Source organism: Clostridium sp. AF50-3, assembly GCF_003477445.1.
GTDB lineage: Bacteria > Bacillota > Clostridia > Lachnospirales > Lachnospiraceae > Otoolea > Otoolea fessa.
Map to the genome: position 1 here is coordinate 1 of NZ_QUDH01000020.1, position 57,671 is coordinate 57,671.

General features: G+C 46.9%; 51 protein-coding genes and 1 pseudogene (1 of these 52 running past the window's edge). 36 read left to right on the forward strand and 16 right to left on the reverse strand.

The features are described from left to right. A pseudogene (locus tag DW085_RS19245) lies at positions 1-614 on the forward strand (hypothetical protein); the annotation flags it as partial. A gap of 429 nt (positions 615-1,043) precedes the next feature. Here DW085_RS19245 and ligA read toward each other — a convergent pair. The 8 genes from ligA to DW085_RS16355 form a co-directional block, all read right to left on the reverse strand. Further along, positions 1,044-3,119 (reverse strand): NAD-dependent DNA ligase LigA, encoded by a 2,076-nt coding sequence (gene ligA, locus DW085_RS16320; RefSeq protein ID WP_118493708.1) that lies wholly within the window; start codon positions 3,117-3,119, stop codon positions 1,044-1,046. Between the two features lie 89 nt (positions 3,120-3,208). Further along, positions 3,209-3,526, reverse strand: coding sequence for a hypothetical protein (locus DW085_RS16325; RefSeq protein ID WP_118493711.1), 318 nt, complete (start codon positions 3,524-3,526; stop codon positions 3,209-3,211). A gap of 33 nt (positions 3,527-3,559) precedes the next feature. Beyond that, a complete protein-coding gene (locus DW085_RS16330; RefSeq protein WP_118493714.1) occupies positions 3,560-5,167 on the reverse strand; it encodes a PIN domain-containing protein in 1,608 nt (535 codons plus the stop codon). Between the two features lie 393 nt (positions 5,168-5,560). Further along, positions 5,561-6,766 carry a helix-turn-helix transcriptional regulator gene (locus tag DW085_RS16335; protein WP_182430911.1) on the reverse strand — a complete coding sequence of 402 codons (1,206 nt, stop codon included), beginning with the start codon at positions 6,764-6,766 and terminating at the stop codon, positions 5,561-5,563. A 10-nt stretch (positions 6,767-6,776) separates the two neighbouring features. Next, positions 6,777-8,039 carry a hypothetical protein gene (locus DW085_RS16340; RefSeq protein ID WP_118493720.1) on the reverse strand — a complete coding sequence of 421 codons (1,263 nt, stop codon included), beginning with the start codon at positions 8,037-8,039 and terminating at the stop codon, positions 6,777-6,779. A gap of 262 nt (positions 8,040-8,301) precedes the next feature. Further along, on the reverse strand, positions 8,302-9,528 hold the full coding sequence (locus DW085_RS16345) for a hypothetical protein (RefSeq protein WP_118493723.1): 1,227 nt from the start codon (positions 9,526-9,528) through the stop codon (positions 8,302-8,304). A 361-nt stretch (positions 9,529-9,889) separates the two neighbouring features. Next, positions 9,890-10,708, reverse strand: coding sequence for a hypothetical protein (locus tag DW085_RS16350; protein ID WP_118493726.1), 819 nt, complete (start codon positions 10,706-10,708; stop codon positions 9,890-9,892). A gap of 85 nt (positions 10,709-10,793) precedes the next feature. Continuing rightward, positions 10,794-12,587, reverse strand: coding sequence for a hypothetical protein (locus DW085_RS16355; RefSeq protein ID WP_118493729.1), 1,794 nt, complete (start codon positions 12,585-12,587; stop codon positions 10,794-10,796). A 1,258-nt stretch (positions 12,588-13,845) separates the two neighbouring features. Here DW085_RS16355 and DW085_RS16370 point away from each other — a divergent pair. Next, positions 13,846-14,547, forward strand: coding sequence for a hypothetical protein (locus DW085_RS16370; RefSeq protein WP_118493738.1), 702 nt, complete (start codon positions 13,846-13,848; stop codon positions 14,545-14,547). A 203-nt stretch (positions 14,548-14,750) separates the two neighbouring features. Here DW085_RS16370 and DW085_RS16375 read toward each other — a convergent pair whose 3' ends face one another. Together DW085_RS16375 and DW085_RS16380 are read right to left on the reverse strand one after the other, a co-directional pair. Next, entirely contained in the window at positions 14,751-15,644 is an 894-nt protein-coding gene (locus DW085_RS16375) for an ADP-ribosylglycohydrolase family protein (protein WP_182430912.1), read from the reverse strand. Between the two features lie 197 nt (positions 15,645-15,841). Further along, positions 15,842-17,404, reverse strand: a complete 1,563-nt coding sequence (locus DW085_RS16380) for a hypothetical protein (RefSeq protein ID WP_118493743.1) — start codon at positions 17,402-17,404, stop codon at positions 15,842-15,844. A 2,035-nt stretch (positions 17,405-19,439) separates the two neighbouring features. Here DW085_RS16380 and DW085_RS16385 point away from each other — a divergent pair. Continuing rightward, complete coding sequence (locus DW085_RS16385; RefSeq protein WP_118493746.1) at positions 19,440-20,525, forward strand: HTH domain-containing protein; 1,086 nt, start codon at positions 19,440-19,442, stop codon at positions 20,523-20,525. Between the two features lie 477 nt (positions 20,526-21,002). Here DW085_RS16385 and DW085_RS16390 read toward each other — a convergent pair whose 3' ends face one another. Together DW085_RS16390 and DW085_RS16395 are read right to left on the reverse strand one after the other, a co-directional pair. Further along, complete coding sequence (locus DW085_RS16390) at positions 21,003-22,232, reverse strand: ParB/RepB/Spo0J family partition protein (protein ID WP_118493749.1); 1,230 nt, start codon at positions 22,230-22,232, stop codon at positions 21,003-21,005. Between the two features lie 37 nt (positions 22,233-22,269). Then, positions 22,270-23,406 carry an AAA family ATPase gene (locus DW085_RS16395; RefSeq protein ID WP_182430913.1) on the reverse strand — a complete coding sequence of 379 codons (1,137 nt, stop codon included), beginning with the start codon at positions 23,404-23,406 and terminating at the stop codon, positions 22,270-22,272. Positions 23,407-23,732: 326 nt separating this feature from the next. On the opposite strand from DW085_RS16395, the gene DW085_RS16400 reads away from it, so the two are divergent. Next, the gene (locus tag DW085_RS16400) at positions 23,733-25,091 is read left to right on the forward strand and encodes a hypothetical protein (RefSeq protein ID WP_118493754.1); all 1,359 of its coding nucleotides are present in this window, start codon (positions 23,733-23,735) and stop codon (positions 25,089-25,091) included. 127 nt (positions 25,092-25,218) lie between these two features. Here DW085_RS16400 and DW085_RS16405 read toward each other — a convergent pair whose 3' ends face one another. Then, a complete protein-coding gene (locus DW085_RS16405; protein WP_118493757.1) occupies positions 25,219-25,527 on the reverse strand; it encodes a hypothetical protein in 309 nt (102 codons plus the stop codon). A gap of 744 nt (positions 25,528-26,271) precedes the next feature. Between DW085_RS16405 and DW085_RS16410 the strand changes: the two genes are divergently transcribed. Further along, on the forward strand, positions 26,272-27,381 hold the full coding sequence (locus tag DW085_RS16410) for an O-antigen ligase family protein (RefSeq protein WP_182430914.1): 1,110 nt from the start codon (positions 26,272-26,274) through the stop codon (positions 27,379-27,381). 143 nt (positions 27,382-27,524) lie between these two features. Then, positions 27,525-27,677: a hypothetical protein gene (locus tag DW085_RS19250; RefSeq protein ID WP_182430915.1), complete on the forward strand. Its 153-nt coding sequence runs from the start codon at positions 27,525-27,527 to the stop codon at positions 27,675-27,677. A gap of 51 nt (positions 27,678-27,728) precedes the next feature. Here the strand turns inward: DW085_RS19250 and DW085_RS16415 are convergent, their stop codons facing one another. Next, the gene (locus tag DW085_RS16415; RefSeq protein ID WP_118493762.1) at positions 27,729-28,184 is read right to left on the reverse strand and encodes an RNase A-like domain-containing protein; all 456 of its coding nucleotides are present in this window, start codon (positions 28,182-28,184) and stop codon (positions 27,729-27,731) included. 24 nt (positions 28,185-28,208) lie between these two features. Further along, positions 28,209-28,538, reverse strand: coding sequence for a hypothetical protein (locus tag DW085_RS16420; RefSeq protein WP_118493765.1), 330 nt, complete (start codon positions 28,536-28,538; stop codon positions 28,209-28,211). 220 nt (positions 28,539-28,758) lie between these two features. Between DW085_RS16420 and DW085_RS19255 the strand changes: the two genes are divergently transcribed. The 12 genes from DW085_RS19255 to dctP all read left to right on the forward strand — a co-directional run bounded on the left by DW085_RS19255 (position 28,759) and on the right by dctP (position 37,878). Next, positions 28,759-28,935 (forward strand): hypothetical protein, encoded by a 177-nt coding sequence (locus DW085_RS19255; RefSeq protein ID WP_182430916.1) that lies wholly within the window; start codon positions 28,759-28,761, stop codon positions 28,933-28,935. Positions 28,936-29,167: 232 nt separating this feature from the next. Continuing rightward, on the forward strand, positions 29,168-30,217 hold the full coding sequence (locus DW085_RS16425; RefSeq protein ID WP_118493768.1) for a 5'-3' exonuclease H3TH domain-containing protein: 1,050 nt from the start codon (positions 29,168-29,170) through the stop codon (positions 30,215-30,217). 84 nt (positions 30,218-30,301) lie between these two features. Beyond that, a complete protein-coding gene (locus DW085_RS16430) occupies positions 30,302-30,529 on the forward strand; it encodes a hypothetical protein (protein ID WP_147353973.1) in 228 nt (75 codons plus the stop codon). Positions 30,530-30,615: 86 nt separating this feature from the next. Further along, entirely contained in the window at positions 30,616-31,314 is a 699-nt protein-coding gene (locus DW085_RS16435; protein WP_118493774.1) for a hypothetical protein, read from the forward strand. A 120-nt stretch (positions 31,315-31,434) separates the two neighbouring features. Next, positions 31,435-32,466 carry a sigma-70 family RNA polymerase sigma factor gene (locus tag DW085_RS16440; protein ID WP_182430917.1) on the forward strand — a complete coding sequence of 344 codons (1,032 nt, stop codon included), beginning with the start codon at positions 31,435-31,437 and terminating at the stop codon, positions 32,464-32,466. 101 nt (positions 32,467-32,567) lie between these two features. Further along, complete coding sequence (locus DW085_RS16445) at positions 32,568-33,233, forward strand: GTP pyrophosphokinase (protein ID WP_118493780.1); 666 nt, start codon at positions 32,568-32,570, stop codon at positions 33,231-33,233. Positions 33,234-33,404: 171 nt separating this feature from the next. Then, a complete protein-coding gene (locus DW085_RS16450) occupies positions 33,405-34,313 on the forward strand; it encodes a J domain-containing protein (protein WP_147353974.1) in 909 nt (302 codons plus the stop codon). A gap of 114 nt (positions 34,314-34,427) precedes the next feature. After that, the gene (locus DW085_RS16455; protein WP_118493786.1) at positions 34,428-34,865 is read left to right on the forward strand and encodes a DUF4234 domain-containing protein; all 438 of its coding nucleotides are present in this window, start codon (positions 34,428-34,430) and stop codon (positions 34,863-34,865) included. 46 nt (positions 34,866-34,911) lie between these two features. Then, entirely contained in the window at positions 34,912-35,289 is a 378-nt protein-coding gene (locus DW085_RS16460; RefSeq protein ID WP_118493789.1) for a DUF2752 domain-containing protein, read from the forward strand. Between the two features lie 11 nt (positions 35,290-35,300). Next, complete coding sequence (locus DW085_RS16465) at positions 35,301-36,467, forward strand: AAA family ATPase (RefSeq protein WP_182430918.1); 1,167 nt, start codon at positions 35,301-35,303, stop codon at positions 36,465-36,467. A 70-nt stretch (positions 36,468-36,537) separates the two neighbouring features. Next, positions 36,538-36,897: a hypothetical protein gene (locus tag DW085_RS16470; protein ID WP_118493793.1), complete on the forward strand. Its 360-nt coding sequence runs from the start codon at positions 36,538-36,540 to the stop codon at positions 36,895-36,897. Between the two features lie 18 nt (positions 36,898-36,915). Further along, positions 36,916-37,878 (forward strand): TRAP transporter substrate-binding protein DctP, encoded by a 963-nt coding sequence (gene dctP / locus DW085_RS16475; protein ID WP_118493796.1) that lies wholly within the window; start codon positions 36,916-36,918, stop codon positions 37,876-37,878. Between the two features lie 220 nt (positions 37,879-38,098). Here the strand turns inward: dctP and DW085_RS16480 are convergent, their stop codons facing one another. Beyond that, complete coding sequence (locus DW085_RS16480) at positions 38,099-40,519, reverse strand: DEAD/DEAH box helicase (RefSeq protein ID WP_207663901.1); 2,421 nt, start codon at positions 40,517-40,519, stop codon at positions 38,099-38,101. A gap of 258 nt (positions 40,520-40,777) precedes the next feature. On the opposite strand from DW085_RS16480, the gene DW085_RS16485 reads away from it, so the two are divergent. The 18 genes from DW085_RS16485 to DW085_RS19260 form a co-directional block, all read left to right on the forward strand. After that, positions 40,778-41,482 (forward strand): hypothetical protein, encoded by a 705-nt coding sequence (locus tag DW085_RS16485; RefSeq protein WP_147353975.1) that lies wholly within the window; start codon positions 40,778-40,780, stop codon positions 41,480-41,482. 86 nt (positions 41,483-41,568) lie between these two features. Further along, on the forward strand, positions 41,569-42,630 hold the full coding sequence (locus DW085_RS16490; protein ID WP_118493805.1) for a hypothetical protein: 1,062 nt from the start codon (positions 41,569-41,571) through the stop codon (positions 42,628-42,630). 117 nt (positions 42,631-42,747) lie between these two features. Next, complete coding sequence (nrdD, locus tag DW085_RS16495; RefSeq protein WP_118493808.1) at positions 42,748-44,934, forward strand: anaerobic ribonucleoside-triphosphate reductase; 2,187 nt, start codon at positions 42,748-42,750, stop codon at positions 44,932-44,934. Between the two features lie 301 nt (positions 44,935-45,235). After that, a complete protein-coding gene (gene nrdG / locus DW085_RS16500; protein WP_118493811.1) occupies positions 45,236-45,769 on the forward strand; it encodes an anaerobic ribonucleoside-triphosphate reductase activating protein in 534 nt (177 codons plus the stop codon). A gap of 234 nt (positions 45,770-46,003) precedes the next feature. After that, complete coding sequence (locus DW085_RS16505) at positions 46,004-46,867, forward strand: hypothetical protein (RefSeq protein ID WP_118493814.1); 864 nt, start codon at positions 46,004-46,006, stop codon at positions 46,865-46,867. After that, positions 46,822-48,603, forward strand: coding sequence for a VirD4-like conjugal transfer protein, CD1115 family (locus DW085_RS16510; RefSeq protein ID WP_182430920.1), 1,782 nt, complete (start codon positions 46,822-46,824; stop codon positions 48,601-48,603). Before DW085_RS16505 ends, DW085_RS16510 begins: the two co-directional genes overlap by 46 nt. A 177-nt stretch (positions 48,604-48,780) precedes the next feature. After that, a complete protein-coding gene (locus DW085_RS16515) occupies positions 48,781-50,508 on the forward strand; it encodes a VirD4-like conjugal transfer protein, CD1115 family (protein WP_147353976.1) in 1,728 nt (575 codons plus the stop codon). Between the two features lie 156 nt (positions 50,509-50,664). Beyond that, positions 50,665-51,024, forward strand: a complete 360-nt coding sequence (locus DW085_RS16520) for a DUF6465 family protein (RefSeq protein ID WP_118493823.1) — start codon at positions 50,665-50,667, stop codon at positions 51,022-51,024. 14 nt (positions 51,025-51,038) lie between these two features. Further along, complete coding sequence (locus DW085_RS16525; protein WP_118493826.1) at positions 51,039-51,800, forward strand: hypothetical protein; 762 nt, start codon at positions 51,039-51,041, stop codon at positions 51,798-51,800. A gap of 213 nt (positions 51,801-52,013) precedes the next feature. Beyond that, complete coding sequence (locus tag DW085_RS16530; RefSeq protein WP_182430921.1) at positions 52,014-53,144, forward strand: DUF4317 domain-containing protein; 1,131 nt, start codon at positions 52,014-52,016, stop codon at positions 53,142-53,144. A 103-nt stretch (positions 53,145-53,247) separates the two neighbouring features. Beyond that, a complete protein-coding gene (locus DW085_RS16535) occupies positions 53,248-53,490 on the forward strand; it encodes a zinc ribbon domain-containing protein (protein WP_118493832.1) in 243 nt (80 codons plus the stop codon). Positions 53,491-54,146: 656 nt separating this feature from the next. Further along, a complete protein-coding gene (locus tag DW085_RS16540) occupies positions 54,147-54,752 on the forward strand; it encodes a DNA-directed RNA polymerase subunit alpha C-terminal domain-containing protein (RefSeq protein WP_118493835.1) in 606 nt (201 codons plus the stop codon). Positions 54,753-54,785: 33 nt separating this feature from the next. Continuing rightward, positions 54,786-55,385 carry a hypothetical protein gene (locus tag DW085_RS16545; protein WP_118493838.1) on the forward strand — a complete coding sequence of 200 codons (600 nt, stop codon included), beginning with the start codon at positions 54,786-54,788 and terminating at the stop codon, positions 55,383-55,385. Positions 55,386-55,558: 173 nt separating this feature from the next. Further along, complete coding sequence (locus tag DW085_RS16550; RefSeq protein ID WP_118493841.1) at positions 55,559-55,834, forward strand: hypothetical protein; 276 nt, start codon at positions 55,559-55,561, stop codon at positions 55,832-55,834. A 173-nt stretch (positions 55,835-56,007) separates the two neighbouring features. Next, positions 56,008-57,012: a DUF5688 family protein gene (locus DW085_RS16555; RefSeq protein ID WP_118493844.1), complete on the forward strand. Its 1,005-nt coding sequence runs from the start codon at positions 56,008-56,010 to the stop codon at positions 57,010-57,012. 16 nt (positions 57,013-57,028) lie between these two features. Continuing rightward, a complete protein-coding gene (locus DW085_RS16560) occupies positions 57,029-57,208 on the forward strand; it encodes a hypothetical protein (protein ID WP_118493847.1) in 180 nt (59 codons plus the stop codon). Next, entirely contained in the window at positions 57,201-57,614 is a 414-nt protein-coding gene (locus DW085_RS16565) for a hypothetical protein (RefSeq protein ID WP_118493850.1), read from the forward strand. Before DW085_RS16560 ends, DW085_RS16565 begins: the two co-directional genes overlap by 8 nt. A gap of 19 nt (positions 57,615-57,633) precedes the next feature. Beyond that, positions 57,634-57,671: the 5' end (the start) of a hypothetical protein gene (locus DW085_RS19260; protein WP_182430922.1), read on the forward strand. Its footprint extends 136 nt past the window's final position; only the first 38 of its 174 coding nucleotides appear in the window; the start codon lies at positions 57,634-57,636; its stop codon lies beyond the right edge, outside the window.

Sequence of the window (57,671 nt, forward strand, 5' to 3'; positions counted from 1 at the left end):
GATATAAAAGGATGCGTCAGAAGCTCCGGGCCATCTACCGGAAGAAAGCAGCCTATATCAAGCAGGATCATGAGGAACGGGCCAATCGCTTTTTAGCCAATGCGGATACTACCATCTACGTCGAGCATATGGACTATCGGGCCTTACAGAAACGGGCTAGGAACACCTCCAGAAAGGAAGACGCTTCCCCGGTGAAGCAGAAAGATGGTACCGTAAGGCTCATCCGGAAGTTTAAAAAGAAGAAACGGTTCGGACGATCCTTAAATAACCGGGCCCCGGCTTCCTTCATCACCATCCTGAAACGGAAAGCGGAACTCCTTGGTGTAGCCGTCCTGGAGATCCAGACCCGGACCTATAAGGCCAGCCAGTATAACCACGTAACAGGGGAATGCGTCAAAACGCTCCTCTCGGAGCGCAAGAAGGAGATTGACGGGCATACCGTCCAGAGAGATCTCTACAGTGCGTTCCTGATCCAGAACCCGTCCGACGATCTGGCCACGCCGGACCAGCAGGCATGTAAGAAACGCTTCCAGAACTTCCTGCAGTTGCAGGAACGCCTCATCCAGACAATGAAAAGCACCGGGCAGAGTATGCAGCAGTGCTTTGGATTTTAAATATGAACTTGAAAAAACGTAACTCATAAACCTGTCATAAGAAACACGTAACCATTTTTATATCCTGGGAGTCCGGCGTACTCCCGTGGGGTCAGCCAGTAGGTCCCGGATCGAACGCATCCCCCAAACCCGTAAAACCCGGTCTATATCCATTCTTAGGGAATGGTGATGCCCGGAAAATAAGGGAAGTCTCAATCTATGGGAACGATACCTTTCCGTGAGGAATTCTCACAGGGAAGCTCGTGACTTTAGTCATGAGAGGACGTCACGGCCGTATATGTGGACAAGGAGAAAATATAGGGCCATGTCTTGTGATTGAGATTATATGATTTTTACAAAAAATGGACCCCGCTCCATGTGGAGTGAAGGGTCCATTGTTTTGTTATTTTCGTCTGGGGCTAATGCGCGGTTACCAGTTCGTATATTCGATTATTTTCCGAATTTTTCTACGAATGCGTCTTCCGTCAGCACTTCAATCCCGAGTTCATGGGCTTTCTTGCTCTTGGTACTCATCTTTGCCGTGCTGCCGTCTTCCGGCGCATTTTCGACCAGATAGGAGGTTTTTGCTGATACAGAACCAGCTACCTTTCCTCCACGCGCCTCGACGGATGCTTTGAACTCGTCGCGGTTTTTGTAGATGTGGACGCTTCCAGTGATTACAAAGGTCAGGCCCTTTAAGGACTGGTCTGTGCTCTGTTCCGGTTTTTCTATTTCCAGCTCTTCCGCCAGGATGTGGAACATCAGGTTCTTTACGGCATCTGTTTTCGTAAACCGGCACCAGTCATAGACAGAACGCGCCTTAACATCTCCGATGCCGTCCAGGTTCACCAGCTCCTCATACGATGGATTCTCATAATATGCCAGGAACTGTTCCAAGTCTCCGCTCCAATGTGCGGAAAGTTTCTTTGACAAGTCATTTCCAAGGAGCGGGATTCCGAGAGCAAAGAGGAGTCTCTGGAGTGTGGTCTTTCTGGATGTATCAATGGCGTCCAGAAGGTTTTTCCAGGATTTTTCTCCCCATCCGTCTCTTGCAGCTAATGTTTCCGGAAGTTTCCCCTGTGTGCGTGCTTTTAAGGTATAAGCCTCTGCCGGGTAGCGTTCCAGTAATTTTACCTGCTGCAGGTCTTCGATCTGGGACGGCCCGAGCCCTTTGACGTTTAAGCCGGAACGGCTGAACGCATTGACGAGCATTCCCCTGGTTCTTGCCGGGCAGTTTGCGTTATCGCAGTGCAGGACACGTATTTCATTGCGGTTTTCGATTCTGGCTGGCTGTCCGCATACCGGGCATCGTTCCGGTACTTCGATCGGACGCATCTGTTTCAGATCGCCTGTTGTCTGCAAATAAATCTGTGGGATGATCATGTTTGCCAGTCCGACCTGGATCTTGGAGCCGATCTGCAGAGTGGAGACGGCGTCTTCGTCTTCGGATGGAATATGCTCCATGACGGATAAATTGTGCATGGAAGCGCGGGTTACGGTAGAACCGGCACCAAGACGCACCGGATCGAAGATGGCGACCGGAGTGATGATACCCGTCTTTCCAACGGACCACTCCACGTCCTGTAATACCGTTTCCTTCGTTTCATCCGTCCATTTCATGGCGATACTTCCGCGTGGGTGATGTCCGGTACTGCCAAGTCCTTCGGCATATTCCTGGTCATTGTAGGAAAGAACCAGTCCGTCTGTCGGGTATGGATTTGACGGAAGTGCTTTCTGCCAGTTTTCGATATCCGAAAGAATCTGGCTTGCATCCGTTAGGCAGAACGTGACAGTCTGGATACCCTGGGCCTGTAAAAATCCGAAACGTATATCCTCATAGCGGAGTGATTCCTCTTGCGCGTCCGGCTCAACAAGCTGGAAGGCGTAGAAACCAATCTCCCTTTTTCTGGATTCCCGGCTGTCAAGCATCTGGATCGTTGCGGATGCGAGGTTTCTCGCATTCTCATAGATCCCACCATTTTCCTCATTGACGCGGTCAAATTCTGCGTAGGTCATGACTGCTTCCCCTCGGATTACGATATGGCGTTTATCCGGGATGGTCTCCGGGAGCCCTTTAAAAAATCTTGCATTGTGTGTGATATCGCTTCCTTCGACTCCGTCTCCGCGTGTTACAGCCTGTACCATCTTTCCCTGGTCGTAGGTCACAACGACGGTCAGACCATCCATTTTCCAGGAGAGGATCCCCTGTTTGCCTCCAAGCCATTCTGTGAGAGCCTCGCGTTCTGCGTATTTCACTTTATCGAGAGATAAAGCCTCCTGTTTGTGTCTTACCTTTTTTAATTCTGAGACCACAACCGGAGCTCCGACTGTGATGGTCGGGCTTCCTTCATACGCAAAGCCGTGTTCTGTTTCCAGGTCCTTTAAGCGTGCGAGCTGTCGGTCAAATTCATAATCTGTCATCGCGGAAGTCCCGGTATTGTAATACTGCGCCGCCGCGATCTTTAATGTTCTGGTTAAAAATGCCTGCACATCCTTGTCTGTTTCTGTTAATTTTCTGATCTCCATTTTTTCTCCTTTGTTTTCGCATAAAATATGATGACTGTGGTTTGAGGTAAGCGTAGTGATGCTGAAGTTTGTCCTGTCACATGCACGGATTATTTTTCCGCCTCAACAATTACGATGTACTCTGTTCCTTTAAAATGAAACGTCCATTTTCCATCGTATGCATATCCGGGTTCGGTCCCCGTCTGCTCGCATCCGTTCTGGAATAACACACCCTCTGTATACGGAGTGTCATCTTCGCAAATCACCAATTTGATGTCTATCTCGATCCCATCCGGAAACTTTGCGGTATGGGTAATCGCTTCGTCCCGCTTATACCCATATTTCTGGTAGATCTCACTTCCCGTGAGACCCAGCAGGTTATTGATCAGATCCATTTCTTTTTTTGATAATGTGATTGTCTGTGTCATATTTTCCCTCTTTTTCTTTTTCTTTTTCGTTTCTTATCGGAATTTTGAATAAACATCCTGTCTGGCTTTTAAGATCTCCTCTTTGGGGACCTTTGCTAAGAACCCGGCCGCACCTTTCGCAAAATCCTCTGTCCGGAAATCCGGGTGGAGCAAAAGAATTCTGGAATTGACTGCCGGTGTCGTAGCTGTCGCATGATGTTTTTTGCAGAAGCTGCCATAATAACATGACATGATTTGTACCCAGCGTTCCTGCTCTTTTGCGTTCCTTTCTTGAAAAGTGGTCGAAATGACGTCTGTTTCCCGTTCCTTCTTTGTTTGCGCCTTTGGTAATGCGACGCTGCAGGACGGGATCCTTGTTACCGGCATCCCGCGTTTAGTCCAGAATGCAACAGTTGCGTCATAGCCGCGGTCGTCCGAAATGATTTTAAAATCATTCTTTTCCGGGTCACATGCGGATAATAAGCATCCGAGTGCGCTGATCAGCTGGAAATCCATGGCATTTGCCGTTCCGGCGATGCAGCTTTCCAGTCGGATCTGATCCGGTCTTCGCAACAGCTTTTCCGTAATACGGTATGGGAGTGCGGGGGAGTGATCTGTATAAAACAGATGGATCATTTCCGTATCCTTTAACCCTGTGACCAGCCGTTCGATGATCGGGGTTCCAAAGTTTTCCGTATCCACCAGGTAATGCGTCCGGTAGCGGATCACGTCCTTTAACAGGCGGACCATATACTGATCCGGGTGGGCATTTCCTGTTTCCGCTTTTTCTTCCTGCACATCTGTCGACCTGACCCATGCATCATCCGGTCCGTCATTCTGAATAGCGGTATCCGGTTTCTCCCGGACTTCCATGACCGGCTCCATTACCTGGCTTTCTTCCTGTACCAGTTTTAATTCCGTTTCCGGTTCTGAATCCGTTTTATATGATTCACAAGCCTGGAGGAGATCTGCTAAATTCATTTCGGCTGTCATATGCATTTCGTGTGTGGACGGGTCTGTGGATGGGCGTGGCCTGAGTGTTTTCATGCGAAATTGCTCCAGTTCTCCGCGTTTTGCAAGGTCAATGGCCTGCGCAACCACCGGGATCATGGTATCGTTTCGCGGATAGAATCTGCGGTTTTCCTTCATGAATACCAAGATGTCCTCCATAGCCTGGATGCTTTGATCCAGGGTACCGTTTTTTTCAGCTTCCAAGAGGATATCTCCCGGAGTCCTACCTTTCCATCCGGTAAACCAGAAGGACACCCGAAAAACATCCGGAAGACGTGTTCCTTTTGTCATGGCTGTTTTCTGGCCGCTCTCACGGCTTTCCTGCGAAACGGACTGTCCATCAGACGGTTTTTCTTCCTTGCCATCCATAATTTCCGGCATGGTGCTTTCTGTTGTTGCCTGTACTTCCTGGATTTCCGGATCATGCGGATCGGCCATCACCTGGATTTCCTGAATGCCTGTTTCCGTTGGCTTTTGGCTCTCCGGCGTTTCCTGGGCGTTTTCTTCCGGTCTTTCTTCCAGCAGGTGCTTCCTGCGGTACCAGTTGGACTGTGCGGATGCAGCAGTCATGCCGGTCGCTTCCGCAATCTGTTTCCAAGTCATGTGCTGTTTGCGGCATTCCGCAATCCTTTTAACGATCTCAAGCCACACTGCCGTTTTATCCGGCTTCTTATCTGTGTCTTTTTCTTTTGTTATTTTTATTCTCCTTTCATTCCTTATTGTGATGATCGTTCGGTATCAGTATGTGGATGATCCGGATCGAATCCTGCTGTTTTTTTAATTTGGTTTTGGTTGGGTGTTCCCGGGGAACACCTCTTATCCTTAACCATTTTGGCATTTGCGTTGGTAATATCAAAAACCCGGGTACGCTTTGCGCGTCCCGGGCTGATGTATTCCGGATATCGGGTTTTAACTGTTTTTCTTTTGTGAGTCCCACTGTAGCAGGAATGTTTCTGCTATTGTTGGGATATCTCTGTCCTGGAGTGACTCTTTCCCATGGGAATGGAGAACAATTGCCGCGCCGGCTCGGAATAAGTACATTTCTTATCGCAGATATTCCCCGTAACGGTCCGTATCGTACCAGTTCCTGACATCCCGGTAAGTCACGTGGCGGTAGTAACAGAGCCCGAATTTCGGAATACCAAGCTCTTTTGCGTAAAAGTACAGCCGGATCCGGATTTCCTTGGGACAGTCATCTGAGCCATATGCATTTTCCGTCATGATGAATGCGTCACGGCTTTCCTCCGGCAGCGCTTCGCATGGCTCCATGTATAAAAATTCACGGTCTTTCATGTAGGGTTCGTTTTTTAATTCTTTCGTCATAATGGTCGCGATGACCGCGCCAGTCCCGGTCCCGCCGCCGTGATCCGTGAAGGCGTTAAAGACCTGGTCCGGGTCCTCGCCGTCGGCTACGGCGCGTTTCCACAACTGGATACGCTCCGGGTCCGTGCAGAAGGTACTGCGATGGTTTGATAAAAAATCTATGAAACCCGGCGGCGTCTCCTTATATGGGAGCCCTGGCCCAATGCTGACGGTTTCATACGCCTCCCCGCCAAGCAGGTACTGTAACAGGCGGTGTGCTGTATCGGCCGTTTTCTTTTCTGCGGCTTCCCTTGATGTGATCTGTGTCTCTGTCCCGTCTAACATCCGTTTCACGTCCATTCCCATAATCAGGAATTTGCCTGCGGTCGTCTTTGCGTAATAGATGGTAAACGTGCTTCGGCATACATAGTCCGCATTTCTCCATGTCAGATCTATCTGCATGGAATTTTCCGCCTGCCGGTAAACCGTGCTGTCGCACGGCATTTCCGGTCCGAAATGGAAGGATAACGCATCCGCATGCTCCGGACGGTAGAGCATATCAAAGGCTTCACATAACCGTTCGATCGTCTCACATACCAGATGATATTCCTGTCCGTCTTTTAAGAAAAATTCCTTAAAGTCCCGGACCAGTCTGGCGGCCGTCGTATGGATATCTTCCACTTCGTATCCGCAGGACACTAAGAGGTCCTTTAAAGTTACCGTCGGCATGTGTTCTGCCATGGTCTTTAATGTGTTCTTTGACGGTCTCGCGATCACTTCCTGGTTTAACAAGCGGTTTAAATGCGTGTAGCTGATCCCGGATACCCGGGCAAATTCGCGCTGTGTGCGGATCCCGATGCCTTTCCGCAGCAGCCTGCGGAACTCTTTAAACTCCTGCCCGCCGTGCGGATCTGTTTCCTCGCGGGTCTCTTTCTTTAAATCTCCCATAGGCTCCTCCTTATGACCAGATGTACTGTTTGTTGAAATAGATACGGAGAATTTCGTGAACCGGTCTCGCGATCGCAAGCAGGAACTCGCGGTCATCCGGATCGTCTTTGTTTTCTTTTTGTTCACTCTTTTCTTTTTCGTCTGCCTCTCTATCCCCCATAAAACAGGAGACGGAGCCTAAGATGGCCTGGTCGGTTAACCAGCGGAGTTTATCCGGATCTGCCTGGTAGGACGAGAACACGTTCTGAAGCAGCCAGGTGACAACCGGCTCCATCAGTTCCAGGACGCGGTCAGCCGCTTCCTTTGTTCTGACTTCTGCCTCTGCCTCGGCTTCCGCATCCGGTCCATCTTCCTGGTCTTCATCCGGTTCTTCCTGATCCAGGCTTTCTTCATAGGCGCGCCACCGCTCGGTTAATTTTTCCCTTTCTACTGGAAGTGTCAGAAGCCCGGATAAGTCGGCAACCTTTTCCGGTGCCGGGTTCATGATCATGTTGGAAAGTTCATCCAGGGAACTGATCGGATACGCGCGGTATGTCTTCGGAAAGGCACGCAGCCCGTTGCTCACCAGGCAGTCAACTGTTTCCTGGAGCAGACGATGCTCATTGATGCGGATGATCTGCGGGAATGGGATATTTAAGGCTAAAAGCCTGCGGATCCGTCCGGACTGGGAAACGACCCTCTCGTATAAGCGATTTATCGCAAGCGGGATGAATGCTGGTTTCCCGCCTTCCCCTGGGCACCCCATGTAACGCATGCACGCCGGCATGACCGGGATGCAGTGCAGGATGTACGGTGCCTCGCTTAATCCCTGTTCAGCAAGGAGTGTTGCGACCGCTTCGGTTTCCGTCTGAAAGATCTGGTCTGTGTCCGGATGCTCCTCTTTCCATGCGGCAGCCTCTTTATCCGTATATGTCCTGGTTCCGCCTGTCCGGTCTTCTCCGGTCAGGATAAAGCGACTTCCATAGATCACGGATTCCAGGTCACGTAAGCTCATGTGGAGTTTTGCCGGAAGGGTAGCCTTGCGCCCCCTGGTGTACTGAATGTTTACGACCGGTTCTGCCAGTTCGATGTGTCCCATGCGGTCCGGATGGTCCCCGGGGATCATACCAAAGATTCTTTCATCCTGTAGGGTGCCGGTGAAATCCCCTGCGTCTTCTCCGTCTGTGGTCATTTTGTTTACTTCCCCGCGGGATGCCTCGCGGACCTCTTCATCCGTCACATCCGTCATGGATGCGAATTCTGCAGCGGTCGTACTGTACCATTGTTTGATCATGTGGTTCCTCCCTTTTGTATGTGATTGCTTTTTATGTTACTTTTTATCTTTGCTATTATCTTAGTGCATATTATTACTTCTGTCAAGCGTTTGATTACTTTTTATTTTGTCATAGTTATTTTGTTACTTTTTAGCAAAAAAAACAGACAGTCGTGATGACTGTCTGTCTGGATGTATCTGTTGTTTTCTTATTTGCTTCTCAGGTGCAGTGTATCGAGCCGGCTGCAGGCGAGGGCACGCATGAATCCGTAATACGCATCCTTTAATGCCTGCTCTTCTTCTTTTGTGAGCGGATCCTGCGGGGCTGCGTCATCGAAATGCATGATCTCGGGTTTTTTAAGAGATCTGCCACGCTTTCCGCGATCACATAGGTGCGGTCTGATAATGGTACCAGATAGGTCGCAAACGGAAGAAAACGGTCGGCCAGGCATTTGAGCCATGCGGTCATCTGTCCGGCGTCTTTCGTCCTTGCGATCTCCCTGAGGTATAGATCGTCAGTCTGTTCCGGTCTTTCATGATCCATGACGGTTTTTAATTCGTCCTTATCGAATTCGCTCTGGTCTACCGGAATCGCGGTTGCGGAGTCTAAGTACTGGCAGAGCACGGCAGCGCCATGTTCCATGGATACGGCATAACCGCAGTTTTGCCAGTCTGCTGGCACAAGGACCGGGATGCTTTTTTCTTTTGATTCGATCTCGTCGCGCTGCATGTATGGAGCTGTCATATCACACAGGCTGGTATACATCCACAGAGATTCCCGGTCATATTCTCCGTTTGCCGGTTCGCCTAAGATCATGTTTTTCAGATCCTCCGGGAGATCTCCGTCTTCCAGACGCATGCACGGGATGTCTTCGGTCTCTTCGTCCAGTTCGCCCTCTGGGCATGGTGTCCATGCGTTGGCATCCAGGTCATAAAACCACCGGTTCTTTTCCTTATCGGTCTTGAAACATTCTTTTGTCAGTGTGACCAACTCGCTGAGCGGGTCCACATCCCCATCCTCCGGTACGTAAAACATGATCTGCTCCGGAGTCCATTTATCGGAATCCAGCTGGATGGAAGTAACGCAGACCGTTAAGGTGTATGTGGCTGATTTTGCCTTTTTAACAAACTGGAGGTACGGACCGTCCCATAATAATACCCTTTCATCCTCCGCATCAAATGACTCCCATGCATCATCGTTTAAAAAGTCATCCAGGCTTTCCTCTGCCAGTTTCCAATTACTTAAATCCATATGCATGGCTTTTGTTGTGGCTTCCGCTGCGGTAAAGATCTGCTGCGCGATCCGGTTCTTTAATGTGGCACTGAATTCCTGGTATGCAAGTGCATCCATAGCCCGCTCAAGCGGCAGCAGTCTGGGTGATCCTAAGTGCGCTGCGGGTCTGGCGATCAGTAAGAGCAGATTATCTGTTGCTGTTTTTCTGCCTTCTGTTTTTATGGCCGCATTCTTTGTAAACCGGTCCCCTGCGCGAATGATGGTGTTGTTCTTCATGATTTTGTTTGTACCGGTGGCCCGGTACGTCCTCCTTTCGGTATGATATCTTCAGTATGTATCATGCGCAGGGTTCCTGTTTTTGCGGATAACACTTTTTGGTCAAAAAAGAAGGACGCGTCACAACGTCCTTCTGATTGTTTTTGTAGAGGGGAGAGGAGTGCCCCGGGGGGCGTCCGGGGTTTGGCCGCTCCTCTTGTTTTCGTGCTTGTTATGGGTACAAATCTTACTGTGCCGCATTTCTCATCGCGGCCCGCACGACACTTACGATCGTTTCCGAAAGTTCCTCCACGGATGCAACCGTCCAGCAGTATTGTTCTTCTACCAGTTCCTCGTCTCGCGACAGGGCGACATGGAAATATCAGTCCTGGTTGATGTTCTGTCCCAGCCTTACGAGTAGTGTATGGTCCTTATCCAGTCTGTGTGCCCACCCGGTTTTTTCGAAGGAGAGGTTATTGCCTCTTCCGTTCCAGCGCATGGGGTTTAGAACTGCCATACAGGATGCGGCCAGAAGATCAGCCGTGTTTTTGCTGATGCCACCGGACGCCTTAAGCGAGACCTGTGCTAAGGCCATCTGAAGTCCGATCTGCCACATGTAGACTCTGGCAGATAACCGTTTGCCAAACCTCAGGTATACAGCATGGCGCCAGTTCGGCTCCATTTCCTCTAAGATGTCGCATATCTCTTTCGGATAATCCGTACCCGCGACTTCATTTTCGGAAAACCATATACGGAGTCTTTTCACGGAATCTGTAATCGTATCACTCCAGTTTTCGTGATGTTTCTTTCTCCAGCATTCTTCCGCAAACTGAAGATCCGCTTCGATGTCTTCCGGTTCGTAGGTAAACATGCCTTCTCCGCACCGGATCTTCTCCGCAAAGTAGCCGATGTCGGAGACCAGTCCGCTTAACTGTTCAACCTTCAGTTGGTTCGAAAAGCAAGCAATGGCGTTTCCGCAGTCTCCGGTAATGATGATGTTTCCCTTCTCCAAGTCGATGATATATCGGCTCTGATAGGTACCGCTTCCATCCCGGTTCTTCCATTCCAATCCCAGGATCCCGTTTTCCGTGCATGATACCGCGCCATCCGGTCCCTGCCCATCTTTGCTCCATGGCAGGATCACCGCCTCAAAATTCTGGTACCGCCTCCTGCACATGTCCTCGATCTGTCTTTCTGTCATTTTTTCTTTCTCCTTTCCTTTTCTTACATTGTTTCGTGTTCAGTATGTAGACGGAGAGAATGGCGGCATGACAAATTCTTGAAGATCAAGTACTGAATTGGTCATTGTCGGTGACCGGTCCATCCTGTCCTTCCTGCTCATCGGTTAGCACCTGGCCGCAGTCTGATTCCTGCTCGGTTTTTGGGTCTTCCCCCTGGCCGGCCTCAGCCCCCTGTTCCAGTCCGGTCAATGATGTTGATGCTTCTGATGCGGTCGCTGTTTCCGGTATGGGATCCGTTTCCGCCGCGGGAGTTTCTTCCGCCTGCAGTGCCAGCCATTCCGTGCTGGTGCCCTCTGTTGCTGCGGTTGAAATGATGCCGTTTGCGAAAATGTTACCGTACCAGGAGACTCCGCCACCGTATGTCTTTTTGCTGTCGATCGTGACGTACCCGTGCAGCAGGTCCAGCGCCATCTGCGGTTCGTACTGACGGTATCTCGCGGTCGTCCCTTTTTTGCGACGCCCGACATTCTGTTCCGCAAGGACGGTATTCCGGAGTGTATAGAGCCTGCAGATCATTTCCGCGTCTGTCAGGTCCGGACGGATCTCGGAAAGATACAGATCTGTCTGCGTCCCGCAGTTTACATTGACTGAAAAGAATGCCGCCTGCACTGCAATATGGCGCGTGGACAGCTGATAGCCAGCTTCGTCCATCCGTTTTCGGAACACGTCCCAGTATCTCGCACGCATATATTCCAACTGGTCGGTGATGGCGGCTTCGTAAGAGCGGGCCATGGCAGCGGAGAACGCGTCCCGGAGGGCCGTGTTCCCGACGAGTGTTTCGTCGCCGTCCACAGCATTTAAGTACGCGGATAATTCTGCCCAGAGTCCCGGGTGTTTCCCGTAAGCGTACCGGATAAAATCCGTCAGGTCGTACCGGTAATCAAACTGGCAGATCCCGTATGCGCGTCCCCGGTCCCCCATGATCATCTGTCCGCCGGACGTTTCCCCGGCGATGGATAGCATATAGAATTCGGCCGGCATCCCCGCGATTGTAAGGCCGGAAAGTGTCCCTACGGACGGATCCCCAGATGCGTCCCAGAGAAAAGCTGGCAGGGTTCCATCTGGCGGCATGAGATATCCGTCCGAATCAGCAGCCCGTCCGTCCGGTGTTGCCGTGTTCACGGCAAGCCGTCCATCTTCGTAAAAGTAAAAGCTGTCCGAATCTTCCTCATCTGGGATATCCACATATCCGGTCACCATTCCGGCATCCGTCATGTAGTACCATTCGTCATGGTACAATAACCACCCATCATGGAGGGCACCGTCCGGATCAAAATAATACCAGGTCCCATTTACCTGCTGCCAACAGTCCGATGCCATGCACCCGGACGCATCCATGTAATACCAGATTCCGTCTTCCTGTTCCCATGTGTTTTTTACAACCATGCCGTTTTTGTAATAGTTCCATTTCCCGGCATGATTTTTGTGGAATCCGTCCGCGATATAGGATTGCGTCTGAACGCTTTCCGTTTTTCTTTCTGAGTCCAATGTTCCGGCTTCCGACACGGTCGCTTCTGATGCAGTGGCGGCTTTTGATATTCCTTCCGGCTGTATGGTTTCCGCAGCGATGACTGGCAGGCAGCAGAAACAGAGGAATGAAATTACGCCTGCTGCCGTCCGCATCTGAAGCTGTTCTATTTTTTCTTTTCTTTCTTCTTTTCCTGTTTCGTGTTCGATTCCATATTCCGGCTCGGCTTCCTGTCGGTTGCGTTTGATCCCGACAATCAGATCCAAAGCCGATTTCCGGATCCGGCTGGAAAAATTCCGGATTCCGTTTTCTGATTCCGTTTCCTGTTTTTCTTCCACGGTAAGTCCTCCGTTCTTTTGATATGTCAACATCTTCTCCTATATGGGTGTTCCCGGGGAACACCTGGACGAGCTGTTTTTAAGATACGTCCTGCGGTGTTTCTGGAAAAACGCTTTCAGTATGTGTGACTTTTCCTTTTTTCGTTTTGCGGAAGATATGGAGGATATCTGGAAGTGGTACGGAAAGACGTCTTTTTGCGTCACCCTTAAGGGTGCCACTTTATCTTATCCGCAAGGGGTACCGGAGGACGTCTTTTTGCGTCACCCTTAAGGGTGCCACTTTATCTTATCCGCAAGGATATCAGGCGTGGCTTTCTTTTCTTTTTTCTGCATCTTTGCTCTTCTTTTTTCGCAGATATGGGGAATTTGTGGTGTTTTCCGCCGGAAAAGTCCGAAATACGTACTCTTTTCTATGGCTTCGATACGCGGATATCGTTAAACGGCAGCGAAAAGGATGGAAAAGAAAAATCACAGAGGGACGTATAACCGTACTACTCTCCCTGACATCAGAACCGGCTATTTTCCCGGAGCCGAAGGACGGGAATTTGCGTCGGTGGGGCTTCAAAGGTACGTCTGAACGTCTTTCTTCTATCACTCTGATGGATATGGCATATTCCGGTTTTCTTTTCGGGATTTCTTTCTGCACTTTCCTCCGAATCCTTATGGGATAAGGGTTTTTTCAACTAAAACGTCGGGCGGTATGACCGGTTTATTTTCGTGATTTTTATCGTGATTTTATGGGATTGCCGGGATTTTGCGGTGGGAAGGGGACAGGGTGCGTAGGACGGTTTCTTATGCAGACACTACTTTACAGGCTCACGCCCAAACGAAAGCATCTGCCGCTACCTAAGAACGCGGTAAAAGAGAATGGATTTATCTTCGCGTCTTTAACTTCTCTATTCTTTTCATTTTTTTATGTTTCTGTCATCCAGATCGTTTCCTTCACAAACAGAAAATCTCAGTCGCCACTTACGAAAATCGGAGATAAAAAAGCCCTTATTTTCCGATTTTTGCCCTTCTTTTTTCACCACATTTAAAAAACCGCAAAGCACTTGCGACACTCTAATACGTAATATAAACTTCCGTTTCCATCTGAGTGGCTGCAAACTCTTATTTTACCGAGGTTCTTGTCCATGTATAAAAAATTTGCGACACTCTAATACGTAATATAAACTTCCAAAACCATTTTACCGGGTTTTGAGTCGTTAATTTTTTTTGGCCTGAAATTTACAATGCCAGAATCCATACTGTAGACAAAACGATAAGAAATTGCGAAAGGAGAAAATGTGTGATGACGAAATATGATATGACAGCGATCCGGTATCTGGAACCTGGATTTTTACCGCTGGCGAGAAACAGGAAAAGTTACATCTGTCCAAACTGCGGATCCGGTTCCGGGAAAAATGGTTCCGGCATGACTTCCAGGGATGGGGAGTATTGGAAATGCTGGAGCTGCGGACTGTCAGCAAACAAAGTAGAACTGTTCCGAATTCAAAATTCTTTAAACTATGAGGAAGCCTGCGCCGGGATCTTGAAATTTTACGGGATTGTGCCAACACCAATCGGGGAGACATCAAAAAAATCCGCGGTATGGCTGAGCCAAGAAGAAGCAGACGCATTGGCGGTTACGAATACCGGCATGCAAATCAATACGCCGGATGGGGAAAAGATAGTCAGCTTTTGTGGGCTGTATGAACAGGATCCACAGCTTTATTGTTCGCTGATCATTGCAAGAGCGGAAGAAATGACCCGGAAGTACCAAAAACTATACCGTGCATGTGGCAACAGACTGGCTCCGTATGCTGCGATGGTTTATGACTACCTGGGTGATCGGTTTGACGATTCCGCTTATCAAAAAATGCGACGCAGGCTGGAAAGCAAAATACAGATTTGTGATAAGCTGCGGGTAGTCTACTTAAAAAAGCAGGAATGGTTGGCCAACCAGAACGCGCAGGCAGGCACTATGCGAACAGGAAGGAGTCAGACCAAATGAGAAATGGATTCTGTTATTACGAAAACGGGAGACCAGAACGAATCAGCATGCGAAAGGCTTATCGCATGTTCCAGACGGAAGTGTCCGAAGAGCAGAAAAACCAGGGGACTACTTTTTCCACCTGGCTTTTCGAAATGATCAAAATGCAGATTTTCTGCTGACTCATATGACTCCGGCAGCCTTATGCTGGGGTCATATTTTTGTTACGGTGCGAGTCTGGCTCGTAATTCGACCGGGAAATGATCCTTGTATTTTTTAAGGAGTTCCCCGGGAACACCATTGTACAACGCTCCGGCTAACGCTCCCGTTAATGATGGTACGCTTTGCTTGTCGCACGGATATGTTTGTGCGGTGCGGATTGCGGATGTGAACCGGTCAGAATGAATCAGGTTAAACAACGCTTCCGGAACAACAATGATGCAACTGTTATCCGTAAGCTGATAGGATGGAGTTCCCAGCAGATCATCCATGGTCATGTCGACGGTAATACGGCCATGCGAAAAACAGTATTCCACCGGCGCAGTATCTTTTCCGTAATGATTACAGGCATATCGTGTGATCTCTTCGATTGTAGCTTGATGGAGCGCCATCCACACGCACACAGCCGAAACGATGCTGCCGCGCATTCCCTCCGGATGCCAGGACAGATGATAGGAACTCATAGCAGCCATCCGGATCACTTCTTTCGGATCATCAGAAAATGCTCCGGCTACGCATCCACCAATCGCCAGCGCACTGTCAAAACCGGAAGCACTGTCGCAGAGAACATTATATTTTTTGCTACATTTTTTTACGGTCTGACGGCAGATATCAGGCAGCATATCGACTGACGCATTCTTTCGTTTCAACTCTTTTAGGGCCATCCAGACAGCAAGTGCATGGATATTGCTACCATTGCATTTTACTGCATGTTTTCGCTCACGATTTTTTTTCACAATGTCATCGGACGCCATGCAGGAACCAAGAAATGCCCCGGCCAGCACCTTCAGTCCGGCTTCCGGACTATCTCCGCACGGTTTGTAATTTGCCGGCTGCTCCGGCAGAAACCGCGCGGTATACATTGCAAGAGTATCCTGCACGAACAGTTCTTTGCACATGACATCATTTCCAGAGTTCTTTAATGCATTCCCAGTATGATCTGTTATTCCTTTTTTTTGCGGCAAGAAGAACAATGGCATGTGATTAACCTCCCTCTCATTTTTTACAGTATGTACCAGTTTTGTGAAATCATCTGGTTTTGCGGATAACACTTTTTGGCACAAAAAGACCGGAGCTTGATCAGCTCCGGCCTCTCTCAGGTCGCTTTCTTATTCTTAATCTTCTTTTCTGTTTCAATGGGTGTTTCAGTCGCAGTTACATCAATGACCGCATCTGATCCCTTTTGTAGAACCCGGATATCATTTTTCTCCTCCAGACTGAGCGGCATCCATGTGATGATGAATTTAGAATTCACCACTGTGTACTCTTTGATTAGAAGTTTTTTCGATTTCATTTCCTCGAAGACTTCTGAAAATTTCTCAATCCTGGTTGCTTTACGTCTTGCATCCAGCCGGTACAGGAGCATCAAGTCAATGATGGAATATTCATGGCTATCGCGATTACACATGCACAGGTCTACGGCGCGATCCTTTTTGAGTGGTGCATAAAGTATTACACTGACTGGATTTTTTAATTCGGAGATGCGCGCTTTAATAACTGTAGATAGCCGATGCGATAAGATATCCTCGGTTAAACTCCATCCGATTCGAAGCGTGTAATAACCACCCTGTTTTTCGCGTTTCGAGGTTTCCGTTTTTTTGAGTGCGGGGTTGTCTATGATAACGCGGTCAAAAAGCTGTTGAATAATCTGTCTCCCGTCCGCTGTGATTGCTTCCAGTTTTGTATCGATCATGTTTCCGAGGCGGGCTTGGACTAAGGTGTATGATTTCTGTCCGTACGACTTTGCTTCCGGTGAAACCACTTTACAGAGTTCTCTAATCGTGCCTCTAACTTCCAGAGTTGGTTTTCCTCCAATGCCGCTTCTTAAAAGCTCAGTCACACCCTTTGTGCAGAGATACCCGAACAGATCCATATCTTTTAAGTCCCACGGCTTTTTAGAGATAATTTTTACGTGGTTAATTCCCTGCTCATCCGGGAAAAACGTGTCCCGTAAATACTGGGATGTTACAACTTCATATTCTGTATCTTCTTTTTTGCTGCGAATGACTTCGCCGTAAAACCCACGTCCAACGCTGTCCGCCGGATAAGCAACGTATTGATTGTATTTCGGAGATGTAGAACAACACAAAATAAATTCCTCAAGGTCGATGCGCAGGAATTTTTCAGCTTTTCGACGATTATCAGCCGACAACAACGTGAAGTATGGGTATTCGTAAAAGCCGTGGAATTCTATCTGCGTCTGAGACTTTTTTCCGTAATCCTGATCGCTTACCAGTTTGCGGAATGCTTCAATTTTGGATGCGACGATCTCAACACTTTCTTCTGTGGTCATACCAGTCGCATCGCACATGATCATCAGGGTAAACTGGCTGTACGGGGATCCAAGGCTCGTAGTCGGATTTCCACTTAACGCCTTCTCTTGGTCGTGGTCAAGGTCCTCGAACAGACGTTTTAATTGATAACGTCGTTTTCTTTCTAATGCCTTCATGACATTTTGTTCCGGTGTTTTGATTTTTTCGTAATAGGTAGAGTCCGTTAGATAGATGCGTTCCAGCAAATGGTCTTCGACGATTTTCGTGACTTCATCATCTACGCAGAAATAATCCTTGCACAAGCTTGCCAGCAGAATCGGGATATCTTCGCTGATCGTCTTAACAAACTGGTTTAAAATACCTTCGGTTAAGAATTTGTCCTCCACTCCTCACGCCTCGCTTTCTATTATTATATTGCCCTGTCGCTATTTTATACGAAGCCGACGCATTCCGTCAAGGCAGAAGCATGCGTTGCAGCTTTATATTTAGCAGTATGTGCGATATGTATGGATGCGATTTTTGCGGATAACACTTTTTGGCTTATTTGCCCTTAATTATCGTTTTGACTCATTTTTGTCGCTGAAAACGTGGACTTTTGAAGCAATTCTTTCTTAGGATGCTTGTATACCGTAATCCGTCGGATTTAATTGACGTAATTCCATCTATATTTTTGTCGCCAAAAATGTGGACTTTTGGAGCAATTCCGATAGAGGTTCGCGATATGGGCCATTGACCATACAGATTTATCAGGATTTTCGTATGTTTTATCGTTTGCGTTCATTTTTGTCGCCAAAAACGTGGACTTTTAGCGCAATTCTTTTTTACGATATCGATATACCATAGTTTGTTTGATGTGCCCCGGTAAATTCTGCCTGTATTTTTGTCGCTAAAAACGTGGACTTTTGGAGCAACTCGGGAGCATGCCAAGGATACGGATTGATTTCCTCATGGGTCCGTCGGACTTTCATGTTTTTTATCGTTTACGTCCATTTTTGTCGCCAAAAACGTGGACTTTTGGAACAATTTTTTCTTAGGATGCTTGTGTACCATAATCCGTCGGATTTAATCGGCATAATTCCACCTATATTTTTGTCGCTAAAAACGTGGACTTTTTGAGCAATTCCGATAGAGGTTCGTGATACGGGCCATTGACCATACGGATTTATCGGGATTTTCGTGTGTTTTATCATTTGCGTTTATTTTTGTCGCCAAAAACGTGGACTTTTAGCGCAATTCTTTTTTACGATATCGATATACCATAGTTTGTTCGATGTGGCCTGGTGAATTCTGCCTGTATTTTTGTCGCTAAAAACGTGGACTTTCGGAGCAATTCCGATAGGAGTTCGTGATACGAGCTGCTGGTCACGCAGATTTTTTGTCGCTAAAAACGTGGACTTTTGGAGCAATTCTTTTTAAAGATATCGATATGCCATAGTTCGTGCGATGCGCCTGATAATTTCCACCTATATTTTTGTCGCCAAAAACGTGGACTTTTAGATCAATTTGAAGCATCCTCAGCCAGGCTGACTTAACCTATATCCGGCAATATGGTTTTATCCAGTTTGCAGAAGAATTTGGAAACTCATAACATTTGTCTTGAGATGAATGACGCTAAGCTTATTGTGTTTGACGGATCTGTTCCACGCCAAGGGACGTGCTGCATATTGTGCCCTGGATTTGGAAGATGAAAAATACAAGATGGGGAATCTGGATTAAATATTAAGTGGGCAGGTCATGGTCCCGCTTGATATGCGAAAGTGCAGATGGAAACGATGTTTCGTGATATTTAGTGATAATCACTTACTATCGCACATTGTATTGTGCATTTTGCACAATGTCGTTTAAATTCTGGACTTGTATACTCACTTTTGTCGCTAAAAATGTGGACTTTTAGAGCAAAACGATTGTTAGGCGAATATTTGTTCGTAGACCATCCGTTCGCTCTATAGTTATTTTTGTCGCTGAAAATGTGGACTTTCAGAGCAAAACCCTGTTTTTGTCGCTAAAAACGTGGACTTTTAAAGCAAAACGATTGTTAGCGTCTGTTTTTGATATTGGGTGCTTCCTGGCTATGATCCCGGTAGGATTATCGAAACGATAAATTTCCATTTTTGTCGCTGAAAATGTGGACTTTTAGCGCAATTCGGATGTTGGTTCAGATCAAAAACTGGCTTTTTTGGGATTCGTCCGTAAATATGCCGAAATTATTTTTTTTTCGAATTCGATTTCAAGAGCAGTACTCACTCAAACGATAAATTTGTCGCTAAAAATGCGGACTTTTGGAGCGAAACCCCATTTTTGTCGCTAAAAACGTGGACTTTTGGAGCGATTCGTGAAAAATGGGGCGATTTTTGGCGGTATTTACAAATCAAAATCGTTGGGATAAACTGGTGATACATCAAAAGGAAAGGAGGGATTCGCATGAAAACATTCGCAAATATCTCGAATGCGGCGGTAGCAAAAATGCTCGGGCTTGAACTTGTAGGCCGCGAGTGTACCATTCAAAAAGCTGAGAATGTACGTGAGAGATATCTGGTCTCGCAAGTAAATCTTTATCTTATGCTACAGTTTTATGCGAATTCCAATACTGGTCTCACGGATCTTTTATCTGTCCATGACCTTGCGGATCAGTTATCCTGCACAACGAAAACAGTATATCGCTCCCTTGATATCCTGGAACAGGGCAATTTTATTCAGGTAACCGGACGTCCGGAATCTGGATATGTTTCCGTGCAGATCTTAAACATTGGTGATATGTATAAGCGTCGCGGTGAAGGCGGCAAGGGCTATTTCGTTTGCAATCGGGACTTGCTGCAGGTTTTATTGGGGGCTAAAGCCATCGCTGTTTTACGTGCTTCACTGACCGCGATGATCGTTTTTGCAACCAAGCAGACTTTTAGCGCGTCCAAAATTGTTGATCGTGTACGCATTGGTCTTCATGAGATCGCTATGAGCTTTCCCATATCCAGCAGATTATGTGACATCAAGGCAGCCTGTGATGCGGACGGAAGCTTCGGGTCTTTATTCGAGCGTGTAAATCCGGATCTCAAAAAATCCATTTGTATTAAGTTACAGCAGAATTATGACGCAAAACAGATTAAACAGCAGGTTCGTATTAAGGCAAAACGGGCAATCTTTGATGAGATCGATGAAATCAATGACATCATTCGTGATATCAATACGGATATTTATCAAGATAACATGATCCATTCCTGGAATGCCAGTTATTTATGGCAGCATCATATCAATCTGTGGGATTGTCTCGACCCGATGCACCAGACCACGATGCTCCCTCTTTTAGATCTTACGAGCGATGTAAAAAATGATTGTCTGACCATCGCCCAGGATTTCGGTATTGATACTGTAATCGATGCGCTCCGTTTGTACTACCAAAATTACATGCTGTCTGATATGGTTAACTTTGTTGTTGATAAAACAAAATCTCTTGGCGGTATGATCCGGAAAATCGTCATGGAGCTGTGTCAGATGAAAACCGTAACCGCATAATTCTTCGTATGACCCGCGTCTCTCACCGCGGGCTTTTCTCGTGTTTTCTTTTCACACTTAATCCCCAAAAGAACATTTTTTCGGAACATTATACTTGTTTCTTTCATTTTGCGGCAACATACTGGCTGCTTTTTGTCCATTTATCTCTCTATCGTGCATCTCACGCCTGTGGATAACTTAGAAAAAAATCTGCATTTTATTCCTTTTTTCCACGTTTCCGTTTTATTATCTGCAATCCAATATTTTTTTATGCATTATGTGATTTTTTTATCCGTTTCCGAGAAGATTTCCTGCATGGCCGTTCCCCGGAGCCTTTGTGGTATCAAGGTTTCGGAAATTCATTCTGCCATGTCTTTGATTTCTTTTATGTCTTTAATTTTTTTAATCTCTTTCAAAAAAATAAGCTTCGCTCTCATTTTGCGTGTGCATATATAAAAAGAGCCCTGAAAAAACAAGGCTCTACGAAAGTAAAATTTATTAAAAAATTGATTGGTTTTGAGGCTCAATAACATTGATGATCTTATCTATTCGATCGCGAATTAGTTTTAGTTGTTCTATGGATTCTTCATCACAGGCTTTCATCTGCAATCCAACTGAATTAAGTCCGGCATTCATTTGGCGAATGGCATCTTTAATGGAAAGACAATTCTGAGCTTCTGTAGCTGATATTGGGGTTGACGCCATGCGTGAAGGTTCTTTTTCGCGCAATCTCTTTTGTATGCCAGAGTGAATGATTTTTCCAGCATCAGCTTGTAGTCTGTTCAACTCTTTCCTGGTTTTCTCCAGGTTCTTTGTAGATCGCGTTAGATTTGATTTCGCTTCCTCCGCTTTACCAGGAGTCGTGGTATCCTGCGCACGACTTTGGTTAAGCCATTGCTGTTTTTCATGCTGTAGGGTGCGGACCTGTTTACGAAGTGCTTGTAATTGCTGCCTGTACGCTCCGTACTCTTCATTGACCGCTTCATGCGCCTCTTCGATGGAGCAATGTTGTTCCTGCATGTATGCATAAATTTCTCTTTGTACGTCTTCCGGCTTGGAACCAATGGCAGCGGCTAAAATGACGTCGGACACATCTGTAAACTGCTTTAATTCCGGAATGACACGCAGTGCACTCATGTAGCGCTGATATTGGCGTTCCGCAATCTTTAAATGATTTTTAGCCAGCTCTTTTAAAGAAAATCCAATTTTGGTTCCAGACGATTCCGCTTCGTTGAAGAGGGAAACTAATTCCTGCAATTCCTTTCTCTGCGTTTCGGCAGTACGCGCCCTGGAAGTTGCATTGGTGATTAAGAGCATAATTTTAATATCCACCGGGCTCATGTTTTCCGGATATACATGGCATGGAAGCCCGTTTGGATATAATCCGGCGGCTTTTCCATCCGCTTTGCTTTTTAAATAGCTCTGGTAGCGACGCTCACCGGCAACGATGTTATACTTGTCGGATCCTGGTTGACGTTGGACGACTAAGGGCTGAGCCAGGCCATACTGGTTGATGGTGGCACCAAGAAAATCCAAATCGTCAACTTCGTATACTTCCCGGTTGTAAGACATGGGCTGTAATTGATCCACTGGAATGTTAAGGATTTCGTAGGCATTCTTCTGGTCAAGCTGTTTCTTTTCTAACAGCGCCTGTTTTGCGGAAGGCATCGCACCTCCGGATACTGCGTTTAATCGATCCATATTGAATTGGTTTTTGATTTTTCCCATATCTATACCTCCTGTGCCGGTTTTAAGGCGGCAATCCTTACAAACGAATATTTTTCGCTAGTGCACTGTCTTCTGAGCAGTACCGAATATTTCTAGTTGCGTCGCCTACGGTGAACAGACAGTGCTGGATGCGGTCGCATAATTCTTGTTGCTGGTTTAAGATATCCAGCATGGCGGAATACGTCATAAAGGGATGGTTTTCGTATGGAGCGCATGCATCGCTCAATCCGGATATCGGCGTGATGTGAGCTATGTATGGATTATCGTATGCACTGGATGGTATGTGTACCGCCAAATTTCGTTCCAGGATCTCAAAGGTCGTTCGCAACATGATATAGTCTTCATCTCCTATAATCTCCGTATATTTCATCAGCTCGATATAGTCGTAGATTGCTTTCCAGGAGCTGCCAGCCTGGTAATCGGATGATCCGAGTAGGTATGGCAGTGGGATCAGGAAATTGCATACGGCGGATACGGAACGGTCCAAGCGGACGCTCACGGGGATAAAATCGTCCCCGAATGTGTTTTGGTAATAGGAATAAAATTTGCGGTATGCGGCATTCCGGGGTTCTGCGCAAGTCAAAAAAACCCCAAGCAGCTGAAGTTCCGGGTTTAAATCTTCGTCTGATGCAATGTCCAGAACCTGATTGATAATGGGAGTAACGCCCTGGTAAGAATAGCCGTCCGGCTTTACCGGAATCAGAACGTAGTCGCTGCAGCAGAGTGCGTTCTGCACAGAACCACCGAGATCCGGATGTGTGTCGATCAAGATGTAATCATAGTGTTCTTCCACCTGCTTGATGGCCCGTTTTAACAATTTGTGGATCGCCTTACGTCCAAGGAGAGAATATAAATAATCATCCGTTCTTTGATGTTCCGGTCTGGATGGGATCAGATCAACTCCCTGATATGGGGTATGGTAGATGCAAGCGGCCACCTCTTCCGCCGTCGGTGTATTCATTCTGAAAATATCAACAATGCTTTTGGTGACGGACGCAATGTCCGGCAACAATGTCGCCGTGGTATTTGCCTGGGAATCGTTGTCGATCACAAGGCATTGGTAACCTGCTAATCCAAGCAGCGTTGCCATCAGGGTACAGCTTGATGTTTTCCCGACCCCGCCTTTTTGGTTGATGATCGTAATAATGTGGTCAGTTGGTAAACGCTTCTTCATGACTGCCTCCATTTTTCTTTATGTACCATATATTATAAGAAGTATTTATCGTTTTGTAAACGGCAATTCCTGTAAAACCGTCTGGAAGACGCATTTATATAAAGGGTTTCCGAAGCAATGGTGTATGCCGATGCGGGCTTGCGGGAAGTGCATAATTTATCGTTTGATAAAATGCTTCTTTATATTTGCCGTTTTGTTTCACGTGAAACTGATCCGAAGGGAGTGTGTTGAAAAGTCTGATGTAAGGTTTGGAAAAATATCACATACTGACATTGATATGCCCAAAAAAGAAAATACACACGGCGTAGCCGGGAAGGGAGATATTTATGATTATTTTAAAACAGAATCGCAGCGCTGCGTCATATACGGATTATCACGGATTTACACTGCAGCCCGGATACTGGTTCGGACATGATGATGAAACAGGGGAATATGTCGCAAGCAGCGGCTGGGAGGTAAACCATGACCTGGCGTTGTACCGGCGCAATCAGGTGACCGGCGAATGGGAAATGTCATGGGTTGACCAGGACGAAACAGAGATCGTCGCATCGGGGTTTGCTGTGCCTGACCTGGCAGCAAAAAAGACGTTCAAGCAGTGGCTGAAGGAGGATTATGGGGTAGAACCGGAAGACTATGATGAACATTACTGCGGCACCTTCGCAGATGAAGTGGAATCTGACTATGAAGATTATATCAATGACGGGTTGCCACTTTTTGCGCGCACAGCAGCAAATATGGAGCTGGCGGCAAAAGATGAAGGAACAGGCCTTGAGAATGCAGGCGTGGTGGGAACGGATAAAGTCTTTACGTATCGTGACGGATTCCGCCGCAGCATTACTCCGTATCTGGAAAAAATCAGTCATGGTAATTTGGCCGCTGCGGGTTCGGCCTTCCAGGCGCTGAACACGGACCGTGGTATGATCGATGCGGATATCCGCAGCAAGAAAACAGAAAACCTGCACAGCGTGTCCGAGAAAGCCGATACGCTCCTCTTAAACTGCTATCAGTTATTGCGTGGAAACGGGATCGCAGCTCCCAATGCAAGAAAAATCGTAGAGGTTTACTTAAACGATCCGGACTATTTTGAGCATTCCAGAAAAATGGCGTCAGATGAAACAAATAAAAAAGAATTTGAATCCTTTAAAAATGGCTATGCGGAATTTAATGGCGAGGTTTACCCTTCCGTGATCACGGAGGCGATCAATGTTTTAAGCATGGGGGTGAACGCAGAGCAGATTAAGGCATCCAAACAGATTGAGAAGGCTGCTGCGCTGGAGGAAAAGGCTTACAAAAAGGAATACATGGAAAGCATCATGCAGGTGTATAGCCTCGGACGGGATTGCGGACTGTCTAAGGAAGCGCTGATGTCCGTATTCTCGGTAGATCCGGAGCATTCCGGTATCCGTGATATGGATACGTTCTTTAATGGGTTGGAATCTGTATATAGCAGCAGACACAAAAAGGCGGAACAGCGCGCGATCGCGGAGAATGCCATCGCACTGAACGAACAGTTTATGAGAGAACTGGAAGCATTGAAGGAAGAATGCCGTGAAAATGGTATTGAAGAAAATACGCTGGCTTACGAACTTCGCATGGAGCATCTGTATGAAAAATATCAGATGGACGAGATTCATACCGGCGAAGCAATAGAAAGCCGCGAAACGGACGAGCCGGAGCGCGAATAGCTCAAAAAAGCGACAAAAAACCGGCGGAAGCAAGTTATCCGCCGGTTATGAAAAACGATGTTTGCCTTTTTGTAGGCAGGTGGAAGCAAGTTATCCATCTGCCTGCAGTTTTATCTGGGAGAGCGGATCAGCATTCTGAATCTTCCATCCGGAAGACTAATTCTTCCAGACTTCCAATCCGTCTCGCTGCGAGTACCTTCGCTGTGGCAGCGTATGATTTGAACAAGTCATACACTGCTTCAGCGCGGTACAGCACACAGCTGGATCTCGAACCCGGTTTGTACCGAATGTCAGGAATTGCTTCCAATTTCCTGATGAATCCAGTCATGCCAGTCCCGCTTCCAACTAAATATCGATACGATCTTTTGATTGCACCGAGTTGGTTGGGGTAACTGTATAACTCATCACCCCATTTCACTAATTCATCATTTTTCATTGTTCTTTCTCCTTTCCTTTTCTTTTGTTTTTACCCTTTCAGTATGGGAATGTCGCCGCTTCAAAGTAATATAAAAATCAAGTTGGCGTCCGTTAGGCGCTGGAGATAAAAAATCCGGCAATTGTATTGGAGGATGTATTGCAAATTTTGCGTACTTTTGACCAAAAAGTGTTATCCGCAAAAACAGCCTCAGATACCATGTGACATACTGAGAGTAAGGAGGTCATCATGAAGACATTGAATAATTTTTTATTTCAAGACCGTGATCTGACGCATGACGTTTATCTGCGCAGCCTGCACCGGATCACACAGGTGTATTTATTTTTGATGTTGCTGGTATTCCCGTTTTACAGTACAAATTGCTACTTTCATATTCTACGGGATCGGCGAAATTTCTTTCTGTGCGTGACCGGCGTTTATTTATCAGGACTCCTGCTTACGCTTTTATGTCGCATTCCAAGGGAAGAGCGCGGCGTGATCCGACAAAGATGCCGGCTGATGAAAACGGACTGGCTACTACTGATCTTTCTTTGCAGTGCCACTGTGGGAATGATTTTATCGGGGAATGTGAAAGTCGTCTTTTTTGGGACGGATGGCAGATATCAGGGACTTCTTATGTGGGTCCTGTATGGGATTACGTATTTTTGCATCAGCCGGTTCTGGCACATGAATCTGGTTCCGATCCATCTGTTTTTATTGGGCGGTATCATTTCTTCGGTATGGGGAATTACGGATTTTTTCGGTATGGATATCTTCGGCTGGATTGGCCGTGTAAAACCGGAACAGCAAACCATGTTTTCTTCTTCTTACGGAAACATCAATACTTATACCGCTGCCATTTTATTGGTCGCAGGTGTATCAGCTGGCATGACTGTTTTTGCCGGGACAATGCCGCGTAAGGGCGCGGATGGCGCCGGATCCTGTCATAATACGTGTTCCAGGATCCTATACCCGGCCGTTTTTTTTGTTTCCGTGCTTGCATTGATTTATGGCAGATCGGACAATGCGGCATTAGGACTTATGATGTTGTTCCTGGTTTTGCCATATTGGTCGTGGCGTACATCCGGCGGATTGCAGGCATATTGCATGTTGCTGGAATGCGTGGTTGTGGCACTATCTTGCTCCGGGCTTTCCCTGTCAGCATGTCCGGATCTTCCGGTGGATGTGACCGGCAGTATTCTGCTAAACCTTAGCCAATTTCATTCGTATTACTCTCTCCCCATACTACTGTGTCTGACGTTTTTAATGTACTGGTCCAGCCGGCATGAAGATGGTTCATGGAAATACGGATCATTATGCGTCCGGATTTTCTATTGCTTGATTGCCTGCTTGGCTCTGACCGGTGCAGGACTGATCGCTATGGCGTTTGCCGGCAGGGATTTTAGCTCTGTACCGATGATTGGACGGTATTTTGTCATGACGGATGCCTGGGGTGCACATCGTGGCTATATCTGGCGTGCGGCTTTGGAGGAATACAGGCATTTGAACTGGCTTCAAAAATGCTTCGGGACCGGTCTGGAAACATTTGGCAATCTGATGCGGTCAATCAGATACGAAGACATGATCCGGTCTACCGGGGTGTTCTTTGATTCTCCGCATAATGAATTTTTGCAATACTTGGTTGCGGCCGGTTTACTTGGATGCTGCGCTCTCTTTATCTGGGTATTCTCGTGTTGCGCGCGAGTGTTGCGCTCTGGTAAAAACGGGATATCATCTGCATGCGCGGCCGGGATTTTAGCGTATTTTGCTGCTTCTTTCGTCAATATCTCTGTTCCGATTACGCAGGCAATTGTGATTGTGTTAATGGGTATGATGATGGCGTCCTATGTGGATATCGAAGAAAAAGCGTCTTGAAGACGCTTTTCCGTAATTTATTTCATCCGTCAATGGAAACAAAATGAGAAATTATTTTCTTATGTTGGATTTTTGCAAAAAATTTCGTATAATATCTTTAGAAGGAAAAACGATCGCAATACAATCATCAAGGAGGGTTTCATATGAAGCGTATGCCTGAGACTTTTGATAATACATTTGATTATGAGGAACTGGATTTAGAGATCCACGGAGCAAAAGATAAAAAGGACGCTGATAAAACGGCGGAAGAATTTGCAGAATGGGCCGTGAGCCAGAAACACAAAACAAAATCGTAAGAAAAAGAAGGTCGGAAATATTTCGGCCTTCTGTTATATTTGTCCGTACGGTTAATCCTGGTCAAATACTGGGTAAGCATTTTCCAAGTAAAACGGGTACTGTTCCCGCTTGGATAGGAAAATGACAAAACGGCTTACCGGGAAGACCTGATTGAGTGCGTCATACCGGCACGCTTTAGCGGTAATACCATCTGGCAATCCGTAAAAGTTCAAACCGAGCCATGCGCGTTTGCTATAATTACACCATTTCGCAATGTACTTGGCTTCACTCTCCAACGCTCTTTGAAGCAGGTCCATGATCTGCCGCCCATCTGTCTCGTCGTAAAATGACGAGACGCTTTTAATAAAGTGATTATTTTCCGTTGTACCTATACGGCTCAACAGAGTCTTTTCCGGGATATTGACGTGCTTTTCTAACACGTGGCTCCCGTAGTTTTTGCACCAGATATCCATATGAGTCCGGATATGCTGAATTACCTGTTCTTCTGTGATTATTCCTTTTGCCATTTCGACAATCTCCTCTCTTAGCGATTATGCGTATAAATACTGCAGGATTTCAGCCTGTTCTTCTCTGATGAAAAAACAATGCGTAGCGAACACATCCTGCAGATGCCGCATGGCTTTGTTGCTCCTGAATGTGCGGATTGATACAACCGGCAGATAACAGGAATTATCCTGGCCTTTTTCTGTCTGAAGCTGATATTTTGCATCCTGCACAATTTCCGCCCAGAGAGCTGACGGCGCATTAAGTGTGATGACGCTATAAGCACCGCACTCTTCCAACTGGTACGTAATGTCACGCTCACGTAAATTTTCAGTCACATAAGGTTGTAACTGGCTGTCGATTTTTTTCTGTTTCATTTTTTTTCTGCCTCCATTTCTTCTTTTGCTTGATTCAGTGTCAGTATGGAGACGTGGGTGTGGCAAAAAAGATATATTTTTTGACGGTTGGGGTGTTCTCCGGGAACACCCCTCATCTGTCTCTGAACAGCCGATGTACAAAAACGGGCCGGGATCGGTACTTAAGTAAGCCATACTGAAGGTGTTGTTATTGATAAGGCATTGCGAAAGGAGTAAAAAAATGGAAAATGAACGAAAAGAAAGGGTAGTGGATATGTATCTGGTAGAAGTGGAGGAAAACGCATGCATGACGAAAGCGGATATCCGACGGATCCTGGATCATCTGGCGGAAGACGAGATTTTTCCTATGGAATGTTTTGCGAAGAAAAAAACATTCCAGCGCGATTGGATTCATTAGTGCGGGTTTTGCAAAACATCTGCAATTTGATTACGATGAGTTGGAGAATTTTGTCGCGTCAATCTTGGATACAGAAGGATGCGGTGAAGCTGACGGCTATGCATACCACGGATATCGGATTTTCGTGGAGAAATTGTAAAAACGTCTGCAAGACGCTTTTATAAGAAAACAATGGGGGTGTTCCCGGGGAACACCCTTCTGATTATGTTTAACAGCAAAGGAGAAAATTATTATGAGACCAAAATTACTGATACTTGATGGATCGGCTATGATTAGTACAGCTTACTATGCCGTACTTCCAAATGAAGTAAAGTTTGCAAAAACGGAAGAAGAAAAGGAAAAGTATTTCCATAAGATCCTGCACGCACCTGACGGCACTTACACCAATGCGATTTATGGAATGGTGCGTCAGATGAACGGGTTGATCGGCGGCTGGCATCCGGATTACCTGGCTGTAGCTTTTGACAAAACAAGAAATACGTTTCGTCGCGGAATGTTCGCGCAATACAAAGCACAGAGGGAAGCAACTCCGTTGCCATTAAAGCAGCAGTTTGTGACCATGCAGAATTTGTTGCAGGATGCAGGCATTCCAGTGTTGCTTAGTGATACGTATGAAGCGGATGATCTGGCTGGCACTCTGGCAAATATCCATAAAAACGACATGACGGTCCGTATCGTAACGAAAGATAAGGATTATCTACAGTTAGTGGATGATGCATGTGATGTGCGCGTCTGGTTTTTACCGACGCCAAAAGACTTGGAGGAAAAGGGATCGATGTTCGATCTGTACCGCGGAAAGGACTTTACCGCAGATATGTGCCAATGGCTGAAGAATTACTTGGAGTATACAGAAGTTGCAGTGATCGCTGATCAGGGAGTAACACCGGGACAGATTCCGGATTTAAAGGGAATCGAGGGTGATAGCAGTGATCATTACCCGGGTGTCAGGAATGTTTCTTCCGCGGCGGTACCATTACTTAAGGAATATGGAAGCATTGAAGGTATTTATGCGGCTATCGATGCATGTGGGGGAGACTCCAAAGAAGAAAAAGCGCTGGCTGCTTTCTGGAAGGACGGTCTTGATATTAAACGCAGCCCGTTAAACGCCTTAAAGGCAGGGCGTGCGGATGCCGCGCTTTGCAAGGATCTTGCCACGATCCGCTTATACTGCTTTTCAGAAGATCTTTTAACTGGAAAGGAATACCAGACATGTAAGATCGCGGAGTTTAATAAAAAACTTCTGAACCTTGGAATTCAGTCAGCATTTCTGCCGGAATTCTAAGAAATCACAGGCCGCCGTATTTGCGACGGTCTGTTTTATCGAGCATAATACATAATGAGGGAAGAAAGTGAAAAGGAGAAAATTATGATGGAAACAATCTCATCCGTAGCTCAGGAATTCTTACCTGTATGTCAGGCATTTTATGAAGCGCATCAGTTCCAGATCTTTACGGTTCTGTTTGGAGTCGCGGCTGCGGTACTTGTCATGCATATCACGAAAAAACTGATTCATGCGGCATTCACCCTGGTTGTGTTTGTTTTGCTGTTATATCTTCGTGGCGCTTTGCCTGCGATTTTGGCAAATTTCCATTAAATGTGACCAAAAAGTGTTATCCGCAAAAACAAGGTTCTATTAACACACGGTATACTGTTTACAAAAATAATAAAGGAGAATAAAAAATGTATCGATTACCAAATGGTGGAAGTGGCAATGCCCTGCAAAAAGCAATTTCAAAGGAGCTTATCAATGCGTTTACGGTTGTATTCGAGATTACGATCTCAGAAAATGATATAAGTTTGGACCGGACGCATCTTATGGACTTTTTGGAGGAAAATCAGTTGCTGAATACTCCTATGGTCTCAGATGAAATGTGGGAGCTTAGAATAATCAGTATGCTCCGCGAGTTATCTGATCCAAGTTATGAATATACTTTTGATTTGCTGGGTGAATATATTTTGTATAAAGTACTTTGTGAGGTATCTGAGTTTGATGATGAATCATGGCAAACATCCGTCACGGCGGAGGAAATGATAGAATTATATTCAATGATTGCCTGCTCAAAAACGATCGCGTGCATGGAAGTCTGCGAAGTGGATGAACTTTCAGAGCTCAGTCGTGTAGAGATGACCGAACTAATGGACGAAATTACAACCACAATCCGGAATATCTTGCGTGCACCGGAATATCTGCAAATCCTGGACGAATACATTATGTGGGATTGCGATTACCTGTTATTGGAAGATATCGGAGTGGAAAATATGCTGTGTTTGTTAAAGGAACCGGCTTTTGTAGATGAACTTGGCCTCGTCGAATCGAGCGATCAATGTGAACAAATTACTGGCAGCATCAAACGTGCAATTTGTGAGCAGAAGAAATAACGGATGGTTCATTCCTTGCTCGTTTTGCTTCACAGTGGCCAAAAAGTGTTATCCGCAAATAGTTGCATTGGAGGGATGTGCCATACTGTAACTGATCAGCGAGAAAGAAGGTGTCAGTATTTGCGCAAGGAATTAACAGAGCAATTGAATACAGTAGAGGTCGAATACAGTTCGGATTTTTCAGAATGCGAAGTATATGCGGCCAGCGAAGCGGACGAGCCTGGGAAAGCAGAGCTTTCGCAGGAAGAACAGGAAGAGGCAAACAAAGAACTGGAACAGCTGGATGCGGATGCGGATGAAGATTATGTGACTGACTTTTACACGCGGACGTTCCGAAATATCCCCGTCCTGACGCAGGAAGAAGAGCATCACTACGCAACCCTGTTAAAAACAGGCACACCGGAAGAGCGAAAGCAAGCAAAAGATACTTTGGTTTATCATAACATGCGTTACGTTTTAAAAATCGCCGGGAGATACATCGGTCAGGGGAACGACTATGACGATCTGGTTCAGGTTGGTCTGATTGGTCTGATGCGTGCAATCGATAAATATGATGTGGACATGGGTTACCGCGTGACTACATATGCCACCTGGTGGATCAAACAGGCCATCACGAGGGATTTGGCGGACAACAGTCGAACGATCCGGCTTCCGGTCCATATCCAGGACAGCGTCAAAAGAATCATGGCCGCAGAGCGCGATCTTCAGGCAGAAGGGTTCTCCGGTGATGAACTTATCAAACAAATTGCCCGGAAGACCGGGTACCCGATTGAAAAGATCGAACAGGTCCGGAAACTAAAAATACACTTGGTATCACTTGACCTGAAAATTGGCGGGGAAGGGAATAATGACGGTGAGTCCGTCCTGGGGGATTTCGTCGCGGATGAGCGTACAAAAGGCCAGGAGGAGATCATTGAGCGTATGGATATGCGCGAGGAGCTGACGCATTGTATGGATTCGTGTCTGACTGGCAGGGAAAAAGAAGTGATCCGCATGCGGTTCGGGCTGGATGACGGACGTCCGATGACTCTGGAAGAGATTGGAAGTGTGATGGCTGTCACACGGGAACGGGTCCGCCAGATCGAGGGGAAAGCCCTGCACAAGTTGCGCAATCCAAAATATGTCAAATATTTAAAAGTATATCTGGAATAAGAAAGCGGCGCGTAAGCGCCGCTTTTTTCGTCGCATCCGGGATAAAACGATCCGCATACTGATAATATGACCAAAGAAAAGGAATAGGAGAGGAAAAGAATATGGGAGCAAAAAAGAACTGTGCGGAAGAAATCCGCGCGGACATGGAAGCGCTGAACTATGACGTGCTGTATCATAATGTTTCGGAATTGGTGAAGACTACAGCTGCTGCAGTCGGGAATTCCCTTAGTACATGGGAAGACCGGAAAGTGATCAGTTCAATCTCAAGCCGGTTGAAAACACCAGCCAGTATCTGTCGGAAACTGGAGAAGAAACGGATGCCACAGACATTCGATATGGCAAGGATATGCTGTGCGGATCTGATCGGGGTGCGGATCGTTACGATGTATACAGATGACATTTACCGGATCGCAGGGCTGTTAAAGAAAAGCCCGGGCATTAAATTACTGTATCAGAAAGATTTTATCCGGCGTCCAAAAAAATCCGGATATCGGAGCCTGCATTTGATTGTCACAGTCAATGCTTTTCACAATGGCATGAACGTGGAAGAAAAATGCGAGATCCAGATCCGTACTATGGAAATGGATAGCTGGGCGGAATTGGAACATCAGCTGATCTACAAAAACGCAAATCGGAACCGTGCCATAGAAGCAGAACTACGGCAATGGGCGCAGGAACTGGCGGAGCAGGATCGGAAGTTGATCGAACTGCGTAAGCGGATCATGACACCACCAAAAAAAGTTACAAAAAGAAGGAAAAGAAAATAAGAACCAAGAGGTTTCTGGCCGTGGTAGCCTGGAACCTCTTTTTTTGCATAAAACTACAGGGGTGTTCCCCGGGAACACCCCTCTATAAAAACGGGGAAAACATTCGGACGCAAAAAGAAGGAGAAATATGACATACTGAGGACAAATATGCTGCAAGATCGGGAGGGGATTATGGAACCATGTGCAAATTGTAAACAAAAGACAGGTCTTTTTTCATCTGTAAAATTATACAGTGGAGAACGGATTTGTAAAGCGTGCTTTCGGAAAATACCAAAATCATTCCGGCAGTACCGGTATCTGGATTACCGGCTGTTCATGGAAGGATATGAACATGCGGATCACGTATTAGAACATGTATATCCGGCATTCAGGGTTACGGCACAGTACGGGAGAATGGCAATAGACGAGCATCACGGATGGGTTTATTTAGGGGATGCAACGGATTTTGCGAAAGACGGAAAGTTAAAATATCCATCGTCAGATCTTTATGACTGTCTGGATTTATCGGAGGTAGATATCCGCGTGGAACCTGGAACTGTACACGCCGGCACGAAAACAGTCGAGTGCAGCGTTTTATTCTCGGCTGTATTTCAAGCCGGGGAGATCCGGATCGAGGAAACACTCAAACGCCACGCGCGGGGGAACATCCTGGCTGTTTCTGACGGACGCCATGCGTCTTTTGCGGAACCGGTGGATCTGGCAGCCTTCCGCAGTGTTTATAATCAGATGGTTGCGCATGTCGTATCTGCCGCGCAGGAAGCGGAAATGACAATGCAGAAAAAACAACAGGACGACGCATGGAAAGCTGCTGCCATGGCGCAGATGGAACGGGAGATAAGGACGCGCATGGAAAAAGAAATGGAAGCGGAAAGGCTGGCGCGAAGCCGTATGCAAAAACTGGATGAGGCAAAATCTCTCTTTATGCTGGGCCAGGAATATGATCTGCAGCAGTTAAAAAGACAGCGCGCCCTGCTCCTAAAAACGTTTCACCCGGATAACGGACAGGTTGATTCCGCCGCATATGCGCAGAAAATCAACGACGCATACCAGATCCTGGCGAATGAACTGGCGAAAGAGTAACAAAAAGTGTTATCCGCAAAATAAATGATCGGCGGGATGTTTTTAAAAAGATGCGACATACTGTCAGCGAGAAAATTGTACTGCGCTTAGCCGGAGTACGGAAAGGGGGAAACCATGACGGATATCAAGAAAAGAAGCGTAGCGCTTGCCATCATCCTCTCCATCGTAACCTGCGGGATCTATGCGATTTACTGGCAGGTCTGCCTTGTTAATGATATGAACAAGGTAAGCAAGAAGGAGAATGCGAAGGGTGGCGTTGTCGTATTCCTGCTCAGTCTGATTACATGCAGTATCTACTGGCTGTACTGGCTCTTTAAGGCCGGCGAGAATATGGATGCCGCAAAGACTGCAAACGGGGCACCGACTTCCAGCCGTGGACTGGTTTATCTGCTGTTAAGCATTTTTGGCCTTGGCATTGTTGCGGTTGCAATCCTGCAGAGCGACTTAAACAGCCTGGCTGCTGAACCGGGAGCGCCGGTTGCTGATTCCGTTTCAGAGCCTGAAAAGACTCCGGAAGCACTGGAAGAAAAGCATGACGATTCCGAAATGTAAGTAGGAAAGGGATTCCCGGCAGAAATGCCGGGAATTTTTATGACAGATGAAAAAACGATTAAAAGATACTTTACTGCCTCCGGCATTTTGCGGTATCACCGGAGGCGCTTATTATATCTGGCTGCGGCTCACCGGGGTCGGTATCCCGTGCCTGTTTCATTTATGGACGGGGCTTAAATGCCCTGGCTGCGGGATCACCAGAATGTGTCTGGCTATTTTATCCGGAGATCTTCTGGCGGCAAAAAAGGAAAACATCCTGTTATTTTACCTTTTGCCATTTCTGGGGGCATGGTGGCTGGTCCGTCAAACATATTATCTTACAACGGGACGTATGATGCGGGGACGTTTTTTAAACGGGCTGACATGGTGCGTGGTAGTTCTTTTGGTGCTTTTTGGGATCTACAGAAATATTGCAGGATGTTAAGGAGGGAAAGTGTGAAATATATCAGGAATGTATGTCTGTTAATCTTGTTTGTGGCATCTCCGCTTCTTATGATCGGCGGAGTCCTGCTTGCTTTATACCGGTATCCGGAGATCCCATTTTACGCATGGATCATGATGGGCATCGGTTTTTCCCTAAAAATAGCGAACAAGCCGTTAGAGCGGGCGTTTAACCGGAATATGGAATCCATGGAATACGATGAATACGGACGGCGCAAAGGTATGGAAGATTATTCTTCTATGTCGCGCAAGGAACGGCTGCAGGTAGACAAGCAGAAACTGGCCGAGATGGAGCGGATTGTTAGCAGCAGCGCATTAAAACGGATGCAGCATCCGGGGGAAAAGGATCCGGATGGAGCGATGAATGGACTTGTCGGCATGGAGCCGGTCAAAAAGCAGATGAAAATGATGGCTGCGCGTATGGAATATGACCGGGAAAATCAGAAAAAGAAGAAGAAAAAATCGGGGGCGGATACCGCATCCTCCAGACATATGATGTTCTTTGGATCACCTGGTACCGGTAAGACGACCGTTGCAAGGATCATGACCGGCTTTTTATATAAAAATAAGTTCATTAAGGAAAACAAATGCCTGGAAACAGACGGTAACTTTTTAAAAGCGAGTACCACCGCGGATACCGCCGCAAAAACAGAGATCGTCGTCCGCCAGGCATTCGGAGGGGTGTTGTTCATTGATGAAGCGTATGCCTTGCTGTCCGGTGATGCGGCAGGGGAAGCGGCGATCGCGACCTTGATCAAGCAGATGGAGGATAACCGGGATAAATTTGTCCTGATCCTCGCGGGCTATACGGATGAAATGAACCGTCTGGTCAATTCCAATCCGGGCTTTGCGTCAAGATTTAAAGATTATGTCAGGTTCCCGGATTATACGGTCGATGAGATGTGCGATATTTTTTCATATATGGTGAATCAGAAAGGCTTATGCGTGGATGGGGAAGCGATGGAGCATTTCCGCGTCCGGATCGCAAAAGAAAAGAAAGGGAAGCATTTTGGCAATGCGAGAACAGTCCGCAACGTCATGGAGGAGTGCATCGATCATCATGCCGTCCACATCAAGGATGGCAAGCTGAATGGCGCGGATCGTTATAAACTGGTCGGCATGGACGTGTCAGAAAATGTATCGGAATATTTTGGAAAATGATGGGCCGGGCTGTATGTGAGAATCACATACTGTAAGCGCATCATAAAAAAGGGAATGGAGAAAAAAAGAAATGCATCACACAAACAAAGAAACAAAATCAAAATGCTGGTTCGGATGGATCAGTCCCGATGGACAGACATTTCCATGTGATTATCACGGACATTTCGACCTGGCGAAAAAGCTGGCTGGAACGTTCGGTGTTCAGGCTGATCGTCCGATGCGGAATCCGGAATTGCTTTTGGAGCAGCACGGCTGGGTCAAGGTCACAAAGGATCCATTTGGCCCTGCAGAAAAATTACGCAGCGCGATCCTGGCATCACGCATGTATATCACACGGACACAGGCAAAAACCCTTGCGGACCTCGGATTTGACCAGAACCATGACTACCTGGATCTGGTGGAAATGAGCGAAATGCGTTGGGCGGTATAAGGAAAAGGAGAGAAAATCATGGAAAAGAAAACAGGAAAGAAATTGATCATGGGAGGAATCGCCTTGTTGGCTGCCGGCGGTCTCTTATTTGCCGGATGGAAGGTACTTGGCTCAAAGTTCCTCGCACCTAAGGTGGATACAACGGAAACCACGAATGGGAGCGAAGTAAAAACACTGCATCTGTCCTTATCGACGGATGCAATGGAGGGGAGTGTCCTTTATCAGATCGCACAGAATTTTGCCGACCGTGTGGCAGACATGTCGGATGGGAAGCTGGCAGTTGATCTATATGAATATGGCCAGCTTGGAAAAAATTCCGACATGATCGCATTCTTAGACAGCGAAACGCAGGCTGCGGATCTTTTATTTGTGTCCACGGATGCGTTAAGGGATGCAGGCTGTACGAAAGTGGAAGATACCACGAAAGCTTGTGCTTTTAAGGATCATGCTGATTTTGCTAAGTGGGTGGCATCTTCAAAGGCAGAGCAGGTACTTGCGGATACGGAAAAATCCGGGATCGGTGGAACGGGATTGTTTTTTGTAGAGGACGGATTTTACCAGACGTTTTTGGTGACGGCAGATCCTGTCTCCGAAAAGATAATTCTTGGACTTGGATTTGATGAGAGTGACGCATATTATAAAAAGAAAAATGCGCATTACGAATTTGGCCCTTATGTAGATATCCCGGACAGAGTTGCAAACGGTACAATCGCCGGGGCGGAGCTGCCGTTTGACCAGTTCGAGGAAGAAAAAATGTATGAATATCTGCCTTACGTAGTCCATGATAACCATATGGTACGTCCTTACGAGGCAATCATCACACTCCGTACAGCGGATAAGATCGGCAAGGATTCTGTTGTGCTCTTAAAAAAAGCCGGCCAGGAGACGGTCAAGGAGTACGCGGATATCCTGACACATACGGATGAAGAGGCGCTTGCCAGATTAAAAGAAGCTGGCGTGGCGGAAACTGCACTAAAATAAGACGCAGGAACAGCTAAGCATCAGCAGATGTATTAGGTGTTGCCAGAAAGCATTACGAACGGTCACAGGGGTGTTCCCGGGGAGCACCCCCACCGCAATATACTAAAAAACAACATTAAAAAATAACAGCCATTTCCCCAAATATGGAAGTGGCTGTTTTTTGATGCGATTGTGAACAGACTTCGGAGGGATGTCGGCCGGCGTGCCAGATATGGATATTTCATCGTTTTTCTTCCGGCAGGAAGAGCTCTTCGTATCTTCGAACGATATCTTTCCCGGTCTGTGTCTCACAAAGATGTTTTGCTTCTTTTTTGATCCACTGGAACATGTTTGGATAGGCGAGCATCAGGTCAATGAAATAGTTGTTACCAGTCTGGCGGTCACCGAATAACGTTCCCGGGCCGCGAAGCTCCAGGTCTTTTTCGGCTATCAGGAATCCGTCCGTTGTCGAACGGAGAAATTCCAGTTTCTCATTTGGCGCTTCTGTCTGTAAGATGCAGTACGCCTGGTCCCGGCCGCGCCCAACGCGCCCGCGGAGCTGATGCAGGGTGGAAAAACCGAAACGGTCCGCACCGGTAATTGTGATCACCGTCGCATTCGGTACGTTCATGCCAACCTCGATGACGGTGGTCGCCATCAGTACGTCGATTTGTCCTTCCGCGAATTTCTGCATCAGCTCTGTTTTTTCGGCTGCTTTCATCTTGCCGGTCAGCACAGCCATTGTGATGCGTTCTTGGTCAAAATAAGACCGGTAGACGCGTTCCTTTTCTTCAATGGAATATGCTTGGGCAGCCTTATCATTTTTATCAATGGCTGGGCACACGATGTACGCCTGATGGCCTTTTTGAATCTCCCCAATCATGTGTCTTGCCGCTTTTGCATCATCCTGTGTAATTGCGGTTTTCACCGGAAGCCGTTCTGCAGGTTTATCGGTAATAGTGATGATGCCGGAATCCTCCCCGTAGACGGTATCAGCTAGGGATTTTGGGATCGGCGTTGCGGACATGGTGATCTTGTGGCATCCTGGGACGCCCTTTTCCATAAAATTGCCCCGGTGTACGACGCCGAACTTATGCTCCTCATCAATGACAACAAGGCCGAGGTTGTGATACTGTACCGGCTCCGCAAAGATACTGTGTGTGCCAACGATCAGGGAGATTTCTCCGCTTGCAATTCCGGCTAACATCTTCCGCTTTTCCGCTGCTTTTGTCTCACTGGTCAGGAAAGCGATCTTTAACCCGGCGTTTTTGGCAATTTCGGAAAGGTCGCGGTAGTGCTGCCACGCAAGAGTTGTGTATGGTACGGCGAGGGCTCCCTGGTAGCCACTTCCCGCAGCTTGAAGGAGCAGGGCAAACGCGACGCAGGTTTTACCGGTTCCGACATCTCCCTGAATGAGGCAGTTTACCCGCCGTCCTCCGGCCATCTGTGCCGAGACGGTATCAATCGCCTGCTTCTGTCCATTGGTCAGGGCATATGGGAGAGATGCCAGATAAGCCTGTTGTAATGTTAAATCGTTACACACCGCGCCGTGTTCCGAGTCGGAGCCGGCATGGTTGAGCTGAAGCTTGACCGCAAGGTACATTAAGTCGTCAAAGACGGCACGCTTTTTCGCCGTCTGCACGTCCCGCCAGGACTGCGGATGGTGCATCATGCGCGCGGACTGCAAAAAAGACGGAAGGCCTGCTTTTTGCAGCAGGTCCGGCGGCATGATATCAAAGGAACTGATTTTTTGCAGCGCCAGATCCAGAGCGTTTCGGTAGTCCTCTGCAGTGAAGGATTTGATCTGCCCATGCTGGACGTAAAATGTGTGATAGCGCTCTATATTCCAGGAGAATACCGGTGGGTTTAAGACGGAAAATGTACGGTACGCTTCATTGTAGGTGATAAACCCTCCAACAATCACCCTCTTTCCGACCAGCATGGATGAAACCGTCAGGCATTCCAGTAAGATCCGTCGGATTGCAAGGTCTAACCGGAGCCCTCTCAGATACCATTTGGCGCACCGTTTTTGAAGTTCACGCATGTCAGCACCGCAAAAAGCAGATCCGATCGCTTCCCATACCTCTGGTCCGCAGGTTTCCCGTAAGGCAGCTTCGCCCATGGAGGAACATGCGTCCTTCCCGAAAACACGGAGCGATCCAAGTGCCTGCGCAGCTGGGGGTTCTTCCTGGTTTAAGGCTGCGATGGCTTTTGCGCATTTTGCGGAAACCTGCATATCTGCAGAGTTCTCGTAGAACATCAGCGCATTTGGTATGATGAGTTTCCTTGTCATCGGATTATCGTCCAAATCTTCCAACAGCCTGTATTTGAACGCGTCCAGTCCAAGAATATTGGCTTGCAGCACCTGTCCGGTGCTATCTTTCTGTTTTGTCTGTTCGTCCTCAATTTTCAGTTTTAGCATCATGGTGTGGTTCCGCTGCTCCGTCTGGCAGGACAGGCAGGTTCCTATAACCGCGAACGGGGCGCGGCGCTGCAGGATGGTACATGTCTGTTCGTTCTGGATATCCAGTGCGTAAGTGTTGGTAAAATCCCAGTAGTGGTTCGGCTGTTTTCTGAGCATAGCTTCCACGGAAGTGATCTTTCTTTTGTTTAAGGAACTGCATTGCCGTTCCGTCAATCCTAATTCGTTTAACTCCATCATTTTCTCCTTTTTGTACGTGCGGCTGCATAAGACAAGTTTTTTCTTGCAGCTATTTCTACCAGTATGTCGCAAATTTTCCATGGCTTTTTTTGCGGATAACGATTTTTGGTCATTTTTCCTGTTTTTGAGCGTTTGTTTTTCTGCCATGCATAAGTGGTGGGTCCTGGCATGCACTGTATTTTGGGCTGCCTTTTCCCTTTGCGTTCGCCATACTGTTAGCGAACGTTGAATTATAAGGAATATAAGGAGGAAGCAGAAATGATCGCTAAAACAAAAGACAAAAAAGAACAGGGCGATATGATGATCGCTGCGGCAAAGAAATTCCAACAGGAACATGACGGAAAGCTTCCGTCGGTTATGGACATAGCGCATCAGTTGGACACATCACAATGGACCATATACCACAATTCGTATTATATGGACTGGATGAAGCAGGCTAAGATGCAGGTATCCGGTTTGCCGGATGCAAAGCAACAGTCGGTTCCAAAAAATGTGTCAAAACCGGTAAAAAAGGAGACTCCGGAACCTAAACACGACCTGATGATTCACGGTACGCTTTTATATCCGTGGACATTTCAGGGAGAACCGGTTGTCCGGAGCGCAGAGATGGAAAAATGCTTAAGCCGTCAGGTCAGAGACCTCGTAAAGGTCTGCGCCAAGCAGGACGCATCTTATATGCGAACCGCATGCTTACGGGAGTTGTGGGATGAAAATCCAGGCTGCAAGCGTGCGGGTAACCCGGTTTTTCCGGTCAGCCTGTATGTGGAATCGGCATTCCATGCAGCATTGCAGGCGAAAAAGCTGCAGCCACGACGGGAAAAGGAGCTGAAAGAATTTATCCAGAGTTATTTCCATGCCGGTTCAGCACAGGAGGAAGAAACGGCCGTACAGGAACAGGGAACACAGACGGATGGGGCACAGGATCCTACCGCTATGTGCGTTCCGGCGCTGCACTTGATCTGACGCCACTGATCGAATGCATTTCGCATGGAGTGCAGGCATTAGAAATATCTGACTTGAAGCGCGCAGAGAACGTGGCGGGGCTATATATGGCAATCCGGGAACAGAACAAGCTGCTCACGCAGGCGGTCAACTTATTATCCCAGAATCTCATGATACAGGGACAGGCTATCATGAACATTCAGGATGCAATCTGTTCCATGGTGCAAGACTCCAATCCAGTCAATGCAGGAAGCGTTTCAACGGCGACCGCAAAGATCTTAAACCGCGGGGAACAAATTCAGGAAACGGACAAGAAGGCGCTCCTTGAGAAAAAACTTCAGAGTGCGTCAAATCGTAAGGTTACAGCGAGGACCAGTCTGGATACGGAGGCTTTCGAAAAACACGAAACCGCGGAAGAAACACCGGATATTGACACCGGATCTGACATTCCAGACGAAGCGCCGGACATGGGAACTGGTCCTGATATAAGCACACAGGAAACACCTGTCTCTAAGAAAGCATCGTCCACCATCCCGGAAGAAGGACAAGATTCAGACTTTATGAGCTTCCGCGTTTATAGTGACCAGATCCATGCACTTTTACTGGAATTTGGAATCACTAATAAAATGGACACGGAAAGAGGAGCAATGTTGTCCAAAGCGTACACCCGCATGAGAAACCAGTACGGGATCGTCTGGGAACAGGTAGAAAAGGAGTACATTCGGGAAAACGGGGATCGTGCGAAATCCACATTAAGGCTTGCTTATTTTCTGGAATCAACAGGTCCGCAGTACCGCGGATTGTTAGGTGGCTGTCTGTATACCGTTTTGCAGGATGCAGCTAAGAAACATGAAGAGGATACATCTTCCAAAGCGGAGCAATATTATGTTCAAGATCTCGGCCTGGTGGATGAAATGATCGAAAAGCTTGCGATCGAAAAATCCGTCACACCACGTTCCTTGAAAGATGCGTATCACATGCTGTTGCAGAATGATACCACCATGCATTGGAAGCGTCTGTCAACGGCATACCGGGAAAAATTCCGTATGGCATCAAAATGCGCGATTGATCCGATTAAAGTAGCGGGATCTACGGATAAGGCAAAAAAAAGAGCTGTAGTCTTATTTAACATGTTTGTGGATAAACAGTTTATGGATGTTACGGCATAACTTCACAGGGCGGCGCAAAATGCCGCCCTTATTTTGCTTCAAAATCACAGTATGCCATCCCCATACTGAAGACAAAATAAATATAAGGTATTGGGCATGGCCCAGAAAGGAGTACATATGAAAATCATTAAGAGAAATGGTGCAGAGGCCGAATTCGACCGTAATAAGATTGTCAACGCAATCACCAAGGCGAATCTTTCCGTTGCGGAACCAAGCCGCATGAAGGACATCTACATCGAGGCGATTGCTCTTGACGTGGAAGACGAGCTTAAGGAACGCCCGAGTACCTCCAATGTGGAGGAAATTCAGGACCTTGTGGTATATGCCCTGATGAAGCATGCGCCGGTTGTTGCGATGAGCTACCAGAAGTACCGCGAAAAGCGCGAACTGATCAGACACGCGAATACCACGGACGATAAGATCTTAAGTCTTATCAACTGTGAGAATGAAGAGGCTAAACAGGAGAATTCCAATAAGAACCCGATCATCAACTCTACCCAGCGTGATTATATGGCAGGAGAAGTGAGCCGGGATTTAACGGACCGTATCCTGCTTCCGAAAGAGATTGTGGAAGCGCACCGGGTTGGAATTATTCATTTCCATGATTCCGATTACTTTGCGCAGAAAGAACACAACTGCGACCTGGTGAACCTGGAAGATATGCTCCAGAATGGCACTGTCATTTCCGGCACCATGATCGAGAAGCCGCATAGTTTTTATACGGCCTGCAATATCACCACACAGATTATTGCACAGGTAGCATCCAACCAGTATGGCGGACAGTCCTTCTCATTAGCACATCTGGTACCGTTCGTGGAAGTCTCGCGTTCACGTATCAGAAAGCAGATCGAGCAGGAAAATGAGGCAGCCGGTGTGGTTATGGACGAATCCCAGGTGAATACCGTGACGGATTTCCGCTTGAAAGACGAGATCACCCGCGGTATCCAGACGATCCAGTACCAGCTGATCACCCTGATGACCTGTAATGGGCAGGCGCCATTCGTGACCATGTTCATGTATTTGGACGAGGTACCGGAGGGAAGAGCAAGGGACGATATGGCCATGCTGATCGAAGAGGTCTTAAAGCAGCGTTACCAGGGCGTGAAAAATGAGAAGGGAGTCTGGGTTACTCCGGCGTTCCCAAAGCTGATTTATGTTCTGGACGAGGATAATATTACGGAAGGGTCCAAATACTGGTATCTGACCGAACAGGCGGCGCGTTGTACCGCAAAACGGATGGTCCCGGACTACATTTCCGCAAAGATCATGCGGGAATTAAAGAAGGGATGCGTATATACCTGTATGGGATGCCGTTCCTTCCTGACTGCGGAAGACGATGTCCGCAACGCGGACGGAAGCAGAAAGTTTTATGGACGTTTTAATCAGGGCGTAGTGACGATCAACCTGGTAGATGTTGCGTTAAGCTCCGGGAAAAACATGGACAAGTTCTGGCAGATTCTTGAGGAACGCCTGGAATTATGTCACAAGGCATTACGCTGCCGCCATGAACGATTACTCGGAACGTCATCCGATGTTGCTCCAATCCTCTGGCAGAACGGCGCTCTTGCGAGACTGGAAAAGGGAGAAAAGATTGATAAGCTGCTGTATGGCGGATATTCAACGATCTCACTCGGTTACGCCGGCCTTTACGAGATGTGTCTTTACATGACCGGAAAGAGCCATACAGACGAGGAAGCGAAGCCATTCGCGCTGGCCGTGATGCAGAAATTAAATGATAAATGTGCTGAGTGGCGTGCGGCGGAAAATATCGGTTATTCTGTATATGGAACGCCGTTGGAATCCACAACGTACAAATTTGCAAAATGCTTACAGAAGCGTTTCGGTACAATCGAAGGCGTGACAGACCACAACTATATCACGAACAGTTATCATGTCAATGTACGTGAGAAAATCGATGCTTTTACGAAGTTAAGCTTTGAATCAGAGTTTCAGAAGCTTTCTCCGGGCGGCGCGATTAGTTACGTGGAAGTGCCGAACATGCAGCAGAATATCCCGGCAGTCCTTGCGATCATGAAGCATATCTACAATAACATCATGTATGCGGAATTAAACACCAAGAGCGATTACTGTGAATGCTGCGGCTATGATGGTGAGATCAGGATCGTGACGGATGACAGTGGGAAGCTGGTCTGGGAGTGTCCGAACTGCGGCAATCGCGACCAGTCCAAGATGTCCGTTGCGCGTCGTACCTGTGGGTATATCGGGACGCAGTTCTGGAATCAAGGAAGGACACAGGAGATACGTGACCGTGTGGAGCATGTAACTATTACATCTGTTATATAACAGATAGAACGAAGCGCAAATGCACAATGATTCAGTTCTTATAACAATTATACAGTTCTCATATGTCATCAAAGAAATGTGCAATGATACAATGATTCGGTTGATATAACAATCATACAGTTGATATACTACAACAATTTGGAATACAACCAATGATACAGTTGATATACGTCATAATTGTACAAAATAGATGATGACAGGAGAAGTTGCCTTTGAAACTGGGTCTTAATCAATTAGCGAAGGATAGACCGGGCAAATTCCGGTCTTCCTAAATCATACAAAGCATACAAAGGAGAAAAATATGAACTACGCCCAAGTATTCATGTGCGATATCGCAAATGGTCCCGGATGCCGTACGAGCCTGTTTGTATCTGGCTGCACACATCACTGTCCGGGATGCTTCAACGAGATCGCATGGGATTTTAATTATGGAAAGCCTTTTACGAAGGCTGTCGAGGACCAGCTGATCCTTGAAAGCCGACCGTCCTATATCGACGGGTTTACATTTCTTGGTGGAGAACCGATGGAAGTTGCAAACCAGTCAGCGTTATTGCCGTTCATGGAACGGATAAGGAAAGAACTTCCAGAAAAAACTATCTGGATTTATTCCGGATATACGTATGAGGAACTGATTGATCCCAGCAATTCCAGATGCCACGGTGTGGACACGGACCGGATCCTTGCACTCGCAGATGTTCTTGTAGATGGGAGATTTGTCGAGGCGAAAAAGGATATTACCCTCCGCTTTCGTGGGTCTTCCAACCAACGTGTGATTGATCTGCGGGAAACAAGAAAAAACGGACGGATTATCTTAAGTCTGTATGGGGAAAATTAACAGGATGCTATGGATGCGTTGCAGTAACGATTTAAAATCGTTACTGCAACACATCCATTTTTTTATACCTATCGTACGCGTGTATGGAAGAGTATGCGGCATGTAGCATACTGAAGAAAACAGAGCGTGCACGTGCATAATTACCTCGCACGTGCATGTACCATGCTATGCACGCGGTTTTTCTGCTATGCTTTCGACATCGGCAGAAAAAAACCAGAAGAAAGGAGAATGATCATGACAGACAAAATAGAGAGAACTACCGATTGCAGGAAAGAATTTTCTGACGCATTGAAGGTATGTCTTGCCGAATCCGGAATCGCGACGGCGGCAAACCTCCATAAAGAAATGGATGTACGTGGGTATCCGGTAAATGATAGTACCGTACGGCGTTATGTTTCCGGGAATGTGTTTCCACCAGAGGCGGCATTCGGCGTAATTCAGTCTATCCTGGAGCCCAACATCACAAAGGAAAGCATGGACAGACTGGAACGGACTTATCTGGCAGTGGCGGACGAACGGGGGTATGCGGTAGAAAAGGACGCGACAGAGCAGGATGCGGAAACAAATCTGAATGAAGGAACGGAAAATCCGTGGCGCGTAGCTCCGAAAACTCGTGATGGTTACAATGAACCGTGGTTTGACCGGACGACATTATATGAGGAACTGGAGCGGATCCCGAGAGCCCTGTTTGGGTATCGGGAAAAGTCGCAGATGTTCCCCAAACCGGAATATCTCGATTACCTGCAGGCAAAAACCCTGTACGGGGAGCGGGAGGCGCTGGATTATGTACCGTACGTCCAGAATGAGAGTGCCGGGAACAAGCTTGCCTTCCTGCAGGCATATAAGCATTTTATGAAAGAGCAGGAGCCTTATGGCATGGGCGAGGATTACTGGTTGAATGCGCTGTCTACGTGGTTTTACGATTCCCATGTGGAGCCGGACCGTTCCTGGCACATTTACTGCGTGAAACGGATCGTCAATCGTGCCATTGCCCGCTTATGGATCAAGAGGATCTGGAGCACGCTGGTGACTATGTCACGGAGTTATATAAGTTGTTCAAGGAACATGAAAAAGAGCATTACGAAAATGTGCTGGTAGAATATTACCGGTATAACAGCAATAAGTGGCGACCGGGCGGCGGACATCCTCTTTTGGGGTCTCTGGAGCTTGGGAATGCGATAGTGTATTTCAAAAAGAATCAGATCGCCAGCCCGTATTTCATTCGACTGCCGATGTTTGACGTGGATCCTGTCGAAACAGATCTGGACAGCGGTATGCTAATGTGTAGGCTGGTTGCGAATGATTTTCCATCAATGCCAGAATGCAGCATTCGTGCCTTTATGACATGGGTTGAGAGCTTATCAAGGAAATACGGTGACACAGCAATGGCACAGACAAATGATACAAAACAGGAAGGGAGGGGGGAATCGACACTCTTGTGGGTTCCTCAAAAAGACACAATCATGCAGAAAAATATTCCGTTAAATCATGTAGAAACGCAGACTTATCCAATCGGCAAAGCCGATAAGGATGAACAGAAAAACATCATCTTGTCGCAGCATAACTGCGTGGGATTCGGTCAAATGGGAAATAATAACGTTTTGGTTATTGGTGGTATCGGGAAGTCACGCGAAATCATTCAGCCGAATTTGCTTCAGGCTTTTGGTTCCTACGTAATTCTGGATCGTGGTGGAGAGTATTTTAATCGTAACGCATCCTTTTTCCGCAAGAAGGGCTACCAGGTGCGCGTCCTGAACCTGTCTGATGCAGGACATTCCGATCAGTATAATCCGCTTCATTATGTAAGGGACGAAGAGGATGTGAGTCTGCTCGTCCAGTGTATTTTTAACTGCACCTCCGCAAATCGGGACCAAACAGCAGACTCATTCTGGGAAAAGACTGAAAGGGCAATCTTGGAAGCCTTGATCCTTTATATGGTCCAGTGCTGTCCGAAAGAAGAGCGGAATTTTGCTGCCGTGCTCAAATTACTGAATGACGCGAAAACAGGCGAGCAGGGTCTTGACGCACTGGATAAACTGTTTGGCGAAGCGAAAAATACAGCGAAAGAAGACAGCTTCACGGTGCGGTATCACGTCTTCAAACAGGCAGGCAAAAAAACTGCAATGTCCATACTGACCGCGGCAGCTGTGCGTCTGGCCGTTTTTGCCCGTAAAGATATTCAGACTCTGACAAAGGACGACCAGATGGAGATCGAAATGATGAGCGAGGAGGATACGGTCACTTTTCTCATTCCGTCCGCGAATGATGACGATGCCATGCTTATCAATATGATTTATACTCAGATGATGGACCGGTTGTATAAATACGCTGCTGAGACAAACTGCTTTCCGCTGCCGCGACAGGTAAGATTCGTCATGGATGATTTTGCGAGTTTTGGAGCGTTGCCGAGATTTCAGATGAAATTGGCCACCATGCGTAAGTACGGTTTGTCCGGCATGCTTTGCGTTCATTCACTGGCACAGATAAAAACATTGTATCCGGAAGATTGGGAAACCATCATGGGAAGCTGTATGGCATTCGTATATCTCGGGGCAGACGAGGCGGAAGTACATCAGGAAGTCGTGAGGATGGTCGGCAAAATGACAATTGTAAGTAAAAATATCACCCAGTCCATTGCGGATGACATCGCTGGGTCGAATCCACACCCCCTTAAAAACGCAAACCGCGATTTTCTGAGTGTGGATGAAGTGCGCCGGATGGAACCGGGCAAGGAAGTTTGCATGGTAATGGGACGTCAGCCATTATACGATGACTGTTACGATATCAGCACGCATCCAAATTATTCACTTTGGGCAGTGCAGAAAATCCGGTAAAGCCATAGAATCGTAAAGGACGGACAGATTTATTTCTGTCTGTCTTTTTTTGACCAAAAAGTGTTATCCGCAAAAAAAGATGGAAATGGAAACATATGACATACTGAAGGTGTAACAATTTCTGGAAAGGGCTACATCGCACCGAATTATGTAGAAGAGCGTTACGAAAATGTATTGGTGGAATATTACCGGTATGATAACCATAAGCTGCGGATGGGCGGCAGCCATCCTCTTTTGGGGTCCCTGGAGCTTAAGAATCAGATCACCAGTCCGTATTTCATGCGACTGCCGATGTTTGACGTAGATCATGCTGAAACAGATCCGGACAGTGGTATATCAATGCGCAGGCTGGTTGCAAACGATTTTTCATCAATGCCAGAATGCGGTATTCCTGCCTTTATGGCATGGGTTGCAAACCTGTCCGAGAAACACAGTGAAACAGCAATGGTACGGACGAACGATACAAAACAGGAAAGGAGGATGGAACTGACACTCTTACGGGTTCCTCAAAAAGAAACAATAATGCGGAAAAATATTTCGTTAAATCATGCAAAAACACAGACTTATCCAATCGGCAAAGCAGATATGGATAAGCAGAAAAATATCATCCTGTCGCAGCATGGCCGCGTTGGATTTGGTCACATGGGAAATAATAACGTTTTGGTTATTGGCGGTATCGGAAAGTCACGCGAAATTATTCAGCCGAATTTGCTTCAGGCTTTTGGCTCCTACGTAATTCTGGATCGTGATGGAGAGTATTTTAATCGCAACGCATCCTTTTTCCGCAAGAAGTACTACCAGGTGCGCGTCCTGAACCTGTCTGACATAGAACATTCCAATCAGTATAATCCACTTCATTATGTAAGGGACGAAGAGGATGCGAGTCTGCTCGTCCAGTGTATTTTTAACTGCGCCTCCGCAAAGCGGAAACAAACAGCAGACTTATTTTGGGAAAAGGCTGAAAGGGCAATCCTGGAAGCCTTGATCCTTTACGTGGTCCAGTGTCGTCCAAAAGAAGATCAGAATTTCGCTACCGTGCTCAAATTACTGAACGACGCAAAAACAGACGAGCAGGGTCTTGAAGCACTGGATAAACTGTTCGGTGAAGCGAAAGATGCAGCGAAAGAAGACAGCTTCACGGCGCGGTATCGCGTTTTCAAGCAGGAAAGCGAAAGAACTGCATTGTCCGTGTTGATCATGGCAGCCGTGCGTCTGGCGGTTTTTGCTCGTGAAGATATTCAGACTCTAACAAAGGACGATCAGATGGAGATTGAAATGATGAGCGTGGAGGACACCGCTACTTTTCTCATTCCGTCCGCGAACGATGACGATACTATGCTTATTAATATGATCTATACTCAGATGATGGCCAGGTTGTATAAATACGCCGCTGAGATAAACTGCTTTCCGTTGCCGCGCCAGGTAAGATTCGTCATGGATGATTTTGCGAGTCTTGGAGTGTTGCCGAGATTTCAGATGAAATTGCCCACCATGCATAAGTACGGTTTGTCTGTCATGCTCTGCGTTAATTCACTGGCGCAGATAAAAACATTGTATCCGGAAGACTGGGAAATCATCGTGGGGAATTGCATGACATTCGCATATCTCGGGGCAGCCGAGACGGAAGTACACCGAGAGATCGTGCGGTTGATCAGTAAGGCGACAATCGTAAGTAGAAACACTACCAAGTCTATTGTGGATGAAGTGCGTCCGTTTAGACTGTTTTGTGACCTACTTCAGATACTCCGTAATCTCCTGAACATGGGTAAAGTGCGTCGGATGAAGCCAGGAAAGGTGATTTGTATGATCACTGGATATCAGCCGTTATACGATGATTGTTACGATATCAGCGCACATCCAAATTATCCGCTTTTAGGAAGTGAGAAGGATCCGGCGAAGCCGTAGAATTAGAACATATTAAGTTAGAACATATTATGGCGGACGGACAGATTTTACTTCTGTCCGTCTTTTTTTTGACCAAAAAGTGTTATCCGCAAAACAGTGTTTTGGAAAATTATGCCATACTGATACTGAATATAATTTTTGAAAGGAGTTTTCGCGATGAGAACGAGTACAAACCACACAAAACCGGAGGTAAACGTCAGAGGAAATCTGAAAGGAATGGAAGAGAAAAAAACGGAGAGAATGACAGTACCGGCCACGGATGCAGAAAAGACTGGACAGGAGGTAAAGAAACCTGTAAAAGTAGCCAAGAAGGAGGAAAAGATCTTCGTTGAATTTGGCGGGCGCCAGATTTTAGTCAATGATGTAGCTGAGTCCGCAAAGGCGCATTATAAGGCATTGTTTGAAAAGGAAAACGGCGTCTTAAAAACACTGGAGCTGTATATCAAACCGGAAGAGAATGTCGCCTATTACGTGGCAAATGGTACCGGCCGTGATGAATTTAAAGTTGGTCTGTAGGAGGAAATAAGAAAATGCGTAAACATGCAAGTTTGATTTTAGCAGCTATGGCATTATCCCTGGGTGCGGCACCGGCCGTATTCTGCGGGGAACCGATGGCTGTTTATGCGGCGGCAAGACTGGATGTACCGGATAATACCGGCTGGGATGATGACAACGAATGTATCGCCATCTGGGATGAAGTAGAAGGTGCGAAGCAGTATGAAGTGTATCTTTACAAAGAATCCGAGGACTCCGACTCCAGAAGTAAGATAGCAGAAGTGAAAGTCAAAAAGAATAAATACAACTTCAAAAAGAAGATGACATCGGAAGGCGATTATTCATTCCGCGTCAGAGCTCTTGCTGGAAAGTCTTCCGGCGATTCCGCGTGGTCAGATTATTCGGAAAGCACATGGATTTCCAGTTCCCGCGCAACTTTTAATGATACCAAGGGAAATAAGGATACTTCAGCAACCGGTCCTGGTGTGACGAAAAAAGAAGAGGGTGGAGCAACGTCCGATACGGATTCCGGTACCGGACTGTCTGTTTCCTCCTTTATATACGGCTGGCAGAACGATGCAAATGGCTGGTGGTGGAAGAATGACGACGGTATGAGTTACCCGGTTAACTGCTGGCGCTGGCTGGATGGCAACCGTGACGGGGTAGCCGAATGCTATTACTTTGGTGGCAATGGGTACATGCTTTCTGATACGGTCACTCCGGACGGATATCATGTCAACCGGGACGGTGCCTGGGTGGAACCAGATGGCTTGGTTCACACTATGCAGTCGAAATAAGACGAGTGTTTCATAAGGAACGTGCGAGAGTGCGTTCCTTTTTTGCGGATTTTTGCCAAAAAGTGTTATCCGCAAAAGAATATCGCCGATATCCGCGCCATACTGAGAATGAGGCAGGACCGAAGTCGGCTGGCACCCATTAGAAAAGTGGTGGTCGGATTCTCATGCCACATACCCACAAAAAGAGTACCAATTACGAAAAGGAGAATGATGATGGTTAAGAAAGAGATTGCGGAGATCAAGAAAACACTGCGCCCGGAAAGCAATTCCTTTACCATGCTTTGCGGCTGTTACGTCCATGGTGAGGATCGGGAGCGCGCAACATTTAAAACGGCTTTTCAGTCTTTGCAGGAAGAGGATTTTTTCAAATACCTGGATGTGTTTAAAAAGACATTGTCCGGTTCCATTGGGAAGACCTTATTTAATGTCCCCTTATCCAAGGAACAGCAGGAGCTGCAGGAATTACTGTATGAACTTGTAACGGACGGCTGTAAGGATGATGATAAACTGAATGAGTTTTATGACCGGATCACCGGCGCTATCGAAACACATGAAAATTTTGTGATCTTCCTGGCTCACAACCGTTACGACGTACCTGGGAAAACCAGTGACGACCTTGAGATGGAAGACGCCTCCGAGGAAGTCTTTTCGCATATTCTGTGCGCAGTCTGCCCGGTCAGCCTTACAGAACCGGGTCTTGGATACTCGGAGGAATGCGGCACCTTTGAAAGCATGGTGCGCAATTGGACCGCGCATAAACCGGATTACGGCTTTTTATTCCCGGCTTTCAATGATCGTTCGGCGGATATCCATGAAATGCTGTTTTATAACCGCAGTGTCAAAAGCCTTGGCGACCAGGCTGTCTTAAATTTCACCGGAAGCGGACTTCCAATGGCGGCAGAAGAGCAGAAGGACGCAGTCTGCAAAATCGCCGAAAACCTGTTCCAGGGAGAACTCGATTACAGCATGGCAATGGCCGTGAAAGAACAGATCGACCAGACGATCGAGGAGCGTGCAGACATGGAACGCGCGGAAGAGGCGGAGTTAGACAAAGAAAAACTAAAGGATCTTTTGGAACGTGCAACTGGACAGCCAATTTCCGATGCGGAATTCAACCATGCCGCACAGGGTGTTCTGGATGAAGGGGAGAAGTTATGTTACGAGAATCTCTCTGACACAAGGACGTTGGAATTAAAGACTCCGACCGTGACCATCAAGGTGAAAACGAATGAGACCGGAACTCCAGAAGTTAGAAAGATCGATGGCCGCAACTGCATCGTAATCCCGGTGGAAGGAGAACTGACTGTCAATGGTATGAAGGTCGAGACCACGAAAACAAACTGATCGCAAGGAGAATGGCATTAGGAGTGGCGGTAAGCCTGCGTCATATTGTGGAAATTCACCAAAATCGGCGCATGGAAGCTCGTGCCTTTAGTCATGAGAGGAAATGCGCCGGGATAAAAGATGCAAATTTGCCTATAAAGCAGAACGGAAGGGAAAACTCCTGGTCAAAGTGGACCAGTGGTTCCCGTCCAGTAAGACCTGCATTGCCTGCGGACATATCCATAAGGAATTAAAACTGTCCGACCGTACCTATATATGTCCAAAATGCGGTCATGCCATGGACCGGGATAAGCAGGCAGCAAGGAATATCCTGAATGAGGCGAAACGGATGACAGGCGCAGCCTGACATCCTTACGCATAGAAACGACAATCCTTCGTTATGGATGAACCGGACGGGACGCCGGGGATCGCCTGTACTGATTGTAAGGTTTGGATGGTTACAGTCATCCTGTAAACTTGACTCCTCGTAGGCAGGAAAAGAGAAGCTCCACGGAGCTGAAGCCCCCATTCCCAGGCGCGGTACACCGCGCATAAGTGGAGGGTAGTTCACGCTATTACGAAAGAAAAGTACGGTGAACAAAAACATGGAGGAATTGATTAAATGGATAGCTTCAAGAAAAATATCAAAGATGCAGTCAAGTACTTGTTGGTATGGTTTTGTAGTGGCGCTGCATTTTATGCATACCAGACGGAACATATGGAGATAGGGGTATTCTTCACTTTGTTGAGCTTTTTATACTGGTTACTCTAATTTTTACTAAAACTCCCGTGCGCTATTATGCGTACAGGAGTTTTTTTGATTGTGTGCTGAGCATGGCACTAATCTTAGGATAAAAGATGGAGCTGATCTGCTCAATCCCTTATCCTATTACTTAGTGAATCGGCCACACGATCCGATAGTTGCGAATCTGTTTATGATTTTCTGTGACCTTTTGGAACAATATATCTGCATACTGATGGCGTATCTCAAGAAAAAGGAATCAGAGGAAGGAGAAAAAAATCATGAAATCTTGCAACAAAGCAACAATGGGATCGACCGGAGGAGGGATAAACTCACGAGTACCACACTCGCAGCTGCCGTATCCGAAAAACCTGATTAGTGATATCGTCGGAAAATACTGCGATATGGAACTTTCAGCGGAACAGATTGGTAAGCTGGAGACTGCGGTCAGTGAGCTTCCATTCGGCGAACAGAATGCAATCCGGTACCGTTACAAATACCGCTTTACTCCGCGTCAGGCCGGAAAGAAAATCGGCATGAGCGAAAGCAGGGTGTTAGGACATCAGAAAAAAGCATTGCTCATCTTAAGAAGACCGGAAAATCTGGTTTTATATTGTCCGGACGGAGAAAGCGTACAGAATGCTTCAAGGATCATTGGAAATACAGAACCAGTACGGGATGCCGCATTCGCTGACAAACCAATCCAGGAATGTGGGCTTTCGGTTAGGCTTACAAACTGCCTGTTACGACAGTCCATCTTTACCCTGGGAGAACTGTTGACCTGCACATGGCAGTACCTTCGAGCATTTCATGGATTTGGCAATGTGTCTGAAGGAGAACTGCGGGAGTATTTAACAGCGCATGGCTTGTACTTATTAGATTTGTAATATGCAGAAATTAAGACATAGGAGGAAAATAAGATGGGATGCTCTATGAAGATATTGACTGGGATTGGAACGTATGAACCGGAAGACTTTAAGAATGAAAACGACCGCAAGGACGCAGTCGCCGATTTGAAAGAAGCGCTTGAGAGTGAACTCCTCAGTGAATATTCCGGAGAAATCGAATGTTTTAAGGAATATTTTCCGGATTTAGAAATGGACAGTCAGGAACTCATTTTAGGCTGTGAGCGTCCGGATGAACTGCGGGCGGTGGTAAAGGCGTGGAATGCGGATATCCGTGAGAATTGCGCACGAGCGCTTGAAAATATTGAGGCCGAGATGCACAGACATGGTTATGATTCTTTATCCCAGATGATCCGCCATTATCGGAAAATGGACCAGTTTGGAAAAATGGTTGATTTGAGGTATCCAGCTTCCGTGTATAGCTTGCGCAAGGCCCTGGACGCGTTCGACAATCATTTTTCTTATGGTGACGGACGAAGATTGGTGCATGTGGATCATACGCTTTACGATGGGCGTTATTGCAATGCGCATTGCGTATTGATTCCGGAGGAACTGGAGAAGGACGTTTTAGAACATCCGGAATCGTACCTGCTGATTGAATTAGTGTATGATTAATGAGAATGTCATAACGGTGACATGTTTAAAGAGCTGGCTTTGCCGGCTCTTTTTTGCTGCCAATGATCCATGGCTTGTGTCAGGAATGGGAAGCAAAAATGGCACTGGATTTTTACATGGTGTCTCCATACTGATATCGTAACAAATCATATTAAGATATGGAGGAAAAGATCATGAAAGTAAGAGAATTATTGGAAAATGGTATCGCCGGGGAGAAAGTTAAGCGGTATTCCGCCGTTAATATCGGGTACACCGATCGCAACGGACTGGAGCAGGAGACGCAGTTAAATGTCTCCCATCGCCTGGATACCGAAGAAGGGAAAAAGGAATTGGAAGAACTGTTTGCGTCTCTCTGCGAAGAATTCGAGACCACGCCGGACAATGTGACGTACGTAACACTTGCGGCTACGGATGATTCGGCGGAATCACTGATAGAACGTGGTTACTAATGCGCGCGGGACTGGAGGAATGGGCATGGCATCCATCAAGGATGCCAGCCAGGTCTATATGATCAGGGAATCTTATGGCCGTCTTTCTACTTTTTTAAGGGACACTCTGAAAATGGGGCATCCTTTAAGCAGATGAAAAGACGGTGAAAATCAAGAACGAAGGAGAAAAAACCATGATGACATATCAGAATTTTAAGGAAACGGTGATTGCCACATTAGTATCTTATATGCCGGAAGAATATCAAGAAATGCAGATCGTCTGCCGCAAAAAGCGGTACGTCAATCAGGAGCAGGAGGTGCTGGCATGCAGTATTCCGAATGCACGCGTCAACACGGTTAATATTGGTCTGGCGGATGCATATGATGATTATCTGGAAAATGGGCATATAGTTGCAATGCTGCGTGGTATGGCGAAGATCCTGGTGGAAAAATTTCAGATGCCGCTGGTGCCTGAGATGGACGAGACCATGTTGCGCAATGCAGATCAGAAGATCGTGTTTCATCTCATTAACACGGAACAGAACCGGGAGTTGTTGGCGGATGTACCGCACCGGGAGTTTTTGGATCTGTCCATTGTTTATGAACTGGTTGTGCAAATGGATGAGACGGGAATTGCATTTGGCATGATCAAAAATGACATGGCCAGAAAATTATCCATGACGGAAGAGCAGCTGTTCCAGCATGCGTATGAGAATACGAAGAAGCTGCTGCGCCCTGTTGTTTACGACATGTTATCCATGCCCATCGAATTCGCAGCAGATGAATGTGAGGATGATGAGTGTGAGCCTATCCCAAGGACACGGACATTATGGTATATCGGAAATGCAGTTGCAAGATATGGCGCAGCGTCCATTCTTTATCCGGACCTGATGGCCGAACTTGCGGGTATTGTCGACAGTGACTTATACCTGTATCCAAGCAGTGTTCATGAATTTTTCGCACAGTCCGTTTATGCGGTCGATCCGGAGGATGACCAGCCGGACCATCTTGCGGACATGGTTGCGGATATTAACATGTCGGCAGTATCTTTGCGGGACCGTTTATCAAACCAGGTATATCGTTATTGCCGTGCCACCGGGGAAATCACTCTTTTCACGAATACGGCAAATATACGGCTTGACAAACTGGCTTGTCCGCCAAAGCATGTTGACCCGTTGACCGGATGCTGGGGATCATAAAGGGGATGATAAATATATGGCAGAAAAAAAGTTCGCGCTGCGAAGCCTGGATACGGGACGCAGCCATGAGGTAACAGGAAACGAGAATACGACAGTCGCGATGGTGTGGGCTTCGGAAAAGTGCTGGTTTCAAGCTGGCACCAGGGTAGAGATCACGGAACCGGGCGGCAGAAAGGAGCAGTTTATCCATGAGTAGAGATAGAAAAGCGAACTGGGTGAAAACCGATGATGATTCCGTGCAGTACCGCAGGGAAGCTGTGGAACTGGAACAGGGCCAGGAAAAGGTCGTTGAACTGTACCAGCTGCAGATCGTCTGCGATATCACAAAAGTGTCCGAGCCGGACCCGAAAATCTACGCGATCGCCCATGACTTTGTGTATCTTTCTGAAGTAGATGTGCAATCCGTTCTGGAGTCGTACGGATATGAGAGCATAGAGGAACTGAGACGGACATATGGTGACGATGCAGAAATGATTCTTGCAGAATGCCAGTTTGAGCTGGATTCCGGATGCTTAGAAAATCTGATGCACCGGACGCCGCTTATGACCTGGGAACAGGGGCGAAAAGCAATCGAGGCTATGACGGGTGGTATACACGGATAGGAGAGGTGGAGATAGAACAATGGATGAGAATACACGGATCGGCCTGCTAAAGAAAGG

Excerpts from the sequence above, each read along its gene's own strand:
- ligA (WP_118493708.1), bottom strand. The coding sequence starts at position 3,119 with ATGGAGATCAGAAAATTAACAGAAACAGACAAGGATGTGCAGGCATTT.
- DW085_RS16325 (WP_118493711.1), bottom strand. The coding sequence starts at position 3,526 with ATGACACAGACAATCACATTATCAAAAAAAGAAATGGATCTGATCAAT.
- DW085_RS16335 (WP_182430911.1), bottom strand. The coding sequence starts at position 6,766 with ATGGGAGATTTAAAGAAAGAGACCCGCGAGGAAACAGATCCGCACGGC.
- DW085_RS16340 (WP_118493720.1), bottom strand. The coding sequence starts at position 8,039 with ATGATCAAACAATGGTACAGTACGACCGCTGCAGAATTCGCATCCATG.
- DW085_RS16345 (WP_118493723.1), bottom strand. The coding sequence starts at position 9,528 with ATGAAGAACAACACCATCATTCGCGCAGGGGACCGGTTTACAAAGAAT.
- DW085_RS16350 (WP_118493726.1), bottom strand. The coding sequence starts at position 10,708 with ATGACAGAAAGACAGATCGAGGACATGTGCAGGAGGCGGTACCAGAAT.
- DW085_RS16355 (WP_118493729.1), bottom strand. The coding sequence starts at position 12,587 with ATGTTGACATATCAAAAGAACGGAGGACTTACCGTGGAAGAAAAACAG.
- DW085_RS16370 (WP_118493738.1), top strand. The coding sequence starts at position 13,846 with ATGACGAAATATGATATGACAGCGATCCGGTATCTGGAACCTGGATTT.
- DW085_RS16375 (WP_182430912.1), bottom strand. The coding sequence starts at position 15,644 with ATGTGCAAAGAACTGTTCGTGCAGGATACTCTTGCAATGTATACCGCG.
- DW085_RS16385 (WP_118493746.1), top strand. The coding sequence starts at position 19,440 with ATGAAAACATTCGCAAATATCTCGAATGCGGCGGTAGCAAAAATGCTC.
- DW085_RS16390 (WP_118493749.1), bottom strand. The coding sequence starts at position 22,232 with ATGGGAAAAATCAAAAACCAATTCAATATGGATCGATTAAACGCAGTA.
- DW085_RS16395 (WP_182430913.1), bottom strand. The coding sequence starts at position 23,406 with ATGAAGAAGCGTTTACCAACTGACCACATTATTACGATCATCAACCAA.
- DW085_RS16400 (WP_118493754.1), top strand. The coding sequence starts at position 23,733 with ATGATTATTTTAAAACAGAATCGCAGCGCTGCGTCATATACGGATTAT.
- DW085_RS16405 (WP_118493757.1), bottom strand. The coding sequence starts at position 25,527 with ATGAAAAATGATGAATTAGTGAAATGGGGTGATGAGTTATACAGTTAC.
- DW085_RS16410 (WP_182430914.1), top strand. The coding sequence starts at position 26,272 with ATGGATATCTTCGGCTGGATTGGCCGTGTAAAACCGGAACAGCAAACC.
- DW085_RS19250 (WP_182430915.1), top strand. The coding sequence starts at position 27,525 with ATGAAGCGTATGCCTGAGACTTTTGATAATACATTTGATTATGAGGAA.
- DW085_RS16415 (WP_118493762.1), bottom strand. The coding sequence starts at position 28,184 with ATGGCAAAAGGAATAATCACAGAAGAACAGGTAATTCAGCATATCCGG.
- DW085_RS16420 (WP_118493765.1), bottom strand. The coding sequence starts at position 28,538 with ATGAAACAGAAAAAAATCGACAGCCAGTTACAACCTTATGTGACTGAA.
- DW085_RS19255 (WP_182430916.1), top strand. The coding sequence starts at position 28,759 with ATGGAAAATGAACGAAAAGAAAGGGTAGTGGATATGTATCTGGTAGAA.
- DW085_RS16425 (WP_118493768.1), top strand. The coding sequence starts at position 29,168 with ATGAGACCAAAATTACTGATACTTGATGGATCGGCTATGATTAGTACA.
- DW085_RS16430 (WP_147353973.1), top strand. The coding sequence starts at position 30,302 with ATGATGGAAACAATCTCATCCGTAGCTCAGGAATTCTTACCTGTATGT.
- DW085_RS16435 (WP_118493774.1), top strand. The coding sequence starts at position 30,616 with ATGTATCGATTACCAAATGGTGGAAGTGGCAATGCCCTGCAAAAAGCA.
- DW085_RS16445 (WP_118493780.1), top strand. The coding sequence starts at position 32,568 with ATGGGAGCAAAAAAGAACTGTGCGGAAGAAATCCGCGCGGACATGGAA.
- DW085_RS16450 (WP_147353974.1), top strand. The coding sequence starts at position 33,405 with ATGGAACCATGTGCAAATTGTAAACAAAAGACAGGTCTTTTTTCATCT.
- DW085_RS16455 (WP_118493786.1), top strand. The coding sequence starts at position 34,428 with ATGACGGATATCAAGAAAAGAAGCGTAGCGCTTGCCATCATCCTCTCC.
- DW085_RS16460 (WP_118493789.1), top strand. The coding sequence starts at position 34,912 with ATGAAAAAACGATTAAAAGATACTTTACTGCCTCCGGCATTTTGCGGT.
- DW085_RS16470 (WP_118493793.1), top strand. The coding sequence starts at position 36,538 with ATGCATCACACAAACAAAGAAACAAAATCAAAATGCTGGTTCGGATGG.
- dctP (WP_118493796.1), top strand. The coding sequence starts at position 36,916 with ATGGAAAAGAAAACAGGAAAGAAATTGATCATGGGAGGAATCGCCTTG.
- DW085_RS16480 (WP_207663901.1), bottom strand. The coding sequence starts at position 40,519 with ATGATGGAGTTAAACGAATTAGGATTGACGGAACGGCAATGCAGTTCC.
- DW085_RS16485 (WP_147353975.1), top strand. The coding sequence starts at position 40,778 with ATGATCGCTAAAACAAAAGACAAAAAAGAACAGGGCGATATGATGATC.
- DW085_RS16490 (WP_118493805.1), top strand. The coding sequence starts at position 41,569 with ATGGCAATCCGGGAACAGAACAAGCTGCTCACGCAGGCGGTCAACTTA.
- nrdD (WP_118493808.1), top strand. The coding sequence starts at position 42,748 with ATGAAAATCATTAAGAGAAATGGTGCAGAGGCCGAATTCGACCGTAAT.
- nrdG (WP_118493811.1), top strand. The coding sequence starts at position 45,236 with ATGAACTACGCCCAAGTATTCATGTGCGATATCGCAAATGGTCCCGGA.
- DW085_RS16505 (WP_118493814.1), top strand. The coding sequence starts at position 46,004 with ATGACAGACAAAATAGAGAGAACTACCGATTGCAGGAAAGAATTTTCT.
- DW085_RS16520 (WP_118493823.1), top strand. The coding sequence starts at position 50,665 with ATGAGAACGAGTACAAACCACACAAAACCGGAGGTAAACGTCAGAGGA.
- DW085_RS16525 (WP_118493826.1), top strand. The coding sequence starts at position 51,039 with ATGCGTAAACATGCAAGTTTGATTTTAGCAGCTATGGCATTATCCCTG.
- DW085_RS16530 (WP_182430921.1), top strand. The coding sequence starts at position 52,014 with ATGGTTAAGAAAGAGATTGCGGAGATCAAGAAAACACTGCGCCCGGAA.
- DW085_RS16535 (WP_118493832.1), top strand. The coding sequence starts at position 53,248 with ATGCGCCGGGATAAAAGATGCAAATTTGCCTATAAAGCAGAACGGAAG.
- DW085_RS16540 (WP_118493835.1), top strand. The coding sequence starts at position 54,147 with ATGAAATCTTGCAACAAAGCAACAATGGGATCGACCGGAGGAGGGATA.
- DW085_RS16545 (WP_118493838.1), top strand. The coding sequence starts at position 54,786 with ATGGGATGCTCTATGAAGATATTGACTGGGATTGGAACGTATGAACCG.
- DW085_RS16550 (WP_118493841.1), top strand. The coding sequence starts at position 55,559 with ATGAAAGTAAGAGAATTATTGGAAAATGGTATCGCCGGGGAGAAAGTT.
- DW085_RS16555 (WP_118493844.1), top strand. The coding sequence starts at position 56,008 with ATGATGACATATCAGAATTTTAAGGAAACGGTGATTGCCACATTAGTA.
- DW085_RS16560 (WP_118493847.1), top strand. The coding sequence starts at position 57,029 with ATGGCAGAAAAAAAGTTCGCGCTGCGAAGCCTGGATACGGGACGCAGC.
- DW085_RS16565 (WP_118493850.1), top strand. The coding sequence starts at position 57,201 with ATGAGTAGAGATAGAAAAGCGAACTGGGTGAAAACCGATGATGATTCC.